This is a genomic window from Streptomyces sp. NPDC046335 (genome assembly GCF_055587985.1).
Map to the genome: position 1 here is coordinate 111,196 of NZ_JBVJFF010000002.1, position 57,671 is coordinate 168,866.

Sequence of the window (57,671 nt, forward strand, 5' to 3'; positions counted from 1 at the left end):
CAGTTCGAGGGAGTAGACGATGGAGAGCGAGGCGGCGAAGAGGCCGGCCGCGACGAACGAGGCGAGCCCGGCCTGGTGCAGTGCGAACCAGTCGAGCCCGGCACCGAGCAGGTTGCCGACGAGGGTGATGGCCACGAGCGCGGCGGCCGCGACGGGCAGCGCCACGAATCCCGTACGCAGGGAGAGGCGCCGCAGTGCCTCCATGTGGTCCGGCAGCGGCCGTACCGTCGCGCCCTCCGGGGGCGGCGGGGGCAGCAGCGCGGGGGCGGCGCACTCCCGCGCGACCGTCCAGAACCGCTCGGCGACGCCGATCACGAAGGACGTCACCAGGATCACCGCGAGGGCGTTGTCCGGGGTCCAGTCGATCCACAGCGGTGCGACGACGAGCAGCGCGGCGCGCACGCCGTCGGCCCCGACCATGGTCCAGCGCCGGTCGAGCGGTCCGCCCGGTGACGTGAGGGAGGTCAGGGGCCCGAGCAGCACCGCCCCGAAGAGCAGTGTCGCGAGGACACGCGCTCCGAAGACGGCGGTGATCGCGAGGGCGACGCCCCGGTAGCCACCGCCGAAGGCCGCTTCGGAGATGGCCGACTGGAGCGCGAGGATCACCAGGACGAGCAGGGCGAGGGCGTCACCGACACTGCCCACCAGCTGTGCGCTCCACAAGCGCTTCAGTTGCGGTACACGCAGCAAGGCGCGGACGGCACGCTCTCGGGAATCTGCGACCAGGGCGTCGTCGGGGGCCGGGATTCCGGCCGTTGGCTGCTCGGCACGCGTCATCCGTCCAGCCTATCCGGACCGCCAACGTCCATGCGTGCCCACCCGAACAAACGACCGTACGATCATCGGGCACATCGCCAGAGCCGCCGGGCACCGAAGGATCACGGCACCCGGCAGCCGGGACATCAGCTCTCCGAAGGAGCACTCTCGGAGGAAGCGGCCGTCTTCTTGGTGGTGGTTTTCTTGGCCGCGGTCTTCTTGGCCGTAGCGGTCGTCTTCTTTGCGGCGGTTTTCTTGGCGGCCGTCTTCTTTGCGGGCGCCTTCTTGGCGGGGGCCTTCTTCGCCGTCTTCTTGGCAGGCGCCTTCGCCCGCTTCTCCGCGAGGAGCTCGTAACCCCGCTCCGGGGTGATCTCCTCCACGGAGTCCGCCGCGCGCAGCGTCGCGTTGGTCTCGCCGTCGGTCACGTACGCCCCGAAGCGGCCGTCCTTGACGACGACGGGCTTCCCGCTGACCGGGTCCTCGCCGAGCTCCTTGAGCGGCGGCTTCGCCGCGGCCCGCCCGCGCTGCTTCGGCTTGGAGTAGATCTCCAGAGCCTCCTCCAGCGTGATGGTGAAGAGCTGCTCCTCGGTGTCGATGGACCGCGAGTCCGTGCCCTTCTTGAGGTACGGCCCGTACCGCCCGTTCTGCGCGGTGATCTCGACGCCCTCGGCGTCGGCACCGACCACGCGCGGCAGCGACATCAGCTTGAGCGCGTCCTCAAGGGTGACCGTGTCGAGCGACATGGTCTTGAAGAGCGAGGCCGTGCGCGGCTTGACCGCGTTCTTGCCGGTCTTCGGGGTGCCCTCGGGGAGGATCTCGGTGACGTAAGGGCCGTAGCGGCCGTCCTTGGCGACGATCTGGTTGCCGGAGACCGGGTCCGCACCCAGCTCGAAGTCGCCGCTCGGCTTGGCGAGCAGTTCCTCCGCGTACTCCACGGTCAGCTCGTCGGGTGCCAGGTCCTCGGGGACGTCGGCGCGCTGGTGCTCCTCGGAGTCCCGCTCGCCGCGCTCGACGTAGGGGCCGTAGCGGCCCACGCGCAGCATGATGCCGTCGCCGACGGGGAAGGAGGACACCTCGCGGGCGTCGATCGCCCCGAGGTCGGTGACGAGCTCCTTGAGCCCGCCGAGGTGGTCGCCGTCGCCGTTGCCCGCCTCGGCCGCGGAGCCGGAGCCCTCGCCCTCACCGAAGTAGAAGCGCCGCAGCCACGGCACGGCCTGCGCCTCGCCGCGCGCGATGCGGTCGAGGTCGTCCTCCATCCTGGCGGTGAAGTCGTAGTCGACGAGCCGCCCGAAGTGCTTTTCGAGCAGGTTGACGACGGCGAACGACAGGAACGAGGGGACGAGCGCCGTCCCCTTCTTGAAGACGTACCCGCGGTCGAGGATCGTGCCGAGGATCGACGCGTACGTCGACGGGCGGCCGATCTCGCGCTCTTCGAGCTCCTTGACCAGCGATGCCTCGGTGTAGCGGGCCGGCGGCTTGGTCGCGTGGCCGTCGACCGAGATCTCGTCGGCGGAGAGCGCGTCGCCCTGGCTGACCTGCGGAAGCCTGCGCTCGCGGTCGTCCAGCTCGGCGTTCGGGTCGTCGGCGCCCTCGACGTAGGCCTTGAGGAAGCCGTGGAAGGTGATCGTCTTGCCGGACGCGCTGAACTCGGCGTCGCGGCCGTCGGAGGCGCGGCCACCGATCTTGACCGTGACGGAGTTGCCGACCGCGTCCTTCATCTGGGAGGCGACGGTCCGCTTCCAGATCAGCTCGTAGAGCCGGAACTGGTCACCGGTCAGGCCGGTCTCGGCGGGCGTGCGGAAACGGTCGCCCGACGGGCGGATCGCCTCGTGCGCCTCCTGCGCGTTCTTGACCTTGCCGGCGTACGTGCGGGGCTTGTCCGGCAGGTAGTCGCTGCCGTAGAGCTGCGTGACCTGGGCGCGGGCGGCGGTGATCGCCGTGTCCGACAGGGTCGTGGAGTCCGTACGCATGTACGTGATGAAGCCGTTCTCGTACAGCTTCTGGGCAACCTGCATGGTGGCCTTCGCGCCGAAGCCGAGCTTGCGCGAGGCCTCCTGCTGCATGGTCGTCGTACGGAACGGGGCGTACGGCGAGCGGCGGTAGGGCTTGGACTCGACCGACCGCACGGAGAAGTCGGTGCTGTCCAGGGCGGCGGCCAGCGAGCGGGCGTTGGCCTCGTCCAGGTGCAGGGTGTCGGACTTGAGCTGTCCGACGGAGTTGAAGTCGCGGCCCTGTGCGATGCGCTTGCCGTCGACCGTGGTGAGGCGGGCGACGAGCTGCGACGGGTCGGAGGCGTCACCGGCGCGGCCGGTGCCGAAGGTGCCCGTCAGGTCCCAGTACTCGGCGGAGCGGAAGGCGATGCGCTCGCGCTCCCGCTCGACGACGAGGCGGGTGGCCACGGACTGCACGCGGCCCGCCGACAGGCGCGGCATGACCTTTTTCCACAGGACCGGCGAGACCTCGTAGCCGTAGAGGCGGTCGAGGATGCGGCGGGTCTCCTGGGCGTCGACCATGCGCTGGTTGAGCTCGCGCGGGTTGGCGACGGCGCTGCGGATCGCGTCCTTGGTGATCTCGTGGAAGACCATGCGGTGGACGGGAACCTTGGGCTTCAGGACCTCCAGGAGGTGCCACGCGATGGCTTCGCCCTCGCGGTCCTCATCGGTGGCGAGGAAGAGCTCGTCGGAGTCCTTCAGCAGCTCCTTGAGCTTCTTGACCTGCGCCTTCTTGTCGGCGTTGACGACATAGATGGGCTGGAAGTCGTGCTCGACGTCCACGCCGAGGCGGCGCACCTCGCCGGTGTACTTCTCGGGCACCTCCGCGGCGCCGTTGGGAAGGTCACGGATGTGCCCGACGCTGGCCTCGACTACGTAGCCGGGGCCGAGGTAGCTCTTGATCGTCTTCGCCTTGGCAGGCGACTCGACGATGACGAGTCGGCGGCCGCCCTGTGCGGTCTCGCTGGTCGGGGACAACTTCGCTCTTCTCTCCGGTTCGACGCTCGGTGGCAGTGCGCGAGGGCAATGCTCGTGGCAGTACTCCTGGCAGTGCGGTGGCAGTGCTCGCATGGCTTGCGTTGCGCTGTCGCTGCGGAGTGTGACGGTACATCCCGCCCCCGTGTCAAACGGGAAAAGCCCGCAACGGCCACTCGAACGGTAACCCGACTACCGCCATTCCTGCCGCCCGGAGGGTGGACCTGCCGTTTCGGCGCCCGGTCCGGGCACTCGTCCCACGCCACCGGCGCGATCACCGGAGTGCGCCGCTCCGCCCCACCGGAAGAGGGCGGCCACGCAGCGAGTTCACAGCCGCGTGAAGCACCACGCCGCGAGGAGCAGCGCCCCCGAACCCGCGAGTGCGGCGAGTGTCGCCGATGCGACGGGACTCACACCCTGGGCGACGGGTGCGCGGTGTGCGACACGTACGCCGGTCCACAGCAGCAGCCCGGCGCCGAACAGCGCGAACACCGTCCCGGCGAAGATCGCTGGTGCGCTCTCCATGGCCATTGCCTCCCCGTACAGCTCTTGCTTCGCGGTCCCCGCTCGGAGGCTGACACGCGAGGGAATCGGGAGCGCGAAATCGGGGTGAACGGTCGGCGGCCCCTCGCCCCGCCGGGCCCGCCTCCCGCTCCTCGGCGAGCGGCCGGCGGCTGCCGCGTCCGCGCGGGCCCGAAGAGGCGGTTCGGCGCTCCTGCCCGGTGGCACCGCGAATTGCGGGAGGTGTACGGCATGTTGGCCGATTCCGCCCATCCTGGCCGGATCACTGCGGCTGCCCGCCGGAAAGCGGGCCCGCCGCCCCGCCCTCGCGGACGGAGGCGGCGGCCCTACGCCGGGGCGCGGGTGGCTCTACGCCGGGGCGCGGGCGGCGCTTCGGCGGGGCGCACGTGCTCCTACGCCTCGACCGGCAGCAGGAAGCCCTGCTCCACGAGGAGCCGGATCTGCGCGGGCGTCCGGTCGCGCAGCAACACGGGGTCCTCGCCGACCAGTTGCGCGATGGCGTCGAGGATCCGGCCGGCGCTCAGCGACCCGTCACACACCCCGGCGAAACCGGCGCCCACCGTGTCCACCTTGGTGGCCCGCCGCATCCCGCGGTGCTGGCGCAGCACGACGTGCTCCGGGTCCTCGGCGCCCGGCAGCCCGACCTGCTCCTGCATGACCTCGGCGGCGAGTTTGAAGTGCCCGGCGAGCAGCGCCGCATCGTCGTGCGTGCGCAGATGGTCCTGGCGCTCGAAGAACTCCCGCACCGTGTCGCCGAGGGGCTGCTCGACGGGGTGCGGCCACTCCTCGACGGTCACGACCGGCTCGGCGGCGCCGGTCTTGCGCAGGGTGATCCACCCGAAGCCGACGGCCCGCGTCCCGCGCGCCTCGAACTCGTCCAGCCATGCCTCGTACCGCTCCGCGTACCGCGCGGGGTCCGTGCGGTGGTCCCCCGCGTCCCGCAGCCACAGCTCCGCGTACTGCGTGATGTCCTGCACCTCGCGCTGCACGATCCAGGCGTCGCAGCCGCGCGGCACCCAGGAGCGCAGGCGGTCCTGCCACTCCTCGCCGTCCACGTGCTGCCAGTTGGCAAGGAAGTGCGCGTACCCCCCTTCGTTCAACCGCTCCCCCGCTTCCTGAACGAGCGAGCGGCACAGATCGTCCCCACTCATCCCGCCGTCGCGGTAGGTGAGCCTGGCGCCCGGTGAGATCACGAAGGGCGGGTTGGACACGATCAGGTCGTACGTCTCGTCCGCCACCGGCTCGAAGAGCGAGCCCTCCCGCAGGTCCGCCGCGGGCGCCCCGGACAGCGCCAGCGTGAGCCGCGTGAACTGGAGCGCCCGGGGGTTGAGGTCGGTCGCGGTCACGCGCGTGGCGTGCTGTGCGGCGTGCAGCGCCTGGATGCCGGAGCCGGTGCCGAGGTCGAGCGCGCTCTCGACCGGCGTCCGCACGGTGATCCCGGCGAGCGTCGTGGACGCCCCGCCGACCCCGAGGACGACGCCTTCGTCATGGCTGCCGATGCCGCCCGCGCCGCCGACCGCGCACCCCAGGTCGGACACGATGAACCAGTCCTCGCCGCTCGGCCCGCCGTAGGGCCGCACGTCCACGGTCGCCCGCAGCTCACCGTCCCGTCCGGTCAGCCAGCCGCTCTCAAGGAGGGCGTCGACGGGCAGAACGTCGGCCACGCGCGCGTGCGGGACGGATTCCTGGAGCAGGAAGAGGCGGACGAGCGCGGCGAGGGCGCCGTCGCCGCGCGTGGCGCGCAGCGCGGGGACGGTCTCGCTGCGGGCGAGCGCGGCGTACGCGGCGGCCCCGAGCAGTTCGAGCAGCCCGTCGGCGGTGAAGGCGGCGTCGAGCAGGGCCTTGCGCAGGGCGGCGGCGACGTCGGCGCGGTCGGACGAGGGCAGGGGGAGGCTGGCATTACTCACCCCTCCATTGTGGCCCTCCGTCACGCCGACGCCCCCGGCGCCGCACTGGGCACCGAGGGCGTGAGGAACGTACGGCCGAAAGAAGCTAGCTCTTGGTGGAGGGCGTGGCGGACGCGCTCTTGCAGCTGTCCTGCTGGCCCATCGCCTTGCCGACCTCCCCCTCCTGAAGCTTCTCCAGCGCCCTGTTGCCGCTCTTGCTCAGCTTGTCCAGCTCGCCCGCGACGTCCTTGAGGCCGTCGGCGAAGTCCGCCTGGTTCTTGGTGTCCAAGCCGTCGACCTGCTTCTTCAGGTCCCCGTACGACGCGGAGATGGCGTGGAGCTCCTTGACGGCGTCGTCCGTCTTCTTCTTGCCGTCGTCGACCGGCGGGGCACCGGCCTTCTTCACGGAGTCACCCATCGCCTTGTAGGCGTCGGACATGTCCTGGAACGCCTTGGAGTCCGTCTTCTGAACGTCGGCCGGCGAACTGTTGTCCGAGGTCTCCTTCTGGATCGCGGTGTTGGCGTCCGCGATCTTCTTCGACTGCGGCTGAACGGAGTCACAGACCTTCTTGGCCCAGTCGTCCAGCTCCTTGTTGCCGTCGTCGCTGCTGCACCCTGACAGAGCGAGTACCAGTACCGCACCGCCGGACAGTGCGGCTGCAAGCTTCTTGTTCACCGGATTGGTCCCTTCCATGGCTCTCGGCCCCGGAACTTACACGCCAACTGGGCTACATCCGCATGCCGAGGGTCTGATACAACCCCTATTGCAGCCATTTGCACCAAGCCGGAGAGGGCTGGGAGCGGGAGAGAAGGCTCACGGCTCGCCCGCCGCACGGCAGCGGCCTGAGTGCGGGACATGCCGACGGGCGGACGGCGCGTCAAAACGCGACGTCCGCCCGCGTGTTGGGCGGTCCCTGACGGACCCTCTACGAGACGATCGCCGGGTCGACCGGCTTGGCCGCGCGCTCGGGGTTGCCCTCGTCCCCCACGGCGATACCGCGCCGCTTGGAGACGTAGACCGCGCCGATGATGACCGCGATGGAGAGCACCGCGATCAGCGCCCGCATGCCGGCGCTGGCGTCGTCCCCGTAGCTGAACTTGACGACCGCGGGCGCGATGAGCAGCGCCACCAGGTTCATCACCTTCAGCAGGGGGTTGATCGCCGGGCCCGCGGTGTCCTTGAACGGGTCGCCCACGGTGTCGCCGATGACGACCGCGGCGTGGGCCTCGCTGCCCTTGCCGCCGTGGTGGCCGTCCTCGACGAGCTTCTTCGCGTTGTCCCAGGCACCGCCCGAGTTGGCGAGGAAGACCGCCATCAGCGTGCCCGTGCCGATCGCGCCCGCGAGGAACGAGCCGAGCGCGCCGACGCCGAGCGAGAAACCGACCGCGATCGGCGTGAGCACGGCGAGCAGACCTGGTGTGGCCAGCTCGCGCAGCGCGTCCTTGGTGCAGATGTCGACGACGCGCCCGTACTCCGGTTCCTCGGTGTAGTCCATGATCCCGGGGTGTTCGCGGAACTGCCGCCGCACCTCGTAGACCACGGCGCCCGCCGACCGTGACACCGCGTTGATCGCGAGCCCCGAGAAGAGGAAGACGACCGCGGCGCCGAGGATCAGGCCCACCAGGTTGTTCGGCTGCGAGATGTCCATGACCAGGTTCATCGGAGCGCCGTCGCCGAGTTTCTCGCCGACGTCCTTGGCCGCGGTCGCGATGGCGTCGCGGTACGACCCGAAGAGCGCCGACGCCGCGAGGACCGCGGTCGCGATGGCGATGCCCTTGGTGATGGCCTTGGTGGTGTTGCCGACGGCGTCCAGGTCGGTGAGCACCTGCGCGCCCGCGCCCTGGACGTCGCCGGACATCTCCGCGATGCCCTGCGCGTTGTCGGAGACGGGGCCGAAGGTGTCCATGGCGACGATGACACCGACGGTGGTCAGCAGTCCCGTACCGGCCAGGGCGACCGCGAACAGGGCGAGCATGATCGACGTACCGCCGAGCAGGAACGCCCCGTACACGCCGAGCCCGATGAGCAGCGCGGTGTAGACGGCCGATTCCAGGCCGATCGAGATGCCGGCGAGCACGACCGTGGCCGGACCTGTCAGCGAGGTCTTGCCGATGTCCTTGACGGGGCGTCGGGTCGTCTCGGTGAAGTACCCGGTGAGCTGCTGGATCAGGGCGGCCATCACGATGCCGATGGCCACGGCGATCAGCGCGAGCAGCCGCGGATCGCCGTCGTGGCCCTTGATCGCCGCGTCCGTGACGCCGTCCAGCTTCGCGTACGTGGACGGCAGATAGACGAAGACGGCGATGGCCACGAGGACCAACGAGACCACCGCGGAGATGAAGAACCCGCGGTTGATGGCGCTCATGCCGCTGCGGTCGGCGCGCCGGGGCGCCACCGCGAAGATGCCGATCATCGCCGTCACGACACCGATGGCCGGGACGAGCAGCGGGAAGGCGAGCCCGGCGTCGCCGAACGCCACCTTGCCGAGGATCAGCGCGGCGACCAGCGTCACGGCGTACGACTCGAAGAGGTCCGCGGCCATGCCGGCGCAGTCGCCGACGTTGTCGCCCACGTTGTCGGCGATGGTCGCGGCATTGCGCGGATCGTCCTCCGGAATGCCCTGTTCGACCTTGCCGACCAGGTCGGCGCCGACGTCGGCGGCCTTGGTGAAGATGCCGCCGCCGACACGCATGAACATCGCGATCAGCGCCGCGCCGAGGCCGAAACCTTCCAGCACCTTCGGCGCGTCGGCCGCGTAGACGAGCACCACACAGGAGGCGCCCAGAAGACCGAGCCCCACCGTGAACATGCCGACGACGCCGCCCGTACGGAAAGCGATCTTCATGGCTTTGTGCGAGACGGCGGTGAGATCCTTTTCGGGTTCCCCTTCCGCCGGAGTGGCTTCCCGGGCGGCGGCCGCCACGCGAACATTGCTGCGCACGGCGAGCCACATACCGATATAGCCGGTGGTCGCCGAGAACGCCGCTCCGATCAAAAAGAAGATCGATCGTCCGGCGCGCTGATTCCAGTCGTCCGCGGGCAGCAGCATGAGCAGGAAGAACACCACGACGGCGAATACGCCGAGCGTGCGGAGCTGCCGGCCCAGATAGGCGTTCGCGCCTTCCTGGATCGCCGCCGCGATCTTCTTCATGCTGTCGGTGCCCTCGCCGGCCGCGAGAACCTGGCGTACCAGCACGCCCGCGACGACGAGCGCCGCGAGCGCGACGGCCGCGATCACCATGACGATGAGACGGTTGTCGTCCGTCAGCACTGCGGCTGCGAAGGTTGAGGGGTGGTCAATCTGATGAGGGGTAAAAAGCCCCGCCATTCGTCCTCCTTGACGCTTGACCTGAGCTCAAGATGTGGACGGATTGTAGGGAGCAGAACCTGATCAAAACAGAGCGCCACTAACGCAAATGACCGGAGATTGCTCCTCAGCAAATGATCCGGGCCATCGATTGGCCCCGAAAGCGGTAATGCCTCAAACCCGTTGACGAGTGATTGCCGAAAGATCGTCGATCTAGCCCGAAATAAGATCACCCAAAGAAAAGCCCCTGTTCATCACGGGGATGACAGGGGATGACAGGGATGACGGGGGATGTGGGCGGTGTGGGCATACCGGGTTCACGGGCCCAGGGTGATCGTCGGTGCCCGTGGTGATCGTCGCGGCAGGAGTGCCCCGGGCGCGTCGCGCTCAGGAAAGGAGCGGCGCGGGGGTCGTCGGCCAGCTCATGCGGATCTGGCCACCGGATTCGCCCGCGGTGACCTCGACGTCGTCCACGAGACCGCTGATGACGGCGAGGCCCATCTCGTCCTCGCCCTCGGCCTCGAGCTCCTCGCCCTGGCCCGCCGCGCCGGGCGCCCGGTCACCGGGGGCCGAACGGGGTGCCTCGTCGCCGACCTCGATGGAGAACTGCTTCTCGTCCTCGATGAGCGAGACCCGCACCGGCGCCGTGACGCCGCTGGTCTGATGCAGTCCGACGGCGCGCGTGCAGGCCTCGCCGACGGCGAGCCTGACCTCGTCGAGAACGGCCTCGTCCACTCCGGCCCTGCGCGCGACCGCGGCCGCCACCAGACGGGCGGTCCTCACGTGCTCGGGCAGCGCGCTGAAGCGGAGCTCGACGGTGGCCATACGTCCCCCTCGGACATACACGCGTGCGGTCAGGGGACCGGGCCGAAGCCCAGCCCCCTGCTGTACTGCCACACCGGGCCGAGAGCCCGGAGCGTCCGGCCGGTGCGCCGGACCTCCGTCGTCCGGCGCTCAGCCGCCGCCACTCAGTCGGTGGCCGCGACCGCTTCGTCGACCGAGGTGTGAATCGGGAACACCTTGGTCAGACCGGTGATACGGAAAATCTTGAGAATGCGCTCCTGGTTGCAGACCAGGCGCAGCGAGCCCTCATGGGCACGCACACGCTTCAGGCCGCCGACCAGCACGCCGAGTCCGGTGGAGTCGAGGAAATCCACGCCCTCCATGTCGACGACCAGATGGAAACTGCCGTCGTTCACCAACTCGACCAACTGCTCGCGCAGCTTGGGCGCGGTATATACATCGATTTCGCCACCGACCTCGACGACCGTACGATCGCCGACGGTACGGGTCGACAGGGACAGGTCCACGGATCCTCCAGCACCTTGCTATCGAGCGGTCATCCCTCGGGACACCTCGGCAGAGCCCCCAGGACGGATCGCCAGCCGCGATGGCATTCAATCACTTACCGGCGGGCATGCACGACGCCTTACGACCATTGTCCATCCCACCAGTGACACACTCGATGCCGATGGCCAACATTTCTCCCCCCGGAGAACCCACTGCGGGCGCCCGGGCACACGCCTCTCCGCGGGCGGTCCTCGACCGACTCACCGCTGGGCCGAGCCGTGCTTCGCGCGTCACTCATACGGAGCACATGCCCCCACGTGAGGCCCGGTATGCAGGCTGGCCCGACCGCATCCGGCCGGAGGTCGTATCCGCCGTCCGGGCCGCGGGCATCGAGCGCCCCTGGGCCCACCAGGCACTGGCCGCCGAGCACGCGCTGGACGGCGAATCGGTGATCGTCGCCACCGGAACCGCCTCGGGCAAGTCGCTCGCCTATCTCACCCCCGTCCTCTCCGCCCTCATGGACGGCTCCGAGGCACCGAACGGGCGTGGCGCCACCGCTCTGTACCTCGCCCCCACGAAGGCCCTCGCGGCCGATCAGCGCCGTGCCGTACGGGAACTGGCCGCTCCCCTGGGCAAGGCCGTGCGTCCGGCCGTCTACGACGGCGACACGCCCTTCGAGGAGCGCGAGTGGGTGCGCCAGTACGCCAATTACGTCCTGACCAACCCCGACATGCTGCACCGCGGGATACTGCCGTCCCATCCGCGCTGGTCCTCCTTCCTGCGCGCCCTGCGCTACGTCGTCATCGACGAGTGCCACACCTACCGCGGCGTCTTCGGCTCCCATGTCGCCCAGGTCCTGCGCCGCCTGCGCCGCCTCTGCGCCCGCTACGGCTCCGAGCCCGTCTTCCTCCTCGCCTCCGCCACCTCCGCCGAGCCCGCCGCGTCGGCGGAGCGCCTCACCGGGCTGCCGGTGAAGGAGGTCGCCGACGACGCCTCACCCCGCGGTGACCTCGTCTTCGCCCTGTGGGAGCCGCCGCTCACCGACCTCCATGGCGAGAAGGGCGCCCCGGTCCGCCGCACCGCCACCGCCGAGACGGCCGACCTCCTCACCGACCTCACCGTCCAGGGCGTCCGCTCGGTCGCCTTCGTACGGTCCCGGCGCGGCGCCGAGCTGATCTCGGTGATCGCCCAGGAACGCCTCGCCGAGGTCGACCGCTCCCTCACCCACCGCGTCGCCGCCTACCGCGGCGGCTACCTCCCGGAAGAGCGCCGCGCCCTGGAACGCGCCCTGCACTCCGGCGAACTCCTCGGCCTCGCCGCCACCACCGCCCTCGAACTCGGCGTCGACGTGTCGGGCCTCGACGCCGTCATCATCGCGGGCTATCCGGGCACGCGTGCCTCGCTCTGGCAGCAGGCCGGGCGTGCCGGACGCTCCGGGCAGGGGTCGCTGGCCGTGCTGGTGGCCCGGGACGATCCGCTGGACACCTATCTCGTCCACCATCCCGAGGCGCTGTTCCGGCAGCCCGTGGAGTCCACGGTCCTCGACCCCGACAACCCCTACGTGCTCGCGCCCCACCTCTGCGCGGCCGCCTCCGAACTGCCGTTGACCGAGGAGGACCTGGAGCTCTTTGGTCCGGCCGCCGAGGAGCTGCTTCCGCAGCTGGAGGCCGCGAAGCTGCTGCGCCGCCGCACCAAGGCCTGGCACTGGACCCGCCGGGAGCGGGCCGCCGACCTGACGGACATCCGCGGCGAGGGCGGTGAGCCCGTCCAGATCGTCGAGGAGGGCACGGGGCGGCTGCTCGGCACCGTTGACGCGTCCGCCGCGCACACCACCGTCCACGAGGGCGCCGTCCACCTTCACCAGGGGCGCACGTATCTGGTGCGCCACCTCGACCTCGAGGACTCCGTGGCCCTGGTCGAGGAGGCCGCGCCGCCGTACTCCACGACCGCGCGCGACACCACGGCGATCTCCATCCTGGAGACGGACGTCGAGGTCCCCTGGGGCCAGGGACGCCTCTGCTACGGCTCCGTCGAGGTGACCAACCAGGTCGTCTCCTTCCTGCGCCGACGGGTCATCACGGGTGAGGTCCTCGGCGAGACCAAGCTGGACCTCCCTCCTCGTACGCTGCGCACCCGGGCGGTCTGGTGGACCGTCACCGAGGACCAACTGGACGCCGCCCGCGTCAACCCGGAGATCCTCGGCGGCGCCCTGCACGCCGCCGAGCACGCCTCCATCGGCATGCTGCCGCTCTTCGCCACGTGCGACCGCTGGGACATCGGCGGTGTCTCCGTGCCGCTGCATCCGGACACGCTCCTTCCCACGGTCTTCGTGTACGACGGCCACCCCGGCGGGGCGGGCTTCGCCGAACGGGCCTTCCACACGGCACACGAATGGCTGACGGCCACCCGCCAGGCCATCGCCTCCTGCGAATGCGACGCCGGCTGCCCCTCCTGCATCCAGTCCCCCAAATGCGGCAACGGCAACGAGCCGTTGCACAAGCGCGGCGCGGTGCGGCTGCTTTCGGTGCTGTTGCGGGATGCGGGGGGTTCTGGGGGGAGCTTGGGGGCGGCTTCAGCTTCGGCTTCAGCTTCGGCTTCGGCTTCGGCTTCGGCTTCAGCTTCGGCTTCGGCTTCAGCTTCGGCTTCGGCTTCGGGGGCGGGGGCGAGCTCTGGGGCGGGGGTGGCTTCGAAGGCGGGGGCGGGTTCTCCCTCGGGGCCGGAGGCAGCCTCGGGGCCGGAGGCAGCTTCGGGGCCGGAGGCAGCTTCGGGGCCGGGGAAGGCGTCGGGGCCGGAGGCAGCCTCAGGGCCAGGCGTGGCCTCCACGGCGGCCACGGCTTCGCCTGAGCCCGGTACGGCCCCCGGGGCGGGCCCGGCTTCCCCCTCGGGGCCAGAGGCCGCCTGAGCGCCAACTACGGCCTCCACGGCGGCCACGGCTTCGCCTCCGGGAACGGGAGCGGGAGCGGCCGAAGGGCCCGGGGCGGCTTCCGCTTCCTCGGCAGGCGATGCAGGGCACGGAGCAGTCTCCGGGACAGGCCCGGCTTCGGATGCGGAGGCCGCCTCAGGGCCAGGCACGCCTCCGGGGCGGGCCCGGCTTCGGGGGCGGGCCCGTTTCGGGGGCGGAGGCCCCTAGGGGCCGCCTGGCTGGCGGGCTATTGGCCCGGCCTCGGTTGCGGGCGCCGGCCCCTGCGGCCTCGCGGCGCCCGGTCCTTCGGGCGGCACTGCCCGCCATGGCCCCGCGCGGGACCTGATCCGCGGCGAGAAAGGGCCTACGGAGGCTGAGGCCGTCACCTCGGAGATTTCGCCCCGCACGGAACAGTGCACCAGCCGCGCGCCCTGCGCCTCGGCCACCCTGGCCGCCCCCTCGCACGCCTTCGCGCTTCCCGCCGCCCAACGGTCCGCCGCCGCCAACGCCGCCAAATCCGCCGCCCCTCCCGCCCGGTGCCGGGCCACTACGGCCTGCCCCATCGCCAGCACCGCCCCGCAGATCACACAGAGCACGGCCATCACCACCGTCACCCATACCGTCGCCGCCCCTCGGTCCCGCGCCGCCCCATGCCAAGGCCTGCCGGTCATACGCCCACCCCCACGCTCTCCTCAGCCAACGCCACCGCCTCCGACCGCAGCCGCACGCCGAGGCCCAGGACCGTGGGGCCCGGAACGTCCGCCTCGACCTCGACGCGCACCAGGTCGCCCTCCCGCCGCACCGATACGTGCGCCCCACGTGGCGCCGCCTGCCGCGCCGCCGCGACGGCCACCGCCTCCGGGTCCTGCCGCGCCGCGGCGCGGGCACCCGCCCTCGCCGCGTCCACGCACTGGACCTGCGCACACGCGGCAAGGAGCGTCCAGACAAGCGCCATGGCGAAGAGGACCAGCGTCGGCAGCACCACGGCTGCCTCCGCCGTCACGAACCCCGCGTCCCGACAACGGTCCCGGAATCTAGGCCCCATCCGTGGCCGGGCCCGTGCCCGCCGCCTCCGCCAAGCCTCAGAACTGCGCATGGAGAGCCTTCTCCACGATCGCCTGGAGCGCCGCCCTGACCTGCCCGCTCGTCACCACCTTGTAGAGCAGCCCGGCGAATCCCACCGCCGCGATCAGCCCCATCGCGTACTCGGACGTCACCATCCCCGCGTCCTTGCCCGCCGCCTGTACCCGCCGCAGCAGCCATCGCGTACTCCCCCTGTGCCCGAACATCTCCGACCTCCATTGGTTTGCTCACTCCGCTCGGCCCCAGCGGCCGAAACGGTCAACGCACCTGCGTTCAACCCGTGTTCAGCAGCCCCTCCGCGAGTCCGATCACCACCGGCAGCACGCCGACCGCGACGAACGCCGGGAGGAAACAGAGCCCCACGGGAGCCGTCATCAGGACCGCCGCCCGCCGTGCCTTGGCCGTGGCCGCCCGGCCTCGCTCGGCCCGTGCGTCCGCGGCGAGGCGGGCCACCGGGTCCGCGGCCGGTGCTCCCGACTCGTCGGCGCGCTCCAGGAGGCGGGCCAGCGGTATGGCCCCCGGAATCGCCCGCAAGTGCCGCCAGGCCTCGGCCGGTTCGCCACCGAGCCGTACTTCCGCGGCCCCCCGCGCCAGCCGCTCGCCCACCGGCCCCCGCAACGACTCGCCGACCGCTCCGGCAGCCGCGACAGGGCTCGCCCCCGCGGCCACGCACGCCGCCAAGAGGTCGGCCGCCAGCGGAAGTTGCGCAGCCGCCGCCTCGCTCTGCTCCCCGCACTCGTGGGGCGAGGCACGGGTCCGTCCCCACCGCCATGCGCCGTACCCCGCGGCCACCGCCAACAGCAGCCCCACGCCGCCGCCCACCAGGGCGTAGACCGCGCCCGCCGTGCCGGTCACCGTGAGCCAGGCGCGCGCCCCGCCCCGCACGGCCGGCCACCGCTTCACACGCCCCGCAGCCGGTGCCTCCGCGCCCAGCACCGCTCCGGTCCGGCGCCGCACCGTTCTCTCGTGCCGCGCGACCAGCAGCGTCCACACCACCCACAGCGTGGCCGCGGTTACCCACGCCGTTACCCCCAGCCTGTGGATATCGTTCATCGCCCCTCCGCTCCCCGTACGATCCGCAGCGCCCACCACATCCCGGCGCCTTCGAGCACCCCGCCCGTCGCCAGGCAGCCGAGGCCCGCCCCGGTGTGCAGCAGCACCCGCAGCGGCTCGGCCCCCAGCGCGCTGCCCATCAGCAGTCCGAGCACCGGCAGGCCCGCGAGCATCACCGCGGTCGAGCGCGCACCCGCCAGCTGTGCGCGCAGCTCCGCCCGTTGATCGCGCTCGGAGCACAACGCCGCCTCCAGCCGTTCAAGCCCCGCCGCGAGCCCGGCCCCGCGGTCGACCGCCACCCGCCAGCACGCCGCGAGCCCGAGCAACCCCTCGGCTCCCGGCTCCCGCGCCGCCTCTCGCAGCGCGTCCGGCACCTCCCCGCCGAAGCGCGCCGCCGCGAGGGCCGCACTCCGTGCCTCGTCGGAGATCCCGCAGGAATCCGCCTCGCCGAGGGACAGCCGCAGCGCGTCCCCGGGCTGCCGCCCCGCCCGCACCTCGCCCGCGAGCGCCCCGCAGAGCGCGATGACCGCAGCGCCACGCCGCTCCCGCTCGCCGCGCGCGTCCCGTGCCCGCCGCACCCGTCCGGCCAGGGGAACCGCCGCCGCCCCAGCCACCAGCGGCAGTACGGACGCCCCGAGGACCGCCGCCAGCAGTCCCGCCGCGAGGCACCACCACTCATGCGGCACCCGCCCACGCCCGGCGGCGAGAACCCGCCGCCAGGACCAGCCGCCCGCCTGCGCAGGAACCCCGGCCGCCAGCACCGCATGGACCCTTCCGGCCTCCTTGCCCCGGCCGCCCACCAGCCAGACTGCGCCGGCCGCACACAGCGCCGCCGCCCACATCGACGTACTCACGTCGGCTCACCCCGATCGCCGCCGTCGAGCAACGGCCTGAGCCGCGTCCACCCCGGTCCCTCACTGAAGGACTTCGCGCCCCATCGCAGCGCCGGCACCGTCACCACCAGGCCCGACGGCTCCCGCTCCAGCACGTGCACCTCCGCGACGCGGCGCCGTCCCTCCCAGTCGCGCACCAGATGGATCACCACCGAGAGGGCCGCGGCCAACTGGCTGTGCAAAGCCGCCCTGTCGAGCCCCGCGGCCGTCCCCAGGGCCTCGAGCCGGGCGGGCACGTCCCCGGCAGCATTGGCGTGGACAGTGCCGGAACCGCCCTCATGTCCCGTGTTGAGCGCGGCCAGCAGGTGGACCACCTCCGCGCCCCGCACCTCGCCCACGACCAGCCGGTCGGGCCGCATACGGAGCGCCTGGCGGACCAGGTCGTCCAGGCCTACGTGACCGGCCCCTTCCTGGTTCGCGGGCCGGGATTCCAGGCGGACCACATGCGGGTGCTCGGGCCGCAGCTCCGCGGAGTCCTCGGCCAGCACGATCCGCTCCCCGGGCCCCACAAGGCCGAGCAGTGCGCTCAGCAGAGTGGTCTTGCCGCTGCCCGTACCCCCGCTGATCAAGAACGACAGGCGGGCGTCGAGCAGTGCGCGCAGCACCCGGTCACCGCCGGGGGGCACCGTCCCCGCCTCGACCAGCTCGGCGAGGGTGAAGGCGCGAGGGCGCACGACCCGCAGCGAGAGGCACGTGGAGCCCACGGCGACCGGTGGCAGGACCGCGTGCAACCGGGTGCCGTCCGGGAGACGGGCGTCCACCCAGGGCCGCGCGTCGTCCAGGCGCCGCCCGGCGACGGCCGCGAGGCGCGTGGCGAGTCGCCGCACCGCGTCGGCATTCGCGAACGTGACCCCGGTGAGTTCGAGCCCGCCGCCCCGGTCCACCCAGACCCGGTCGGGCGCGGAGACCAGTACATCGGTCACGGAGTCGTCCGCGAGCAAGGGCTCAAGTGGCCCCGCTCCGACCAGCTCCGAGCGCAACTGTGAGGCGGCGCCGAGCACTTCCGTGTCCCCGAGGACCCGGCCCTGGGCCCGCAGCGCCTCGGCGACCCTGGCCGGCGTCGGCTCCTCGCCGCTCTCCGCGAGCCACTGGCGCACCCCGTCCAGCATCCGGGCCCCGACGACCGCGCTCATACGCCACCGCCGACGGCGTCGGCCGGCACCCGGCCCCAGAAGGCGTCACAGAACCGGGCCAGCGGCCCGCGCGCGAACCCGCCCGGCGGCACCCCCGCGGCCTGCGCCACCGAGAGACCCGCCTCCCAGGGCGCGTCACCCACCAGCGGCAGCCCGAGGAGACGAGCGACCTCTTCGGAGTCGAGTCCACGGCGACCGGGTGGGCCACCAGGACCCGCTCCGGCACCGACCACCACCCGCAGGTCGCGCAGCACCAGCCCCGCGGTCGACGCGACCCGCCGGGCCCCTGCCACCGCCCGCAGCTCGGGCGGCACCACCAGGAGCCCCAGGTCCACCTGGGCCAATGCCTCCGCGACCGGTTCGTCCACCCGGCGCGGCAGGTCCACGACGACCACACCGCCGCGCCTGCGGGCCGCTGACACCACCGCCCGCACCGCCTCCGGTGCGACCGCCACCGCCTCGCCCCGGTCCCAGCTCAGCACCCGCAGCGCGTGCAGCTCCGGCAGGGACTCCTCCAGGGCCTCCCCGCCGACCCGGCCCCGTGACGCGGCGAACGCAGGCCAGCGCAGGCCGTCGGCCGTCTCGCCCCCGAGGAGGACGTCCAGGCCGCCGCCCAGCGGATCGGCGTCGACGAGCATCGTGCGCCGGCCCGATCGCGCCGCCGTGACCGCGAGGGCGCAGGCCAAGGTGGAGGCACCCGCTCCACCGCGCCCGCCGATGACTCCGACGGTCAGCGCGGGCCGCCCCACGCCTTCTGCCACATCGGCGATGCGGTCCACCAGCCACTGCTCGCCGTCGGGCAGGAGCAGCACGTGGTCGGCGCCGATCTCCACCGCGCGCCGCCAGACACCGGAATCGTCCTGATCACGCCCGACCAGCACGACTCCACGCCGTCGGGCGGCCCCGCGCACCCGGTCCGCCGCGTCGTCGCCGACCAGGACGAGCGGGGCCGAATCCCACCCCTGTGCGCACCCCGGCCCGCCGTGGTGCACCTCGGGTCGCGCACCCGCCGCCGCACAGAGCCGCAGCAGGTCGTCGAGGAGCTCCACGTCCTCGGTCAGGATCAGCGGTCCGCTCTGCCGCCCGTCGGACGACGCGGACCTGTCCCGCGAAATGACTCCACCCACGATCTCCATCCCCCTTCACCGCAAGCACCCCTGAATGGCGCGCCCCGCATCGAAGAACCGGACAAAGCAATCCGGCCATGAACTTCGCAAGCGGAACGCGTGGAATCAGCGTGCAGCGGCGTCGGTAATCGTGTGGATCTTGCTCAATAACTGTGGACCGGGCGATGACTGTGAATATCTCCGTCACCCATACCGGTGACGGCGCATCGACATCACGCCGAGTTCCGACAGGTTCCCGACCGAGTTCCCACGGGTTTCCACAGCGCAGCGCGTTGGCTACGCACAGTGACGATCCTTGGGCAAGGCAGCGGGATGCCCAGAGGCGGCGATGGGGGCCCAACGGGGCCGGAAGATGATCGACGGAGGGCCCAAAAACCCATCCGGACATGCGACGACCCCCGCCGGGGGGGAGAGCGGGGGTCGTCCCCACGGTCCGACTCGGGGGGGGGAGGAGCCAGACCGGGTTAGCACGGTCGCGAACGATCCGTGACTTCCATGGTGTACCCGAGAGCCTTCTCAGGCAAACCCACACGCCTCAGCTTACGCCGAATGGTGGGCCCCTATGCTCGACCTCGTGGAAAACCACTCCCTGCCTCGCACTGCCGCCTTCTTTGACCTGGACAAGACGGTCATTGCGAAGTCGAGCACGCTCACGTTCAGCAAGTCGTTCTACCAAGGCGGCCTGATCAACCGTAGAGCGGTGCTGCGCACCGCCTACGCGCAGTTCGTCTTCCTGGCGGGCGGCGCGGACCACGATCAGATGGAGCGGATGCGCGAGTACCTCTCCGCGCTGTGCCGCGGTTGGAACGTTCGACAGGTCAAGGAAATCGTCGCCGAGACGCTGCACGACCTGATCGACCCGATCATCTACGACGAGGCCGCCTCCCTCATCGAGCAGCACCACGCGGCAGGACGGGACGTCGTCATCGTCTCCACGTCGGGCGCAGAGGTGGTCGAGCCGATCGGCGAGCTGCTCGGCGCGGACCGCGTGGTGGCCACTCGCATGATCGTCGGGGACGACGGCTGCTTCACGGGCGAGGTGGAGTACTACGCGTACGGCCCCACCAAGGCGCAGGCGATCAAGGAGCTCGCCCTTTCGGAGGGGTACGACCTGGACCGCTGCTATGCCTACAGCGACTCGGTGACGGACCTGCCGATGCTCGAGTCGGTCGGGCACGCCTTCGCCGTCAACCCGGACCGCGCGCTTCGCCGCGAGGCGCTCACGCGCGCGTGGCCGATCCTCGACTTCCACCGTCCGGTACGGCTCAAGCAGCGCCTGCCCGCTCCGCCGCGGCCCGCCCTGATCGCGGCGGCCGCGGTGGGCGCCGCGGCCGCCACCGCGAGTCTCGTCTGGCTCGCAAGCCGCCGCCGAACCCCGGTGAGCTGACCCAGCCGGCCTGCCGAAACGCGCCCGATTCAGGTGTATTTGAACCTAAAAGTAAAGAAGTACGGCCAGGACTTCCGCTTACTCCAGGACAGGAGTACAAATGAGTCAACGGCCCGCGAGACCAAGGACATCCGAGAGGATTACCTTCAAACGCAGTAACGGCCCCACGGACCGAAGCATGAACACCGAGCACCCACGCGACGTCGACCCGTCGATTACGGGCCAGCCGCACCAGGTGACGGGCAAAGACCCGACCTGATGGGCAACATTCGAGGACGCTTGGTAACACGGTGAACATGCCAGCGGCGGTACGGAACTCCGTACCGCCGCAACCCTGTCCGGGGCCTTACGCCGCGCCCCGTTGCAACGCCTCGCAGACCGCCGTGGACTCCCTGACGCCCAGTTCCACCGCCTTGCCGCAGTGGGCGATCCAGGCCGCCATGCCCTCCGGGGTGCCGGACGCGTACCCCTCAAGCGCCGCCACATAGGCCGCCCGGCCCAGCTCCGCGTGGCCCGCCTCCGCCGGACAGACCGCCTTGGGGTCGAGGCCGCTGCCCACCAGGACGATGCGCTCGGCGGCGCGCGCCACCAGGCCGTTGCACGAGGCGAAGGGGCGCAGGCTGATCAGCTCGCCGTGGACCACGGCCGCCGTCACCAGGGCCGGCGCCGAGCCGCCCTGGATGATCAACTGGGAGAGGCCCTCCAGACGCCCCGCCACCTCGTCCGCGTCCGGCAGGGGAAGCTCGATCAGCGGCTCGTCGACGGACTCGCCCGCGAGGCGCGGACGCCCCGCCGCCTCGTCGGCGTCGGCCGCGGCGACCAGATGCAGGCGCGCCAGGACCCTCAGCGGCGACTGCCGCCAGATCGAGAGCAACTGGCCCGCCTCCGCGGTCAGCCGCAGGGCGCCGCCGACCGCGCGCGCCTCGTCGTCGCCACTGAAGTCGCTGCGCCTGCGCACCTCCTCCAGGGCCCACTCCGCGCCCGAGAGGGCCGCGGACCCGCGGGCGCCCCTCAGGGCCGCCTCAGAAGTGACCTCGTTGCTGCGGCGCCGCATGACCCGGTGGCCGTAGACCCGGTCCACGGCCTTGCGAACGGAGTCCACGGAGTCGGCCACACCGGGGATCGTCCCCAGGGCCGCGAGCGGATCGGGTGTCGTACTCATGAGTAGACCCTACGTACTGAACAGCCTCACGCCACGAAGGAGTGGTCTTCTTCACCCACTCGCACACGCACGGCGATCACTCGACTACGCTTCGTGGTTATGAAAATCGCTTTCGTGGGAAAGGGCGGCAGCGGCAAGACCACGCTGTCCTCGCTCTTCATCCGCCACCTCGCCGCCACCGGCGCGCCCGTCATCGCGGTGGACGCCGACATCAACCAGCACCTGGGCCCGGCTCTCGGCCTCGACGAGACGCACGCGGCCGAGCTGCCCGCCCTCGGCGCGCACCTGCCGCTGATCAAGGAGTACCTGCGGGGCTCCAATCCGCGGATCGCCTCCGCCGACACGATGATCAAGACCACGCCGCCCGGCGAGGGCTCGCGGCTCCTGCGGGTGCGCGAGAACAACCCGGTGTTCGACGCGTGCGCCCGGCCCGTGGAACTCGACGACACCACCGTGCGTTTGATGGTCACCGGGCCGTTCACCGAAGCCGACCTCGGTGTCGCCTGCTACCACTCCAAGACGGGAGCGGTGGAGCTGTGCCTGAACCACCTGGTCGACGGCCGCGACGAGTACGCGGTCGTCGACATGACCGCGGGATCGGACTCCTTCGCCTCCGGCATGTTCACGCGCTTCGACCTGACGTTCCTGGTGGCCGAGCCGACGAGGAAGGGCGTCTCGGTCTACCGGCAGTACAAGGAGTACGCACGCGACTTCGGCGTGGAGCTCAAGGTCGTCGGCAACAAGGTGCAGGGCCAGGACGACGTCGACTTCCTGCGTGAGCAGGTCGGCGACGACCTCCTGGTGACCGTCGGGCACTCGGACTGGGTGCGCGCCATGGAGAAGGGCCGCCCGCCGCGCTTCGAGCTGCTCGAAGAGGAGAACCGCCGATCCCTGCGGACACTCCAGGCCACCGTCGACGCCTCGTACGCACGGAGGGACTGGGAGCGCTACACGCGCCAGATGGTGCACTTCCACCTGAAGAACGCGCAGAGCTGGGGCAACGAACGTACGGGCGCCGACCTGGCGGGCCAGGTCGACCCCGACTTCGTCCTGCGCGAGCAGATGGTGGCCACTGCCTGAACAGGGCCAGGAGGCCCGGGACTTGCCCGCCCCTAGTCCTGCTTGCGCGCCGGAGCCCCCGGTACGCCCTTCGGGGCCGGGGCGGGCTGGGCGGAGAGGAATCTCGTCCAGCCCTCCTTCGGGGCCTGCCCGACCGGCAGTTTCCCCAGCCGCGCCAGGACCTTCGGGTCCTGCGCGTCGAGCCAGTCCGTGAGCTGACGGAAGGAGACGCAGCGCACCTCGGACTTGGTGCACACCTTCTCGATGGTCTCCTCGATGGCGCGCATGTACGTGCCGCCGTTCCAGGACTCGAAGTGGTTGCCGATGATCAACGGGGCGCGGTTGCCCTTGTAGGCCCGGTCGAAGCCCTGGAGCAGCCCGTCGCGCATCTGGTCACCCCAGTACTCGTGCATGGAGGGGTCGCCCTGTGAGGTCGCGCCGGACTGGTTGACCATGAAGTTGTAGTCCATGGTGAGCGTCTCGAACTTGCGGCCGGGGACCGGCACGAGCTGCATCGACAGATCCCAGAGACCCTCCTTCTTCTTGGGCCAGAGCTGGTTGTTGACGCCGCTGGTGTCGTAGCGGAAGCCCAGCTCGCGCGCCGCCCGCATGAAGTTCTTCTGGCCCTCCAGGCAGGGGGTGCGGGCGCCCACCAGTTCCTTCTCGTAGTCGAAGGGCAGCGGCTTCGCGTGCTTCATGCCGGTGTTCGTCTTCCAGGCCTTCACGAAGGACTTGGCCTGTCTGATCTCGCTCTTCCAGTCGTCGACGGACCACTCGCCGACGCCGCGGCCCGCGCCGCAGAAGTGGCCGTTGAAGTGGGTGCCGATCTCGTTGCCCTCCAGCCAGGCGCCGCGGAGCTGCTCCACGGTGTCCGCGATTCCCTGGCGGTCGTTGAAGCCGATGTCCGAGCTGCCCGTGAGATGCCGGGGCGGCTTGTAGAGCTCCCGCTTCTTCTCGGGAAGCAAGTACACGCCGCTGAGGAAGTACGTCATGGTGGCGTCGTTCCGCTTGGCCACCTTGCGGAAGTGCGAGAACAGCTTCTGGCTGTCCTCCCCCGCGCCGTCCCAGGAGAAGACCACGAACTGCGGCGGCTTCTGGCCCGGCTTCAACCGTGCCGGCCTCGGCAGGTTCGGCTGCTTCCCGGTGTAGGCGGTGGAGCCGTCCCCGATCAGACGGACCGGACTTTGGGGCGGGGCACCGGCGCCCTTCTTGGCGCCGTGCGCGCCCTCCTTCACGCCGTCGCCGCTCTCGGCACAGCCGGCCAATGCTGCCGCGCAGGCCACGAGGGCGGTGAGGCTCGCGGTGACTCTCCGGGTGGCGGCCATCTTCCGCCCACCTTCTTTCGCGCAAGTCGGGACAGAACAGACAGCAGCCTCACGCGCAGGTCCGAAATGTCCGGTCCGACAAGCCGATAAAAGTTTTTATTCGCTCATCCGAGTGATCGCTTGCCCTATTTGCCCGGAAAATCCATCCACGACCTTTACTCTGCATTACGATTCGTTTACCGAGCGTTGATAGCCCCCGCCGCTTTACGCCGTGACCCACGGCCGCGATCCCGCCCTCCGCACAGCTTTGGAGGGCCCCCATGTCCGCGACCGCGCTGCCCCGGAGGAGACGGGAAACATGACTGCCTGCGCCCCCACCGACATGACCGACTCGGCCCACGAGCCCCGGGCCCACAAGCCGCACGCCCCGCCGCCCGGGAAGAGGTTCCGCATCGCGGGCGCCGACTTCTCGGCGTCGATCGCCGTCTTTCTGATCGCCCTGCCGCTCTCCCTCGGCATCGCGCTCGCAACCGGAGCCCCGCTACAGGCGGGCCTCGTCGCCGCCGCCGTCGGCGGCCTCGTCGCAGGGCGGCTCGGCGGATCGGCCCTCCAGGTCAGCGGCCCCGCCGCCGGCCTCACGGTCGTCACGGCGGACATCATCCACCGCTATGGCTGGCAGACCACCTGCGCCATCACCATCCTCGCCGGCCTCGCCCAACTCGGCCTCGGCTGCCTGCGGGTGGCCCGCTCGGCCCTCGCCGTCAGCCCCGCCGTCGTGCACGGCATGCTGGCCGGCATCGGCGTCACCATCGCCGTGGCCCAGCTGCACATCGTGCTCGGCGGCACCCCGCAGAGCGCCGTGCTCGACAACCTCCGCGCGCTGCCCGCCCAGTTGGCCGCCCTGCATCCGGCCGCCCTGTCGGTCAGCCTGCTCACCCTCGTCGTTCTGCTGCTCTGGCCGCGCATCCCCGGACGGGCGGGACGCATGACCCGCGTCGTGCCCGCCGCCCTGGTCTCGGTGGCCGTCGCGACCTGCTTCGCCTCCGTCACCCGGCTCAGCCTCGACCGCGTCGACCTGCCCTCCTGGCGCAGCCACGCGCTCGCCGGGCTCCCCGAAGGCCCCGTGCTCGGCATCGTCGCCGCCGTGCTCACCACCACCCTGGTGTGCAGCGTGCAGTCCCTGCTCGGCGCCGTAGCCATCGACAAGCTCACCTCTCAGCGGCCCGAGCTGAACACGAGCGTCCGGCGCTCCAACCTCGACCGCGAGCTGCTCGGCCAGGGCAGCGCCAACATCGCCTCCGGCGTGCTCGGCGGTCTGCCCGTGGCCGGGGTCGCCGTGCGCAGCGTGGCCAATGTGCGAGCGGGAGCCGTCAGCAGGAACTCCACGATGCTGCACGGCGTTTGGGTAGTAGTGGCCGCGCTGCTCCTGGTCCCCGCCCTGGAGCTGATCCCGCTGGCGGCCCTCGCCGCCCTCGTCATGGCCGTCGGCATCCAGATGGTCAGCCTGAACCACATCCGCACCATCACCCGCCACCGCGAGATCGTCGTGTACGCGACCACCACCCTCGGCGTGGTCGTCCTCGGCGTCCTGGAGGGCGTGGCGCTCGGCATCGCCGTAGCCGTCACCGTCGCGCTGCACCGCCTCGCCCGCACCCGTATCACCCACGAGAAGGTGGCCGGCGTCCACCATGTCCGCGTCCGCGGGCAGCTGACGTTCCTCGCCGTGCCCCGGCTCAGCAGGACCTTGCACCTCGTTCCTCAAGGGGAGGACGTCGTAGTGGAGTTGGACGGCTCTTTCATGGACCATGCCGCTTTCGAGTCGCTGCAGTGCTGGCAGGACGCGCACACCGCGCACGGCGGCGGCGTCGAGGTCACCGGCCGCGCCGGGACCCGCATCGCCGAGCCCGCGAGCGCCGCGCACTCGTGCTGCCGGCCGTGGACCCCGTGGCGCAACCACCACTGCGACCGCCCCCAGGAGCAGCAGGAGACGGGGCAGCCCCGCGGGCACCAACTGGCCAGCGGGATCAGCGCCTTCCAGCGGAACACGGCACCTCATGTCCGGGGCGAGCTGGCCAGGCTCGCCCGGGAGGGACAGCAGCCCGCGCAGCTCTTCCTGACGTGTGCGGACTCCAGGGTCGTCACATCGATGATCACTTCCAGCGGCCCCGGTGACCTCTTCGTCGTACGCAATGTGGGCAATCTGGTGCCACTGCCGGGTGCCGAGAGCGGGGACGACTCGGTGGGCGCCGCGATCGAGTACGCGGTCGACGTGCTCAAGGTGCGGTCCATCACGGTGTGCGGGCACTCCGGGTGCGGCGCGATGCAGGCCCTGCTCAACTTCCCGGCGGAGGACACGCAGACCCCGCTGTGGCGATGGCTGCGGCACGGTCGGCCGAGCCTGGAGCGGGTGGCCGCTCAGGGTGAGGACTGGGCGCTCCTCGCGGGCCGGGCACCGGCGGACCCGGTCGAGCAGCTGTGCCTCACCAATGTGATCCAGCAGCTCGAGCACCTGAGGGCGCACGCGTCGGTGGCACGTCGACTTGCGGCCGGCGATCTTGAGCTGCACGGTATGTACTTCCACGTCGGAGAGGCGCAGTCCTATCTCCTGACCGAGGGCTCCGGGGCGGAGAGACTCCCCCAAGAGGTCTTCGACCAGGTGGCACCCTCGCGGTTGGGGCCCACGCGGGCGGCGGCACCACAGCCGTGAACGTGTAAAGGTCTAAACCAATTTTCGGCAGCCCCTTGTCACACCGGGTTGTGTCTGATGAGCTGTGGCTTCGGACACAACGGACACCCTGGGAAAGGGAGATGTCGTGAGCAATGAAAGCCTGGCCAACCTTCTGAAGGAGGAGCGTCGCTTCGCGCCGCCGGCGGAGCTGGCTGCCGCCGCCAACGTCACGGCGGAGGCGTACGAACAGGCCAAGGCTGACCGGCTCGGCTTCTGGGCCGAGCAGGCCCGCCGGCTGACCTGGGCCACGGAACCGACCGAGACGCTCGACTGGTCGAACCCGCCGTTCGCCAAGTGGTTCGCCGACGGCAAGCTCAACGTCGCGTACAACTGCGTCGACCGCCACGTCGAGGCGGGACTCGGCGACCGCGTGGCGATCCACTTCGAGGGTGAGCCCGGCGACAGCCGGGCCATCACCTACGCCGAGCTCAAGGACGAGGTCAGCCGCGCCGCCGGCGCCCTGACCGAGCTGGGCGTCCAGAAGGGCGACCGCGTCGCGGTCTACCTGCCGATGATCCCCGAGGCGGTCGTCGCGATGCTGGCCTGTGCCCGCATCGGCGCCGCCCACTCGGTGGTCTTCGGCGGCTTCTCCGCGGACGCCATCGCCGCCCGCATCAAGGACGCCGACGCCAAGGTCGTCATCACCTCCGACGGCGGGTACCGCCGGGGCAAGCCCTCCGCGCTCAAGCCCGCCGTCGACGACGCGGTGACGCGTTCGCCGCAGATCGAGCACGTCCTCGTGGTGCGCCGCACCGGCCAGGACGTGGCGTGGACCGAGGGCCGCGACGTGTGGTGGCACGAGATCACGCAGAAGCAGTCCGCCGAGCACACCCCCGAGGCCTTCGACGCGGAGCACCCGCTCTTCATCCTCTACACCTCGGGCACCACGGGTAAGCCGAAGGGCATCCTGCACACGTCCGGCGGCTATCTGACGCAGGCGGCCTACACCCACCACGCCGTCTTCGACCTCAAGCCGGAGACCGACGTCTACTGGTGCACGGCCGACATCGGCTGGGTCACCGGCCACTCGTACATCACGTACGGCCCGCTGGCGAACGGCGCGACGCAGGTGATGTACGAGGGCACCCCCGACACCCCGCACCAGGGCCGCTTCTGGGAGATCGTCCAGAAGTACGGGGTCACGATCCTCTACACCGCGCCGACGGCGATCCGGACGTTCATGAAGTGGGGCGACGACATCCCCGCGAAGTTCGACCTGAGCAGCCTGCGGGTGCTCGGTTCGGTCGGTGAGCCGATCAACCCCGAGGCCTGGATGTGGTATCGGAAGAACATCGGCGGCGACAAGTGCCCCATCGTGGACACCTGGTGGCAGACCGAGACCGGCGCGATGATGATCTCGCCGCTGCCCGGCGTGACCGAGACCAAGCCCGGCTCCGCGCAGCGCGCCCTGCCCGGCATCTCGGCCACCGTGGTGGACGACGAGGCCAGGGAAGTTCCGGACGGCGGCGGTGGCTACCTCGTCCTGACCGAGCCGTGGCCCTCGATGCTGCGCACCATCTGGGGCGACGACCAGCGGTTCATCGACACGTACTGGTCGCGCTTCGAGAGCAAGTACTTCGCGGGTGACGGCGCCAAGAAGGACGAGGACGGCGACATCTGGCTGCTCGGCCGGGTGGACGACGTGATGCTCGTCTCCGGGCACAACATCTCCACCACCGAGGTCGAGTCCGCGCTCGTCTCGCACCCGGCCGTCGCCGAGGCCGCGGTCGTCGGTGCCGCGGACGAGACGACCGGGCAGGCCATCGTCGCCTTCGTGATTCTGCGGGGCTCGGCTGACGCCGAGGCCGAGGGTCTCGTCGCCGAGCTGCGCAACCACGTGGGCACCACGCTCGGCCCGATCGCCAAGCCCAAGCGCGTCCTGCCGGTGGCGGAGCTGCCGAAGACGCGCTCCGGGAAGATCATGCGGCGCCTGCTGCGGGACGTCGCGGAGAACCGCGAGCTGGGTGACGTCACCACGCTCACGGACTCCTCCGTGATGGACCTGATCCAGACGCGGCTCCCGGCCGCGCCCAGCGAGGACTGACCGCAAGGGCCGACGGCAGCGACCCGCACCAGCGGTACGAGGAGGGCATCCGGCAGCGCGCCGGGTGCCCTCTTTCTCCGTAAAGTGAAGATCGCCGGATACGTCCCGGCGCCGCTTGGGTAGGCTGTCAACCGTGTCAAGGCCGCGACAAGAGATCGCGGCGGAAACGCGACGAGAAGTACCAAGGTGCGCCGGGAAGTCTGGTCGGCATGTGCTCAGTCCTGCCCACCTGACCGGAGGTCCACCCCGTGACCGCGCCCGCACCCCGCACCCGCCGCAAGCTCCTCGGCCGCATGTCCCTGCCCGAGCGGAACTTCGTCGCCGAAGCCCTGCGCACCGAGACCGTCGGCGGAATCCTGCTGCTCGTGGCCGCGGTCACCGCGCTGATCTGGGCCAATACGGCAGGCGGCTCGTACGAGGCGGTGCGCGGCTTCCACCTCGGGCCCGGCTCGCTCGGACTCGACCTCTCCATCCAGCACTGGGCCGCCGACGGGCTGCTCGCCGTCTTCTTCTTCGTGGCGGGCATCGAACTCAAGCGCGAGCTGGTCGCCGGTGATCTCCGCGATCCCAAGGCCGCCGCACTGCCGGTGATCGCGGCGCTCTGCGGCATGGCCGCGCCCGCACTCGTCTACGTCCTGACCAACACACTCGGCGGCGGCTCGATGGCCGGCTGGGCCGTGCCCACCGCCACCGACATCGCCTTCGCCCTCGCGGTCCTCGCGGTCATCGGCACCTCGCTGCCGTCCGCGCTGCGCGCCTTCCTGCTCACCCTGGCCGTCGTCGACGACCTCTTCGCCATCCTGATCATCGCGGTCTTCTTCACCAGCGACCTGAACTTCGCGGCCCTCGGCGGCGCCGTCCTCGGCCTCGTCGTCTTCTGGCTGCTGCTCAGGAAGCGGGTCCGCGGCTGGTACATCTACGTTCCGCTGGGCCTGGCCATCTGGGGCCTGATGTACAACAGCGGCATCCACGCCACCATCGCGGGCGTCGCCATGGGCCTCATGCTGCGCTGCCACCGCGAGGACGACAGCGAGCCGCACTCCCCGGGCGAGCACATCGAACACCGCGTACGCCCTCTCTCCGCAGGACTCGCCGTACCGCTGTTCGCCCTGTTCAGCGCGGGTGTCTCCGTCTCGGGCGGCGCGCTCGGCGACGTATTCACCCAACCGGAGACGCTGGGTGTGGTGCTCGGCCTCGTGATCGGCAAGGCCGTCGGCATCTTCGGCGGCACCTGGCTCGCGGCGCGCTTCACCAAGGCCGAGCTGAACGACGACCTGGCCTGGCCCGACGTGTTCGCGGTCGCTTCACTGGCCGGTATCGGCTTCACCGTCTCCCTGCTGATCGGCGAGCTCGCCTTCACCGACGATCCGCTGCTCACCGACGAGGTCAAGGCCGCCGTCCTGATGGGCTCCCTCATCGCGGCCGTGCTCTCCGGAATCCTCCTCAAGCTGCGGAACGCCACGTACCGAAAGCTGTGGGAGGACGAGGAGCGCGACGAGGACCTCGACGGCATACCCGATGTCTACGAGCTGGACAGCCCGGACTACCACCTCCGAATGGCGGCGATCCACGAGAAGAAAGCCGCGGAACACCGCAGGCTTGCCGAAGTCGCGGGTGGGGAAAGCGAGGATGGCAACGGTCCGGCATGATCTGAGCAGACATATCTCAGAAGAGATCAGAAGAGAAAAAGGGGAGAACGCCATGAGCTCACCCGACGGCCCCGTCGGCGCCGAGCGCAGCCTCGGTCAGCTGGTCGCCACGGCGACCAGTGAGATGTCCGCGCTGGTGCACGACGAGATCGCGCTGGCCAAGGCCCAGCTGCGTCAGGACGTCAAGCGCGGGGCGATCGGCGGCGGCGCGTTCGGCGCGGCCGGCATGGTCCTCATCTTCTCGCTGCCGATGCTGAGCTTCGCGCTCGCGTACGGCATCCACACCTGGAGCGACTGGAACCTCGCCGTCTGCTTCCTGCTGTCCTTCGCCGCCAATGTGCTGGTGGCCGGGGCGCTCGCGCTGATCGGCGTCGTCTTCGCCAAGAAGGCCAAGAAGGGCAAGGGCCCGCAGAAGGTCGCCGCCTCGGCCAAGGAGACGGCTGCCGTACTGGGGAACGTCAAGCCGCACTCCCGTTCCGTGATCCCCGCGGGTGCGGTCGACGTCCGAGTCGGTGAGACGGGGGCCACTGTGGCACGCTCGTCCTCATGACGGACCCCGCCCCTCAGGACCAGTCCATCGGCACCCCGCGGCACGGCCACGACCTGGACCCCGCGCGGGACCTCGTCGCCCATACGGAGCAACCCGCGCAACCCGCGCAATCCGCGCCGCCCTCGTCGGCCGTACGCATCGAGGGGCCCTGGACCCACCGGGACGTGGCCGCCAACGGGGCCCGCTTCCACATCGCCGAGATGGGCGACGGGCCGCTGGTCCTGCTGCTGCACGGCTTCCCGCAGTTCTGGTGGACGTGGCGGCACCAACTGGTGGCGCTCGCCGACGCGGGCTTCCGGGCCGTGGCGATGGACCTGCGAGGGGTGGGCGGCAGCGACCGCACACCGCGCGGTTACGACCCGGCGAACCTCGCCCTGGACATCACCGGCGTCGTCCGCTCGCTCGGCGAGCCGGACGCCGCGCTCGTCGGCCACGACCTCGGCGGCTACCTCGCGTGGACCGCGGCCGTGATGCGGCCCAAGCTGGTGCGCCGCCTCGCGGTCTCCTCGATGCCGCACCCCAGGCGCTGGCGTTCGGCGATGCTCTCCGACCGCAGGCAGACCGCCGCGGGGTCGTACGTGTGGGGCTTCCAGCGGCCGTGGCTCCCCGAGCGGCAACTCGTCGCCGACGACGGCGCCCTGGTGGGGCGTCTGGTGCGGGACTGGTCGGGGCCCCGGCTGCCGGACGACGAGGCGGTCGAGACGTACCGCAGGGCCATGTGCATCCCGTCGACGGCCCACTGCTCGATCGAGCCGTACCGCTGGATGGTGCGGTCGTTGGCGCGGCCCGACGGCATCCAGTTCAACCGCCGGATGAAGCGGCCCGTGCGCGTACCGACGCTGCATCTGCACGGCTCGCTCGATCCCGTGATGCGTACGAGGAGCGCGGCCGGGTCCGGCGAGTACGTCGAAGCCCCGTACCGCTGGCGGCTGTTCGACGGCCTCGGGCACTTCCCGCACGAGGAGGACCCGGCGGCGTTCTCCACGGAACTGGTCAACTGGCTGAAGGACCCCGAGCCCGACCGCTGAGGCTCCGGCACTCGCCCGCACGGGCTTGGCCTCCGGCGGCCAAGCCTCCGGAGGGCGAGGATCCGGATAACTTCTGGGAACACTTGTCCTACGAACGCCAATTGCCCGACGCATAGGCCAATTGGGGCCCTCGCGCGCGATTACCGACCATGGGGCCCGGGCACACGTCGGGGTATGGGCTGGACGCACGACTACAGTGACGTAGCACGCAATCGCCGCTCGGCCGCAGCGCTGAACAGCCGCGAGAGGGGCGGGCAACCGGACAGGGGCCGTCACGGCCCGCCGCAGGCCATGGGCATTCCCCGCATCCTCCGCCGGAGGGCCCGCTGGGTCTCCGCGCGGCTCCGGCACACGCGCGGCTGACCCCGCCCCTTCCCGACCACCGCCCGTGAGTTCTAGAGGGCGCAGCCCTGGCTGTCGACCTCTTGGTTCGCGGTGCGGCCCCGCTTGATGTCCTCGCGCACCTCGTCCACCGTCAGGGCATACCCCGTGTCGGGATCGTCGAGCGACTTCGCGAAGATCACGCCGTAGACCTTGCCGTCGGGTGTGAGCAGCGGGCCGCCGGAGTTGCCCTGGCGGACGGTCGCGTAGAGCGAGTAGACGTCCCGTCGCACCGTGCCGCGGTGGTAGATGTCCGGGCCCTTGGCCTGGATACGGCCGCGCACGCGCGCGGGGCGGACGTCGTAGGGGCCGTCCTCGGGGAAGCCGGCGACGATGGCGCCGGCGCCGCTCGACGCGTCCTCGGACGTGAACTTCAGGGCGGGCGCCTTCAGCGTGGGCACGTCCAGCACGGCGATGTCCCGCTCCCAGTCGTAGAGGACGACCTTCGCGTCGTACGTCCGGTTCGTGTCGCCTATCTGGACGGTCGGCTCGTCCACGCCACCAACCACGTGCGCGTTCGTCATCACGCGGCGGTCGGCGAAGACGAAGCCGGTGCCCTCCAGGACCTTGCCGCAGCTACGGGCCTCGCCGCGGACCTTCACGATGGAGCGCTTCGCGGTCGTGGCGACCTCGCTCTTGGCGAGCTTGGGGTCGGGAGGCTGGACCTCAGTGATCGGCTCGTTCGAGAACGGGCTGAAGACCTGCGGGAAGCCGTTCTGCGCGAGGACCGAGGAGAAGTCGTTGAACCACGTGTCGGCCTGGCCGGGCAGCGCCCGCGAGACGCCGAGCAGCACCTTGGAGTTGCGCACCTCCTTGCCGACCGTCGGCAGCGTCGTACCCGCGAGGGCGGAGCCGATCAGCCAGGCGACCAGGAGCATCGCCACCACGTTCACCAGGGCGCCGCCCGTCGCGTCCAGGGCGCGGGCGGGCTGCCAAGTGATGTATCTGCGCAGCTTGTTGCCCAGGTGGGTGGTGAAGGCCTGGCCGATCGAGGCGCAGACGATCACGATGACGACGGCGACCACCGCAGCGGTCGTGCTCACCCCGGCCGCGTCGTCGTCCTTGAGCGCGTCCCAGACGACCGGCAGCAGGTACACGGCGACGAGACCGCCGCCCAGGAACCCGATCACCGAGAGGATGCCGACCACGAAGCCCTGGCGATAGCCCACGACCGCGAACCAGACCGCGGCGAGGAGCAACAGGACGTCCAGCACGTTCACCGATTCAATCCTCGCCTCGCATCGCGACCGCCACGTCCACGCAACCTTGTCATGCGCGCCAGTCGAGCGGGACCTGCCTGGTGCGGTCCCAGGGGCGCTCCCAGCCCGCGAAGTGCAGGATTCTATCGATCACGCCCGCCGTGAATCCCCAGACGAGGGCTGACTCGACGAGGAACGCGGGGCCGTGGTGGCCGCTCGGGTGGACGGCCGTCGCGCGGTTGGCCGGGTCCGTGAGATCGGACACGGGGGCCGTGAAGACGCGGGCCGTCTCGTTCGGATCGACGGCGCCGACCGGGGTCGGCGTGTGCCACCAGCCGAGCACCGGGGTGACCACGAAGTCGCTCACGGGGATGAAGAGGCGGGGCAGCACGCCGAAGAGCTGGACGCCCTTGGGGTCGAGGCCCGTCTCCTCCTCGGCCTCGCGCAGGGCGGCGCGCAGCGGCCCCTCCGTGCGCGGGTCGCCGTCCTCGGGATCGAGGGAGCCGCCGGGGAAGGAGGGCTGTCCCGCGTGGGAGCGCAGGGAGCTCGCGCGCTCCATCAGGAGCAGCTCGGGGCCCTGCTCACCCTCTCCGAAGAGGACGAGCACGGCCGACTGGCGCCCCGCGCCGTCCGCCGGGGGCAGGAAGCGGCTGAGCTGGAGCGGCTGGATGGTCCGCGCCGCATCCACGACGGGGCCGAGCCAGGCCGGCAGGCCACCGGTACTGACGAGCGGGGCTTCGCCTTGGCTGTACGGGGCTCCGCCGTTGAGCGGGGCTTCGGCTTGGCTGTGCGGGGCTGCGCCGTTGCGCGGGACTCCGCCGTCGCTGCGCGGGGCTTCGGCTTGGCTGCGCGGGGCTCGGACTTGGCTGCGCGGGGCTTCGGCTTGGCTGCGCGGGGCTCGGGCTTGGCTGTGCGAGGCTCCGGCTTGGCTGCGCGAGGCTTCGCCGTTGCGCGGGGCTCCGCCGTCGCTGCGCGGGGCCGCGCCGTCCCTGTGCGGGGTTCCGCCGATGAGCGAGGCTCCGCCGTCCCGGCGCGGGGCTTCGCCGTCTCTGCGCAGGGCTTCGCCGTCCCTGTGCGGGGCTTCGCCGCTTTGGCGTGGGGCTTCCCCGCCGATGTGTGCGGCTTCGCCGGGATGCGGGGCTTCGCCGGGCCGGTGTGTGGTGGGCCGGCCGCCGTCGGCGTGGTTACTGCTGTCGTTGCTCGTGGTGTCCGTCATCTCGCTCGCGTGCGTCATCGGCACCCCCGTCCGTCTGGACAACGCTCTTCGTCTCCCCGTTCGTTCCGCCCCGCCGCGATGTCACCCCTCGGCAAGCGGGGGCGCCGGCTTTCCGGGGTAGTCCGCCGGGGGCTTGAGGCGCTGGCCCGGGAAGCCGCCCATCTCGTACTTCAGGAGCTTCTTCGCCTTCTCCGGGTCCGTCTCGCCCTCTCCGTACGACGGGCAGAGCGGGGCGATCGGGCAGGCACCGCAGGCGGGCTTGCGGGAGTGGCAGATGCGGCGGCCGTGGAAGATCACGCGGTGCGAGAGCATCGTCCACTCGCTCTTCGGGAAGAGCGCGGCCACGGCCGCCTCGACCTTCTCCGGATCCGTCTCCTCCGTCCACTTCCAGCGGCGGACGAGACGCCCGAAGTGGGTGTCCACGGTGATGCCGGGCACTCCGAAGGGGGTTTGCACATTAGCACCATGGTCCGCAACTCCCGCTCGGCACGCGTCACATGCGCACGCGTTGCCCATCACGACGAACGCTGTCTTACGGCCGACACCAGGGAGTTTCACCATGTCAGCGAGGGTGCGCGGCACCATGCCGTCATGGTCGGCCACGATGGCGGAGGCAAGCCCGGTGATGCTCCGAGTCTTGGCCCGGAAGAACCCCGTAGGACGGATCAGGGTCTCTACGTCGGCGGGGTCGGCCCCGGCAAGATCGGCGGGCCGGGGGTACTTGGCGAACAGCGCGGGGGTTGTCTGGTTCACCCGTAGGTCTGTCGTCTGCGCGCTGAGCACCGTTGCGACCAACAGTTGCCACGCGTTCACGTAATCCAGTTCGCAGTGTGCATAGGGGTACACATCGGCTAGAGCACGGTTGATCTTCCGTGCCCGCCGAACCAGCGCCGTACGGGTCTCTTCCGCCATGCTGACCAGCCTACGGGCCCCGCCCATGCGCCACGGGGGAAGCACACAGACGGGGCCGTCAACGGGGTACAGCCGGTCAGCCGGGGGCCCGCACCGTGGCCGTCTGAGCACGCAAGTCCGCGAGACGACGTTGGTACAGCGGGCCGACAGCATGTGCGCCCCTGGCCTCACTCGGGGTGGCCTGCTCGATCAGGTGATGGGACACCGCCCGAAGGTGAGCGGCCCACGCGATCACGTGCTGTTGAGCCGTCCGCCCGCATTCCTGCGGTTCACCAGGGAGGCACAGCGGGAGTTCCGGCCCGAGCTTGTTGGCTGCGTGCCGGACGTACCGAGCGATGGTCAGCCATTCATTCTCGGTCCGCCGAATGGCGTTTCCGTCGCCTTCCCACCCCCACGGGCCGAAGTCGTCCCCGTGATCGTCCATGTGTGCGCTCCCTCATGATCAGCGGATTAGGCCGGTGCGCCGATCGTAGCGGCGCTCTCCGCCTCCCTGGGGTCGCAGTGCCCGACCGAGGGAACGCACGGACCGCACGGCCCGCACATGGGCAGGAATTGCGGAGGAGTGCACGACTGGACACCATCCCCGTGAACCGACGCGATATCGGCCGCAACGTCGGCCATCTGCGCGCCGCCCCAGATATCGGAGATCGGCTTTTCCAGCACGTTTCCGAGGGTCAGGAACCGACCGAGAACGCACGGCCACACGTCGCCGGTCGGACCGATGGCGCATTTCTCATGGGCGCAGTGCCCACACAGATCAGCGATGGTCGGCGCGGCTCCCTGGCTCGCCCGTCCGAATGCGCGGGTACGGTCTCCGCCGACCGTTCCGACACCGAGCGCCGTAAGGTCCTGCGCCGCTTCCTGTACGCGCTGTCCGTCCCGCACGGCGACGACTCCACCCCGCAGCGGGATACCGAGGGCGAGCGCCTTTTGCACGTTGGCGCGCGTCTTCTTGTGCGCCCCTCGGAGTTGCGTCACTTGGTCGTGTTCTTCGGCGCTGTCCGAGTAGTACGACGTTGCGAGCTTGACGCCGTACTCCGTGAATGCGTCCCACAGTTCCGGGCGAATGTGGGTCATGTTCGAGAACACCTCGATACCGAGGCCCCGTCCGTGAGCGTGCTTGATCAGCGCGGGGAGGCTCGGGTAAAGCGTCGGCTCACCCCCGATGAACTGAACGTCCACGGTGCCCATGTCGGCAAGCTGGTCAATCACGTTCAACCAGTCCCGCACGGTCATGGTTCCGTGCGTCCCCTTCGGTCCGCTGTCTGCGTAGCAGTGATCACAGAACTCGTTACAGAGTCCCGTGATCTCAAGCCACGCGAATAAGAGACGGTTTCCGGCAGCGCGCATTGTGCGTCTCCTTACACCTGGGGTTTCTGGTAACCCACCCCCGATGACTCGACCGTCCATTGAGGAATCACCGGGGGTGGGAGTGGAGCCCGTCCCCTCAAGGGCCTCTGCATTCAGCACGGGGGGAGCTGTGCGGCACCGAGAGGGGACGGGGATTTAGAGACGGCCGGTAGCGGCCAGCGTGGGGAGCGCCGTAATCAGCGCTGCGCCTAAGAAGACGATCAGTGACCGGCCGAACCGGCGCGCGTTCCTCATGAATTGCCTTGCAGCGGAACGCAGTTCGGGCAGTCTTTGTGTCGGCGGTTCGGCGGGTGCGTCGGGCCGGGGAGGTAGACCACACCGGAGCGCGTATCCAGCGCACCGCCGTACTGATCCCACCAACCGGCCGGAGAGCCCGCGTACGGCGACGCGGGGCCATCTATGAGGCTGACTAGCTCAGGGGGCGGGAGAGGCCGCGTACGGCGCTTCTGTGGCTTCACAGGGACGCTCATGCGTGCTTGTCCCCCAGGTGCCGGGCAAGCCTGACGTTGCAGTCACTCACTCGGCTTGCGTCGCCGTTCGCGTGCGCCCGGTCTCGGTCGTGTGCGATCACGTCGCAACCGGCGCACCCCGGTACGGGCTTGGGGTCGGGGTCGAGCCTCACGGGGAGGTCTAGGGGCTGCTCCTGTGTCGTCCGCGTCTTGGTCGGCATGGTCACCGTTCCGCTCGGTCCGTCTCGTCCGTTGCGTGTGATGCCTCAGAGAAACGCCACAGCGGGCCGCGCACCACAGCAGAAAGGCCGCACTCCTGCCGCACCCTGGCCGCACTGGATACGCTGACCAGGGCAGACGGGCATTCCCGAGAGGAGACCGGCCACGATGACCAGCAGGCGGCGGAGGTTGGCGGAGCGCCGGAAAGCGTGCGGGTACAACCAAGAGGAATTCGCGGAAGCGGTCGGCGCTGATCGCTCAACGGTCCAGCGCTGGGAAAGCGGAAAGACTGACCCGCAACCCTGGCAGCGTCCGAAGATCGCAAAGGCGTTGTCGGTCACATCGGCGGAACTCGACGCGCTGCTAGTCCCGGACGCATACGCCCCGCCGAAGACGCGCACCGCTTGGCTTTCTGACGCACCGTCAGATAGTGACGACGAATTCGATGCGCTCGAATTGGCGCGGCGCGTATCCGCTAGCGACGTGGGAAAGGAAACGCTAAGTCGTCTAGAACACGCATTCGATGAACTGGCAATGAAATACCCGGTGTCACCGCCGCAAGACTTGCTCGAAAGGGTAAGGAAGCATTCCGCTTATGTCTCACATCTGATGGATGCGCGCATGACCCTTGCGGAACAGCGCCGCCTTTACGTGGTCGGCGGGTGGTTCCAACTTTTGGGGGCCACGCTGCATATCGACCTGAACCAGGAACACGCAGCCACGGCCCGTTTGCAGACAGCGGCCACCCTCGCGCAGCACGCAGACCACCACGAAATTGAGGCGTGGTGCTATGAGACTGACGCTTGGCGAGTGCTCACGGATGGTGACTACGCCCGCGCGCTAGAACTCTCGCAAATTGCACAGGAGTTGGCACCGGCCGGAAGCTCGGTTGCGATCCAGGCAACAGCGCAAGAGGGACGGGCGAGAGCCCGACTCGGGGAGGGGCCGGAAACGTACGCGGCCATTGAACGAGTGCAACGCATGTCGGGCGCAATGGTTCCGCGCAAGGGCACCGAGCATCACTATCAATACGACCCCGGTAAGGCGTTGGCCTACACAGCAACGACATTGGCATGGGTCGGAGATCCCGCAGCGGAGGACTACGCCCGGCAGGTAATCGCGCGGCTAGCTCCCGCTGACGATGTGGAGAAATGGCCGCGCCGGGTGGCGTCCGCGAACATTGATTTGGCACTGGCACTGCTCGGCGGTGACCGACTAGATGAGGCGTGCAACGCAGCACAGCGGGCCATACTGTCCGGCCGCATTGTTCCGTCGAATCACTGGCGTGCGCTGGAAGTCGTCAAGGCCGTTGAGCGCCGACAGCTCCCGGAAGCGTCAGACCTGCGGGAGGCGTACCAGGGATTGAAGGCACTCCCGAGCGGAAGCTAGCGGGGCCGTTCTCGACGCTGCGGCCTAAGAATCAAAGGCGGCGAAATTCCTTGGGAGCACTGGCCGAACGCTGCCCGAGCACCCCTCGCCGGCTGAGATACCCGCCTTTCTTTCGAAGGTGCCCCGGAAACGCAAAGAACCCCCGACAGTCCAAACCCACAGCGGGGCCGGTCTATCGGGGGTCTAGCTCCCCGTAACGTTACGGGGTGGTCATCGTGTGCCGCAGTTGCGCGGGTGGCCGTCAATACGTACGCGGCCCGGTAGTCGGGGTTCGGCGGACTCATCAGCGGGCCGGACAATTGGCAGGCTGCGCGGGAATCGATAGGCAACGAATCCGGGGCGGGCCGGTGCGTCCGATGGTTCCCAACCATTCGGGCCTAGGACAACGCGAGTCGGATTCATCAGGGCCGCCCGTAAGCGTTGTATAGCTCAAGCACAATGCGGAAACCCTTGTCCGTGGACAATTCCGCTTGGAGTGCACTGGAGAACAGCGCGAGATCCGATACCGAATCCCTATCGCTGACCGCTCCCCCGGCGCTAAAGGCAGTGAACGCCTTATGCCAGTACTGGCACCCGAGTGAGCAACAGGCGTGAACCCTATTGGACTTAGGCCGAGGCATAGCCGTGCGGTCGCACCCGAGGCGGCTACAGGTTCGCTCATTCATCGGCGCTGTCCTTACGCGTGTGACCGGTCGCATGTAGGACAGTGCCGCTCGGGAATCTCAGGTACGCGGCGTATAGATCCAGCGCGTGTATGACAGCCTCACTCGCTGTCTCACACCCGGATAGCTGCTGTATGACAGCGAGGTTCGCGCGGGATTCCTCCGTGTGACGCACGCTTAGCGTCTTGGTCTTTCTCATGCCTCGGGCACCCTTCGTCGTTGGGGTGTGGTGAATGCGTTGTGTGATCGGTGGTCGGGTGTCGATATCACCCGCTGTAACGGCAGAGGCGTTGGGCGACTTGGAAACCCGTAGCCGGAGCGAGCTGCTATACGCTTGCGGTCCGGAAAGGGGCCTAAAGGGGGTCACCCCCCACCCCTTTGGTGACATTCCGTGACGCTAAGCGCTGTCACCTTGCGTGATATTCGAGCGGGATTCAGAGTGAATCGCAGCAAGGAACACAGCGACCAGCACAGCGAGCGGGGCCGGTAGTCCGAGGGACCGACCCCGTTTCAACTCGCCCTAGAGGGCCCAAGGATGAGCGTTGCGCATTTTCATTGGTGCCTGCCGCTCTAGTTCTTCCTGCCATTCCTCGTATCGCTTCTCAGCCAGCGCGGGGAGGGCATCCGCAATGGTGCCTAGATCCTCGGTTAGCAGCGTGCCGCCCTTGATTGGGTCATCGCTGAGCACGTACCGGCGAACGGCGCTCAGTGCCTCGCTCAGCTTCGGGTCACTCCAACTACCGTGCCCCTGGCCGGTGAACACCCCGCCATGCGGCATCCTCTCACCGTTGTACTCAATATTTCCGACCACATCGCTCAGCAGGTGGTCTAGCGTGAATTCACCGAGCAGCCCGTATAGCTCGGCCAGCGCAGGAATCTGCGCGTCAAGGGTCTTGAATGCCTTCACCGCAGCATCACGCCGCTTTAGGAATTCGACCGAGACCGCCGCGCGGTATTCCGTAATGAACGCATGGTCATCGAACAGCGCGTCATAGGCACGCCGTGCGGCCGACAGTCGGGGGATGTTGGCACGGAATGCGGAAAGCGTGCCGTCTACGGCCAGCTTGGCATCCTGCACCTTTGCACCCATGCCAGCGGGGACAGCCTTACCTGTATCCGCAGCGCGGGCATGTGCGGCGACGGCCTCTAGGCGTGCGTCCTCGGCCGCCTCGGACCGCTCGTAGAACAGCTCAGAGAGCCGCTCCATCTCACTTACAACGGCCTGTAGGGCCTGCCAACGATCCTCGGCCACCTTTGGCGCTAGGGCCCCATGACGCCGATTGGTCATCATGAATTCGACGTTGGGGGTAATCAAGTCTTCGGGAGTAGTGATCTCGGGCATTGCGTTACTTCCTCGATGTAGTGGTTATCGGGTCCAGGGGTGGAGGATGCCAGCGGCAATCCGGTCCCCAAGCTGTCGGCCGCTTACCCTCGCTTCGGCCTCTGCGTAACCGGCTTCCCATTCGCGCGCAGCTTCCTGGAATTCAGCTTCACTCGGAAAGTCTCGTCGTATCGGATGGCGATTACTGTCCAGGAATTCACGTAGTTCTGGTTCCTTTTCCAACGCGTCTGACTGCGCCATATCTAGCCGAACTTCCCTTTGGAATTCGCCTAGGTCTAGCTCGCTTTGTTCGGCTTCCTTACGCGCGGCCCGCTCCTCGTAAACGTCGGCGTGGCTCACAGCGGAGGAACCGGCCCGACGCTCGCTTAGTAGCCGGTCGGCATTCTCGGTCGAACCTTGCTGCATTCGCGCGCTGTTGAGGCGGGAATTGGAGCCCGCCCCCGGTGTCGTCATGTCGTATGCCGTCATCGGTCGGTCGCCTCCGCAGTGGCAATGGACGCTGCACGCACTGCGTCGGTAATTGCTGCCATTAGGTCGTTGGCAGCGTCAATCACTAGCTGTCGGTCATCGGGGTCTAGGTACGCCTCATTCGTAAAGTAGAGGTGGAACCCAGGACGAGACGGATAGGGGTGCTCGAATACCTCGGCGGGCAGGTGGCGATTCTCGACGGCACCACGGCTGTCGGTGTACGCGACAAGGGAGATGATCGGGGCAGACATGCGTTTCCTCCGGATACGAAAAAAGGCCCCCTCGCGCGCCGGATCTCTGCTCAGATCACAGCGGGCAAGGGGGCCCAACCGGTGGGGAGTCCGCCGCGACATCGACGCGCGCGAGACTTCAACTCACCGAAGAATGAGGGGGATTGCGGGAGCAGCCGCAGGGGCGGTTTGCGACCAGCCCGTAACGTTACGGGGAGGCGTGCACGTGAGGACCGGCCACAGGAGAGGCGCGACCGGCCCCACAGTGATCACCGAGGCAAACCGAGAAGGCCACTAAGGACCGTCTCTGATCAGAGATCGTGTGGCTTGCGCGGAATCAAGAGAATTCCCGGATATTCGCTTGTCGGCGGGCATTCCGTTATTCGATTGAGACCCGAGCCGGCTGACCCCTATCGGAAACGCGTCAGCGCCTCTCAGAGCGCCTATCTCCGGGTCAATGACCAGAGAGACCGGCTAGCCTCTCAGCGGCCCGCAGATGTGCCCTCAGCGGCCTTACGGAGGCGGTACGCCCTTACCTTGTGAGCGTCACAGCAATACCGGCGTGGTCGTCCTACTCCATTCCATCCGGTGTTTTCCTCGCACCCATCCAGCTCGCATACGGCATAACAGCGCGCGTCTACCACTGCCCGCCTGTCGGCGTCACCACAGTTGGGCGAACAGAAACGCTGTCGGCTGTCTCTGGGGTCGAACGCTTCGCCGCAGTGCGCACAGTCTCGGCCCGATAGCTTGTCCCAAAACACTTTTCGGGCAAGCTTGGCTTCGCGCCTATGGGTCCGACAGCGGGCAGAGCAAACGATCTCCTGTCGGCCGGACAGCGAGGCATCACAGACGACACAGCGGCCATACCCGGCTGTCTGCGGGTCGTACGCCATTTCGGCACTTCCCTCCCGAGTGTGTCGAGTGCTGTTTCCGAGAGCGACTTCGGGTCGCCCTTAGAGTTTCCATAGGGGACCTGATGTGACCCTCGAAATCAACACTCGACACCTTCATTACGTAACAGAGATAAGAAAACTAAGAAGAAAAGAGACCGGCTCAGCTCTCCCGCTGTGCGCGCTGTCGCTTCCTCGCGTACGCGGCCCGGTCCTTGCAGCGCTGCCCGCAGTACAGGGCCGGACGCCCAAAGCCCTTGTCCTGTACGGGATTTACGCAGTCGGGGCCAGCACAGCGGTTAGCCGGAAACAGGATCTCGTCTACTACGGCCAGCGCGAGACGCGCGTATTCGTGGGCGGCCTCGGCCCTCGGGTCGCCGGTGCCGATTGCTTCCCACGCCGCAGCCTCGGCCCGCTGTACGGCCTTGCGGATTCGAGAAAAGTCGTGCTCATTGGCGCGGCTGTTCCTCGTAAGTCCCTCGTTAGTCTGGTCAGTCATGCGGGGTTTCCTCCAAAGTCCGCTAAAGGGTGGTCCGGACTGTGCGGCTTTCCGCGCAAGTCCTCTAAAGGGGGTTGGTGAACCGTCGCCATTCCTCGAAAGTCCGCTAAAGGGTTCCGAAGAAAACCCCCGCCAGGAAGGGACGGGGGTTCTCTTCGGGAGGGAGCGACAGAACGTCTAGGCGGTCTTCTCGGCGTACCCGATCAGCAGCGCGAGCCGGGCCGCCTGTAGGTCGGGAGAATTGCCGAGGTTGGCTCGGAAGACTCGGACGAGACGGCCCCGCTTGCTCCGGGGTTCGTCGGCCCATGCGTCCATGCGAGCGCTGAGCGTTTCAAGGTCAAGGGTGTTCGTGATCGGCACCGCGATTCCTCCTCGCTGTTCTCTCCAGTACGGCGGTTCCGACTTCCAGAGATCGAGTGGCTTGCGCTCCCCGTAACGTTCCGGGGAGGTAGCCCAACTGCCCCTTGAATTTGGCGAGTTGAAACCCGGTCGATCCGAGCCGGCGAGTCCTTCGATCACTCTCCGTAATGCCTTGGTTACAGATTTCCCGTAAGGCTCTCTGACGGCCTCTCCGGGACGATTGGCACCCTCCGGCCAGCGAGCGGGAGAACGGCGCTCAGGGGCCGTCTGCGGCTTTCTCGGGCCCGTTGTCGGCAAGCGTCCGGAACCCCTCGGCGCTGGCCGGTCGGCATAGTCGCTGTGCGGCCGTCTGCGGGCATGAGAAAGCCCCGGCGGGGAGTTATCCCACCGGGGCCCTAGTCGCCTCTCAGAACCGCTTACGCGGCCGTCTCCGCCTCCCCCTCGCTGTCGTCCTCGGGCCGGACGAATTCGATCCGCACTCGCGGGGCCACGTCATACCCTCCGCGCACTCGGCCAGCATGCGGGTTGTCCGTCGCAACGATGGTGATGCGCCGGACGAACAACTCAACGAACTTGCGCCGCTCGGACAGTTCGGCCGTCGCCCACCATGAGCCCTTGGCCAACGGGTCGCCGTCCTCGTTCCCGTCCAACCACATGGACAGCGGGAGTTCCGTCGTTTCCGGGTCGGCCAGTTCCTCAAGTCGCTTGTCGGCCGCGCGAATTCGGGCCTCAATGCGGCCCTTCTTTTGCTTGAACCGGTCGCGCCCCATCTTCCCCTCGTAGAGACCGGCGTCTAGGTCGTCGTAAAGGTCGCTCAGCGCGTTGTTCGCGTCGGCCCGCTCGGTCACCACCTCGGTTCGCTCGGCGGCCGTCTCGGGGTTCTCGATGCTGCGCGAGAACACACGCGTTGCCTCGGCCACGATCTCCAGTTCCTCGGCGCTGGCCGACCCGCTTTCCACGCTGCCAATCACAGCGAAGATGCGCCGGGCCACGTAGTCGTCAAGGTGGCTTTGCATCACCCGGTTAAGGCCCGAGTGTTCGCCCTTACCGGCCACGGTGGTTCCCCGAGTGCAGCGGTAAATGGGCTTGGCTCCGCTGTTCTGCGCCGACTGCGGACGGCCGCACTCACACGTGAGAACTGCCTTACGCGGAGCGCTGCGGAGTCCGGAAAGCAGCGACGTTCCGCGCGCCACTCCCTCACCCTGGCCACGGCCCAACAGCCAATCCCTGATGACGAACCATTGCGCCGGGGGAATGATCGGCTCGCAGATCATTTCCGGGCGGCCGTCCTCATCCCGGATGATCCGGTACCCAATGAGGGTGTTGGTCTTGCTCCCGTTCTCCCGAACCTTGTAAATCGGCTCGGCCCGCATACCGGCGATTGCCGGATTAAGGAGAATCCATTTCAGCGTGCGCACCTGCCAAGTGGAGTTCTTCCGTTCCTTCCCCTTGCGCTGTCCTCGGGTCTGGATTCCCCGCGCGTTCATGTCGTCGCACAGCGCGGAAAGCGTGCCGGGGTTGCGCTGTCCGGGCTTACGCGTAACCGGGTCGTGCATGTGCTTGAGGATGAGTGCGCCGATACGGCGGAGGTTCTTTGCCTCGGCCTTGTTGTGCACGAGACGCATAAGCGTCAGCTTGCCGTCAATGTACGAAACGGCGTCGAGACCGTAGGGGGTCTGTCCCCCGAGCCACGAACCCTTAGCGCGCTGTGCTGCCTTTACGTCGCGCACCTTCTGAGACTTGACGGCCGATTCCTTGTTCACGGCGTCCAGCCGCATAAGAAGGTAGATCAGGGTCATTGTGTCGTTGGGCGGGAATACTCCCTCGCTGACACTCACGATTGTGATTCCGAGCCGGTGCAGCTCGAACACGACCGGGCCAGCGTCCTTCAATTCACGGCGGGAAAAGCGGCTTACGTCGTAGACGACGAGGACGTTAAAGGCTCCAGCGCGGGCCCCCTTCAACATCTCCTCGAAACCCTCGCGGTACGCGTCGGGGTCCCAGCCGGAAACACCGATGTCCTCGTAGTGCCGGACGAATCGCGCGTTGAGTTCGGCGGACCGGGTCTCATTGGCCGCGCGCTGTGTGAGGGGGGATGCCTCGGTCTTGTTGGTCTTGGCCGAGGACTGCCGTACGTAGCTGACGGCTACGGCCTCGATGATCGGTCGGGCCAGGAAGCTAGCCGGAATGCCAGCGGGGGACGTGTCCAACACGCCTACTCCTAGGGGTCTGGATGGACCCCTACGGGCCACCGTTCCCAGGTAGAGAGGCGTGCTGCTTGCGTGACCGTGGTGCCTAAGCGGCTACCCCGTAGGCGTTGCCCACCACGGCCCCGTTGCTGCCTCCCGACCGTGGTACCGGTGTGGGAAACCCGAAGGCGTTGCCCAGGACCACGAAGGCCGTCTTGCGGCCGACGCCGGGGAGTTTCACCAGGTCGTCGAGGCGCCCCGGGACCTCGCCCCCGAAGTCCTCCGCCAGGGTCTTGGCCAGGCCCATGATCGACTTCGTCTTGGCGCGGAAGAACCCGGTCGGCCGGATCAGCTCCTCGACCTCCTCGGGCACGGCCGCGGCCAGGTCCTCCGGGGTCGGGTACCTGGCGAACAGCCGTGGCGTCGTCTGGTTCACCCGCAGGTCCGTGGTCTGCGCGGAGAGCACCGTCGCCACCAGCAGCTCGAAGGGGTTCTCGAAGTCCAGCTCGGGGTGGGCGTACGAGTACACCTCGGCGAGCTCCCGGTTGATCCGCCGGGCGCGGCGGACGAGCGAGGCGTGGGACTCCTGCGGCAGCTTCTTGGCGGCGGGGGTCTTCTTGGGGGTGGCCGGGGCTTTCTTGGCGGCAGCCACGGTCTTCTTCGCGGCGGGCGTGGACTTCTTGGCGGGCGTGGGCGTGGACTTCTTGGCTGTGCCGGAGACGCTCTCGGCGGCGGACATGCCCTTCTTGGCCGCTGGAGTCTTCTCGGCGGCGGACGTCGCCTTCTTCGCGGCCGCCACGGTCTTCTTCGCGGCGGACGCCTTTCGAGCTGCGGGGGCGGCCTTCTTCACCGCAGGCGCGGCTTTGTCCGCCGAGGCAGCAGTTCTCTTCACCGGGGTCACCGTCTCCGCCGGGGCCGCCTCGCCAGCGGCGGGCCTCGCCCTCTGCGCCGCGCTGGCGTCCTGCCCTGCCGGGGCGGCGGTCGGCCCCGCCGAGTGGGCGCCCTGCCCCGCCGAAGCGGCAGTCGGCCCCGCCGACGCCGCGGTCCGTTCCGTCAGGGGCGGTTCCGTGTCCGGGGGTGTCTTCTTCTTCACTGGAGGTGCCTTCTTCGGGGAGGCCGGCTGCTGCTCGGAGGTGCCTTCCGGGTGGCCGGCCGGTGTTCGGGGATGGTCTGGCGGGCGGGGGCCGACCGCTTCGCGTGTGCGGTCCGCTGCACCGGAGGCGTACCCTCCGGACGTGTCACTCCTGCCCGATTCGCCGGTTTGCCCGACTCACTGGACTCATGTTCGCCCACGGCGGAATCGCGGGGAGCGGCCACCTTCTCAGCCCCCCTCGGCCTGTGCGTTCACCGGCTTTTTGGACACCCGGCCAGCCTAGAGCCAGACACTGACATCCGTCCCTGACCTCATGGATCGGCCCCCAATTGGCCCCCTCCCGCACAGCACGCCACGCCGGTGCGGCAGACTTGTGACTGATCACACTGTTTGGACCGTCCGGCAAACTGGGGAACACGGTCCCCTGATGCAGGTCGACAAGGAGAGAACTCGTGGACGACGTTCTGCGGCGCGCCCCGCTCTTCGCGGCGCTCGATGACGAGCAGGCCGCGGAGCTTCGCGGCTCCATGAGTGAGGTGACGCTCGCGCGCGGAGACGCCCTTTTCCATGAGGGAGACCCCGGAGACCGCCTCTACGTGGTCACCGAGGGCAAGGTGAAGCTCCACCGCACCTCACCCGACGGCCGCGAGAACATGCTCGCGGTGCTCGGCCCCGGCGAGCTCATCGGTGAGCTGTCGCTCTTCGACCCGGGCCCCCGTACGGCCACCGCCTCCGCCCTCACCGAGGTCAAGCTCCTCGGCCTGGGCCACGGCGACCTCCAGCCCTGGCTGAACGCCCGTCCGGAGGTGGCGTCCGCACTGCTGCGCGCCGTCGCCCGGAGGCTGCGCAAGACCAACGACCAGATGTCCGACCTGGTCTTCTCCGACGTGCCCGGCCGCGTGGCCCGCGCGCTCCTCGACCTGTCGCGCCGCTTCGGCGTGCAGTCCGAGGAGGGCATCCACGTGGTGCACGACCTCACCCAGGAGGAGCTGGCCCAGCTCGTCGGCGCCTCCCGCGAGACGGTCAACAAGGCACTGGCGGACTTCGCCGGGCGCGGCTGGCTGCGCCTGGAGGCCCGCGCGGTGATCCTGCTCGACGTGGAGCGCCTCGCCAAGCGTTCGCGCTGACACTCGTACGACGTACGGAGATGGGCCCCGCTTCTTGAAGAAGCGGGGCCCATCCGTGCTCGCGTCCCCGGAAGCTCGGGAAGGCGCCTCAGATCAGGCCGTGCTCCTGGAGGTAGTCCAGCTGCGCCCTGACGGAGAGCTCCGCCGCGGGCCACAGCGAACGGTCCACGTCCGCGTACACGTGCGCCACGACGTCCGCGGCCGCCACGTGACCGTTCTCCACGGCCGTCTCGACCTGGGCGAGGCGGTTGGCCCGGTGGGCGAGGTAGAACTCGACGGCCCCCTGCGCGTCCTCCAGGACCGGCCCGTGGCCCGGCAGGACCGTGTGGACGCCGTCGTCGACCGTCAGGGACCTCAGCCGGCGCAGGGAGTCGAGATAGTCCCCCAGACGGCCGTCAGGGTGCGCCACGAGCGTCGTCCCGCGGCCGAGGATGGTGTCGCCCGTCAGGACCGCCCGGTCGGCCGGGAGATGGAAGCTCAGCGAGTCCGCGGTGTGGCCGGGGGTCGGCACCACGCGCAGCTCCAGGCCGCCCGTGGTGATCACGTCACCGGCCCCGAGGCCCTCCTCGCCGAGGCGCAGGGCGGGGTCGAGAGCGCGTACGTGAGTCCCTGTCAGCTCGGCGAAGCGGGACGCGCCCTCCGCGTGGTCGGGGTGACCGTGGGTCAGGAGGGTGAGCGCCACCCGCTTGCCCATCTTCTCGGCCGTCTCGACGACGTGGCTCAGGTGGCCGTCGTCGAGCGGCCCCGGGTCGATGACCACCGCGAGGGGGGAGCCGGGCTCCGAGACGATCCAGGTGTTGGTGCCGTCCAGCGTCATGGCGGAGGCGTTCGGCGCGAGAACGTTGACCGCGCGGGTGGTGGCCGGCCCGCTGAGGACCCCGCCACGGGGCTGTCCGGGCAGGGCGGCGGCGTCGGTCATGCGGGGGTGACTCCCGTCGGGGTGGGGGTGTGCGCGTCACGTACGGCGGCCGGAGCCCCGCTCGACGACGGCTTCGGCGAGGACTTGGGTGACGGCTGCGGTGAGGACTTCGGCGAGAGCTGCGGCGGCGTCACGACGTGCCCTCCGGGCCCCGTACGACACGCTTGGTGAACTCGTCGTGCCCCGGCCAGGAAAGGACCAGGGAGTCGCCCTCCAGGCGTGCCTGGGCCAGTACGGGCGTCATGTCCTGGTCCCCGGCCGCGGCGAGCGCCCCGGCCGGCGAGGCGTGGACGCCCAGCGCCCGCAGCGTCGCGATCGTCGGCGGCATCATGAGGAGCTCGCCCTTGTCGTAGCGGGCGGCCGCCTCCGCCGGGCGGATCCAGACCGTACGGTCCGCCTCCGTGGAGGCGTTGCGGGTGCGCTGCCCCTCGGGGAGCGCCGCCACGAAGAAGAACGTGTCGTAACGCCTGGGCTCAAACTCCGGGGTGATCCAGCGGGCCCAGGCGGCCAGGAGGTCGCTGCGCAGGTACAGGTCCCTGCGGTCGAGGAATTCCGCGAAGGACAGGTCGCGGGCGACCAGGGCCTCGCGGTCCGCCTCCCAGTCCTCGCCCGTGGTGTCGCCCACGACCGTCTCCGGGGTGGGGCCCGCGAGCAGCACGCCCGCTTCCTCGTACGTCTCGCGGACCGCCGCGCAGACGATCGCCTGGGCCTCGGCCTCGCCGTCGACGCCCAGACGGGCCGCCCAGGACGCGCGCGTGGGGCCCGCCCAGCGCACCAGGTGGTCGTCGTCGCGCGGGTCGACGCCGCCGCCCGGGTACGCGTACGCGCCTCCGGCGAAGGCCATGGAGGCGCGTCTGCGCAGCATGTGTACTTGAGGTGCCCCGCTCTCCGCGCCGTCCCTGAGCAGCATGACGGTCGCGGCGCGGCGCGGAGTCGCCGGAGTCAGCTCGCCGCTCGCGAGGGCGCGGATGCGGTCGGGCCACTCCGGGGGATACCACTGCCCATTTGCCATGGGCGGAGGCTATCCCCTGGTGAGCTGATGTTCGAGAGGCAACAATCGGGGCCTACGGAGACCCCGCCTGAGCGCACCGGCTCCATGAAGGCCCCGCGGGGCCGAGCCTCACGCCTCGGTGAGCTCCACCTGGAACTCGACCTCGACCGGAGCGTCCAGCGGCAGCACGGCGACACCCACGGCGCTGCGGGCGTGCACGCCCTTGTCGCCGAGGACCTCGCCGAGGAGCTCGCTGGCGCCGTTGATCACGCCGGGCTGGCCGGTGAAGTCCGGGGCGGAGGCCACGAAGCCGACGACCTTCACGACCCGCGCGACGCGGTCCAGGTCACCGGCGACCGACTTCACCGCGGCCAGGGCGTTCAGCGCGCAGATGCGGGCCAGGCCCTTGGCCTCCTCCGGCGTGACCTCGGCGCCGACCTTGCCGGTCACGGCGAGCTTGCCCTCCACCATCGGGAGCTGCCCCGCGGTGTAGACGTACACACCGGACTGGACGGCCGGCTGGTACGAGGCGAGCGGCGGGACCACCTCGGGCAGCGTCAGGCCGAGCTCGGCGAGGCGGGCCTCGACCACGCCGCTCATGCCTGCTTCTCGCGCTTCAGGTAGGCCACGAGCTGCTCGGGGTTGTTCGGCCCGGGCACGACCTGGACCAGCTCCCAGCCGTCCTCGCCCCAGGTGTCCAGAATCTGCTTCGTGGCGTGGACGAGCAGCGGCACAGTTGCGTATTCCCACTTGGTCATGTGGCCGACTGTAGCCGGTGTGAGGGGATGCTCACGGTGGGCTCCTGCGTAGCCCGGCCTGCGACTGGTTAGGCTCGGAAGTGTGAGCAGGCTCCAGGTCGTCAGTGGCAAGGGCGGTACCGGCAAGACCACGGTGGCCGCCGCCCTCGCGCTCGCCCTCGCGACGGAGGGCAAGCGGACCCTCCTCGTCGAGGTCGAGGGCAGACAGGGCATCGCGCAGCTCTTCGAGACGGAGGCGCTGCCTTATGAGGAGCGGAAGATCGCCGTCGCTCCCGGGGGCGGGGAGGTGTACGCCCTCGCCATCGACCCCGAGCTGGCGCTGCTCGACTACCTCCAGATGTTCTACAAACTGGGGGGCGCGGGCAGAGCCCTGAAGAAACTCGGGGCCATCGACTTCGCGACCACCGTCGCGCCGGGTCTGCGGGACGTCCTCCTGACCGGCAAGGCCTGCGAGGCGGTGCGCAGGAAGGACAAACAGGGCCGCTTCGCGTACGACTGCGTGGTGATGGACGCGCCGCCGACCGGCCGCATCACCCGCTTCCTGAACGTGAACGACGAGGTCGCGGGGCTCGCCAAGATCGGGCCCATACACAACCAGGCGCAGGCCGTGATGCGGGTCCTGAAGTCCCCCGAGACCGCCGTGCACCTGGTGACCCTCCTTGAGGAAATGCCCGTCCAGGAGACCGCGGACGGGATCGCGGAGCTGGGGGCCGCGCAGCTCCCCGTGGGCCGGATCATGGTGAACATGGTGCGCCCCGCCCTGCTCGACGAGGCCGCGCTGCGGCTCGGCCTCGGCCGGCCGCCCCGTACGGCCATCGCCAGGTCGCTGTCGGCCGCGGGGCTCGGCGGAAGCAGGCGTGGCGGGGGCGCCGAGCGGCTCGTCGGCCCGCTGCTCGGGCAGGCCGCGGAGTACGCCGAGCGGCACGCCCTGGAGGAGGACCAGCGCGCCGTGCTGACGGAGTTCGGCCGGCCTCTGCACGAACTCCCGCTGCTGTCGGGCGGGATGGACCTCGCGGGCCTCTACGAGCTCGCCACGGCACTGCGGAAGCAAGGGATCGCATGACCCCGGAACCGGCACGGCCCCTGGACGACGACGCACGCACACGGGACGACGCCGCGCGCACGCCGGACGACGCCCCACGCGCGCTGGACGACGCCGCGCGCACGCTGGACGACGCCGCGCGCACGCTGGACGACGCCGCGCGCACGCTGGACGACGCCGCGCGCACGCTGGACGTCGACGCGCTGATCGACGCCCCGGAGACCCGCATCGTGGTGTGCTGCGGCTCGGGGGGCGTCGGCAAGACGACCACGGCGGCCGCCATCGGCCTGCGGGCGGCGGAGCGGGGCCGCAAGGTCGTCGTGCTCACCATCGACCCGGCGCGCAGGCTCGCCCAGTCGATGGGCATCGACTCGCTCGACAACGTCCCGCGGCGGGTCAAGGACGTGGACGGCGACGGCGAACTGCACGCCATGATGCTCGACATGAAGCGCACCTTCGACGAGATCGTCGAAGCGCACGCGGACAAGGAGCGGGCCTCGGCCATCCTGGGCAACCCCTTCTACCAGTCGCTCTCGGCGGGCTTCGCGGGCACGCAGGAGTACATGGCGATGGAGAAGCTGGGGCAGCTCCGCTCGCGCGAGGAGTGGGACCTCATCGTCGTCGACACGCCGCCATCGCGCTCGGCGCTCGACTTCCTCGACGCCCCCAAGCGCCTCGGCTCCTTCCTCGACGGGAAGCTGATCCGGCTGCTCATGGCGCCCGCCAAGGTGGGCGGCCGGGCGGGGATGAAGTTCCTGAACGTCGGCATGTCGATGATGACCGGGGCGCTCGGCAAGCTGCTCGGCGGGCCGCTGCTGCGCGACGTACAGACGTTCGTGGCCGCCATGGACACCATGTTCGGCGGCTTTCGCACGCGCGCGGACGCCACGTACCGGCTGCTCCAGGCGCCCGGCACCGCGTTCCTCGTGGTGGCGTCGCCGGAGCGGGACGCGCTGCGCGAGGCCGCGTACTTCGTGGAGCGGCTCGCCGCGGACGACATGCCGCTGGCCGGTCTCGTGCTGAACCGTGTGCACGGCAGCGGAGCCGCCCAGCTCTCCGCCGAGCGGGCGCTCGCCGCCGTGGAAAATCTTGAAGATAATCGCATTGTGGATCAGGAGGACGGGAAGGAAGCAGTTCGTAGCTCCCCCGAGCACTCCGAGACCTCCGAGACCTCCGAAACCCCCGCCGAGGCTCCCCGGCCCGGGCAGGCCGAATCCGACGTACCGGAAGCTCACGAAGCTCACGCCGACGCCGCCACGTCAATCGAAGACACGTCGATCGAGGACACATCGATCGAGGACACGTCGGAGGAGCGACTGACCGCCCAGCTGACGGCAGGTCTGCTGCGGCTGCACGCGGAGCGCATGCAGCTGCTCGACCGTGAGCAGCGCACGCGTGATCGCTTCACCGCGCTCCACCCTGAGGTGGCGGTGGCCGAAGTCGCCGCGCTGCCGGGCGATGTGCACGACCTGGCGGGGCTCCGGGCCATCGGGGACCGGCTGGCAGGCTGACGCGCCCGCCGGCACGGGTGACTGTCCCCGCCGGCTACCCCACAGCCGCGTAGCTCTCGTACGTCTCCTCGTCCTCCAAGTCCACGGGCAGCAGGCCCGCACCACGCTCGTACTCCGAGCGCGCTGTCTCCAGGAGCCTGCGCCATGAGGTGACGGTGGGGCGCCTGCGCAACAACGCGCGGCGTTCACGCTCCGTCATGCCACCCCACACGCCGAACTCGACGCGGTTGTCCAGCGCGTCGGCCAGGCACTCCGTCCGCACCGGACATCCGGTGCACACCGCCTTGGCCCTGTTCTGCGCTGCTCCTTGAACGAACAGTTCATCCGGATCGGTAGTGCGGCAGGCCGCCTGCGCACTCCAGTCGGTTACCCAGCCCATACCGGCGCCGTCCTCTCCCGAATCGAGGCTCCCCCACGGCGGCAGCGGCATATGCACCGCCGCCAGTTGAGGACGTTACGGAAGGTGGGCACAGCGCAACACCCCCTTCGGGCCCAATCTTGAATGGCCCGAACGGACTATGCGTAAGCGGCAGATCACCCGACGGAGTGAGCTGGCGACATATGTGAGGTACCCGGCACAACGGGGCAGTTCAGCTGTGTCACAACGGACGCCGGACGCCACTTAAGGCGAATTCGGACATGAACCCATCAGATTCCGGGGCGACGGAGGGCTTGTTGCCGCACCGCACTCCTGTGACAGTTGGGAGTAGCTTAGGCCAAGGCATTAAGGCGTGTCCGGCGAATCAGAACGTAGACACCTCAGCGCCCTAACTCGTCAAGCGGCGGCGGAGATTGGGGTGGGGTATGCGGTCTGTTCGTCGAACAGCTCGCCTGCCTGGAGGCAGTGGTAGAGCTGGCCGAGCATGCGGTTGAAGAGGTTGCGTTGAGCGGCTGCGTGCCAGTCTCCAACCTCGCGGCGTCGCCGGTAGTGTGCGTTGGCCCCAGATGATGCCCGGAGTGCGGCGAAGGCCCAGAGGTAGCCCGCGTGGTTGAGGCGGTCATTCTTGACCCAGCGGCGGGTGATGGACGACTTCTTGCCCGAGGCCCGGGTGACGGGCGAGGAGCCAGCGTAGGCCTTGAGTCCGCGGGCGTCGGCGAAGCGGGCGTGGTCATCGCCGATCTCGGCGAGCACCCGGGCGCCGAGCTGGATTCCGAGTCCGGGGAAGCTCAGGATCACGTCAGCGTCCGGGTGCTGGGGAAAAGACTCCTCGACCGCCTGGGCGAGGTTATCGGCGGCGGTGCAGGCGGCTTCCAGCTGGATGAGGAGGGCGAGCATCTGCTTGCCGAGCGCGCCCTCGACCAGCGGCGGCTGGTGGGCATAGTCCGCGCGGAAGACTTCGCGGATCCGGTCGGCTTCGGTGTCGATGCTGCGTTTGCGGCCGGCCCGCTTGAGTGCGGCCTGGAGCTGTGTGCGGGTCAGCCGTGCGGCGCGGGAGGGCGTCGGGGCGGTCTTGAGGAGCTCGCGAGCTTCGGGGCGGCAGAGCCCGTTGGTCCAGGTGGCGAAGGCGTCCAGGGCGGCGGGGTAGTACTCGCGGAGCAGGGAGCGGAGCTGGTTGCAGATCTGCTGCCGGTTCCAGAGAGCGTCCTGCTGGGCGCGGGCCAGGACGGCGATGGCTCGGCCGAGGTCGCTGTCGTTCGGCAGGGGGCGGTGGGCGTGCATGTCGGTGCGCAGGATGTTCGCCAGGACCAGGGCGTCGCCGGGGTCGGATTTCTTGCGGGAGACGGACGTGCGGTCTCGGTAGCGGGCGGCGGCCATCGGGTTGATCGCGTAGACCTGCCGTTTGCCGGTCCGCAGCACTGCGACGAGCAGGCCGCGGGAGGTCTCGATGGCGATCGGGATCGGGTTGTCTTCGGTGTCGCCGTACTCGGCGAGCAGGTCCAGCAGGAGGGTGTAGCCAGCGGCGTCATCGGTGATGTGCCGCTTGGCCAGTAACTCCCCGGCGTCGTTGACCAAGGCAACGTCGTGCGTCTTCTCTGCCCAGTCGATTCCGCAGTAGATCACAGTGTTCCTCCCCAAGCGTTCGGGTGTTTGCGCTGGTCACGAGCGCATGCGGAACCACGCGGCTCCCTAATCCCAGGACTCGGTCCCTTGGACTGGTCCTCCACCTCAGTAGCCGTTCGTGGCACCAGCTCACCCCACGGGCCCCGGTCTATGCGGGAGCTCAGACGGCTCGGGCATCACAAGAGGTCACCATGCGGCGGGCTCGCACCACCAACACCAACGAGTGATCAAGTAGTCGGTGTTGACGCTCGACGGGGCCGGACGTTGCGCGCTCTATGAGGAGGCCTCAAAGCCCGGTGACGGTTAGGCATCCGTCCGGCACCGACAAGCGCCAACATCGACCTGCTGGTGGTGGCGAGTCCCGCAGACGCCGAACACCGCATGATCTACCGCTAGGCATCATGGCCGGTGTGTTGTGAGCATCCGTCCGGCGCCCACGGCACCGCCGCCACCGATTGCGTACCAAGATCGCGCACCCGGTCTACGTTGAGGAATCAGTGACCCGGCTGCCCCTAGATGTCACGATCCGGTACTCGAACATCCCGAGGAACACCCGCTCCATCGGAACGTCCATAACTACGGATTAGGCTGCCCCCATGGCAAAGAAGCGCTCGGGCGGTGGTCTGTCACCTACTCAGCAAGCCGCGAAGTTCCTAGGTGTCAGCGTGCTGGCGGGTGCGGTGCTGGCCGGGATCGCCCTGCCCGCGGCCGGAGCGCTGGGCCTCGCGGCCAAGGGTTCGGTCGAAGGGTTCGACGAGATCCCCGCCAACCTGAAGCAGCCGCCGCTGAGCCAGCGGACCTCCATCCTGGACAGCAAGGGCGGCAACATCGCGACGGTCTACTCACGTGACCGCACGGTGGTGCCCCTCAAGGACATCTCGCCGTACATGCAGAAGGCGATCGTCGCGATCGAGGACGCCCGCTTCTACGAGCACGGCGCCGTCGACCTCAAGGGCATCCTGCGCGCGCTCAACCAGAACGCGCAGAGCGGCGGCGTCTCGCAGGGCGCGTCGACCCTCACGCAGCAGTACGTGAAGAACGTCTTCGTGGAGGAGGCCGGCGACGACCCGACGAAGGTCGCCCAGGCCACGCAGCAGACGCTCGGCCGCAAGATCCGCGAGCTGAAGTACGCGATTCAGGTCGAGGAGGAGCTGGGCAAGAAGCGCATCCTCAAGAACTACCTGAACATCACCTACTTCGGGCAGCAGGCGTACGGCATCGAGGCCGCCTCCCAGCGCTACTTCTCCAAGTCCGCCAAGGACCTGAAGCTCCAGGAGGCCGCGCTGCTGGCCGGCATCGTGCAGTCGCCGAGCCGGTACGACCCGGTCAACGACGCCACGGAGGCCACCCAGCGGCGCAACGTCGTCCTCCAGCGCATGGCGGAGACGCACGACATCTCGCAGCAGGAGGCGGACGAGGCCAAGAAGACCGAGCTCGGCCTGAAGGTGAGCCGCCCCAAGAACGGCTGCATCACCGCGGTCAGCGGCGCGGGCTTCTTCTGCGACTACGTACGCGAGGTCTTCCTCAACGACCCGGTCTTCGGCAAGACCAAGGAAGAGCGCGCCAAGGTCTGGAACCGGGGCGGCCTGAAGATCCGCACGACCCTCGACCCGCAGTCGCAGAGTTCGGTCCAGGCCTCGATCAAGGACCACGTGAACAAGACCGACGAGGTGGCGACCGCCGCGACCATCGTCGAGCCGGGCACGGGCAAGATCCTCGGCATGGGCCAGTCACGTCCTTACGGCTTCCAGAAGGACGAGACCACGATCAACCTCTCGGTGGACAGCGACATGGGCGGCGGCGCCGGCTATCAGCCGGGTTCGACGTTCAAGCCGATCGTCGCGGCGGCGGCCCTGGAGGGCGGCAAGTCGGCGGGGCAGCGCTATTCGTCCCCGTACGAGATGCCGTACCCGGCGCGGGTCTCGACCTGTGACGGCAAGAGGTGGGTGAACAGCAACAACGAGACGCTCACCAACGAGAACGAGACCGAGGTCGGTCCGTACGGCATGCGGGAAGCGACCGCCAAGTCGGTCAACACCTACTACGTACAGCTCATCGGCGACATCGGCATCTGCCCGGTGACGCGGATGGCCGACAAGATGGGCGTCGACCGCGCCGACGGCAAGGAGATGACGCAGGCCCCCTCGATCGCCCTCGGCACGCAGGAGACGTCGCCGCTGACGATGGCGACCGCGTACGCGTCCTTCGCCTCGCGCGGCACGTACTGCACGCCGATCGCCATCGAGTCGATCAACACACTCGGCGGCAAGTCGCTGCCGGTGCCGAAGTCGACGTGCTCGCGCGCGATGTCGGAGAAGACCGCGGACACGATGAACACCCTCCTGAAGGGTGTGGTCGAGGACGGTACGGGCCGGCAGGCCGGTCTCGGCTCCCGGGCCAGCGCGGGCAAGACGGGTACGACCGACTTCCGCTACGCCGCCTGGTTCGTGGGCTACACCCCGAACATGTCGGGCGCGGTCTGGGTCGGCGACCCGCAGCACAAGCGGCCGATGACCAACATCACCATCGGCGGAGTCCCGTACGACAAGGTCTTCGGTGGCGAGGTGCCGGGCCCGATCTGGCGTGACGCGATGAGCGGCGCCCTCGCGGGCAAGCCGGCGCCCGGCTTCAACACCGTCCACATCCCCGGCGACAACAAGG

46 protein-coding genes and 1 pseudogene (2 of these 47 only partly in view) are annotated in these 57,671 nt (G+C 69.5%); 14 read left to right on the plus strand and 33 right to left on the minus strand.

All coding sequences use genetic code 11. The annotated features are described in order from the left end of the window. From tmk to bldG, 8 genes are all read right to left on the minus strand, one after another. A protein-coding gene (tmk, locus tag ACZ6JY_RS04310) for a dTMP kinase (RefSeq protein ID WP_469192111.1) crosses the window boundary here: on the minus strand, nt 1-777 show its 5' end (the start). Its footprint begins 2,433 nt before the window's first position; the window shows 777 of its 3,210 coding nt (coding positions 1-777); its start codon is at nt 775-777; its stop codon lies off the left edge, out of view. A gap of 125 nt (nt 778-902) precedes the next feature. Then, nucleotides 903-3,725 (minus strand): type I DNA topoisomerase, encoded by a 2,823-nt coding sequence (topA, locus tag ACZ6JY_RS04315; protein WP_469192113.1) that lies wholly within the window; start codon nt 3,723-3,725, stop codon nt 903-905. 324 nt (nt 3,726-4,049) lie between these two features. Continuing rightward, a complete protein-coding gene (locus tag ACZ6JY_RS04320; protein WP_469192114.1) occupies nt 4,050-4,247 on the minus strand; it encodes a hypothetical protein in 198 nt (65 codons plus the stop codon). 389 nt (nt 4,248-4,636) lie between these two features. After that, a complete protein-coding gene (locus tag ACZ6JY_RS04325; RefSeq protein ID WP_469192116.1) occupies nt 4,637-6,151 on the minus strand; it encodes a DUF7059 domain-containing protein in 1,515 nt (504 codons plus the stop codon). 85 nt (nt 6,152-6,236) lie between these two features. Then, nucleotides 6,237-6,824, minus strand: coding sequence for a small secreted protein (locus tag ACZ6JY_RS04330; protein ID WP_469192118.1), 588 nt, complete (start codon nt 6,822-6,824; stop codon nt 6,237-6,239). 232 nt (nt 6,825-7,056) lie between these two features. After that, nucleotides 7,057-9,459 (minus strand): sodium-translocating pyrophosphatase, encoded by a 2,403-nt coding sequence (locus ACZ6JY_RS04335; protein ID WP_469192120.1) that lies wholly within the window; start codon nt 9,457-9,459, stop codon nt 7,057-7,059. A gap of 366 nt (nt 9,460-9,825) precedes the next feature. After that, nucleotides 9,826-10,263: an ATP-binding protein gene (locus ACZ6JY_RS04340; protein ID WP_469192122.1), complete on the minus strand. Its 438-nt coding sequence runs from the start codon at nt 10,261-10,263 to the stop codon at nt 9,826-9,828. Nucleotides 10,264-10,406: 143 nt separating this feature from the next. After that, the gene (bldG, locus tag ACZ6JY_RS04345) at nt 10,407-10,748 is read right to left on the minus strand and encodes an anti-sigma factor antagonist BldG (protein ID WP_005475923.1); all 342 of its coding nucleotides are present in this window, start codon (nt 10,746-10,748) and stop codon (nt 10,407-10,409) included. Between the two features lie 80 nt (nt 10,749-10,828). Here bldG and ACZ6JY_RS04350 point away from each other — a divergent pair, with 80 nt between their 5' ends. Beyond that, nucleotides 10,829-13,630 carry a DEAD/DEAH box helicase gene (locus tag ACZ6JY_RS04350; RefSeq protein ID WP_469192124.1) on the plus strand — a complete coding sequence of 934 codons (2,802 nt, stop codon included), beginning with the start codon at nt 10,829-10,831 and terminating at the stop codon, nt 13,628-13,630. A gap of 224 nt (nt 13,631-13,854) precedes the next feature. Here the strand turns inward: ACZ6JY_RS04350 and ACZ6JY_RS04355 are convergent, their stop codons facing one another. The 7 genes from ACZ6JY_RS04355 to ssd all read right to left on the minus strand — a co-directional run bounded on the left by ACZ6JY_RS04355 (nt 13,855) and on the right by ssd (nt 18,928). Further along, a complete protein-coding gene (locus ACZ6JY_RS04355; protein ID WP_469192126.1) occupies nt 13,855-14,301 on the minus strand; it encodes an Rv3654c family TadE-like protein in 447 nt (148 codons plus the stop codon). Further along, on the minus strand, nt 14,298-14,675 hold the full coding sequence (locus ACZ6JY_RS04360) for a TadE family type IV pilus minor pilin (RefSeq protein WP_469192128.1): 378 nt from the start codon (nt 14,673-14,675) through the stop codon (nt 14,298-14,300). Before ACZ6JY_RS04360 ends, ACZ6JY_RS04355 begins: the two co-directional genes overlap by 4 nt. A 37-nt stretch (nt 14,676-14,712) precedes the next feature. Continuing rightward, complete coding sequence (locus ACZ6JY_RS04365) at nt 14,713-14,919, minus strand: DUF4244 domain-containing protein (RefSeq protein ID WP_469192130.1); 207 nt, start codon at nt 14,917-14,919, stop codon at nt 14,713-14,715. 67 nt (nt 14,920-14,986) lie between these two features. Beyond that, entirely contained in the window at nt 14,987-15,766 is a 780-nt protein-coding gene (locus tag ACZ6JY_RS04370) for a type II secretion system F family protein (RefSeq protein WP_469192132.1), read from the minus strand. After that, on the minus strand, nt 15,763-16,608 hold the full coding sequence (locus ACZ6JY_RS04375) for a type II secretion system F family protein (protein ID WP_469192989.1): 846 nt from the start codon (nt 16,606-16,608) through the stop codon (nt 15,763-15,765). Before ACZ6JY_RS04375 ends, ACZ6JY_RS04370 begins: the two co-directional genes overlap by 4 nt. Before the next feature lie 8 nt (nt 16,609-16,616). Further along, nucleotides 16,617-17,792: a TadA family conjugal transfer-associated ATPase gene (locus ACZ6JY_RS04380; protein WP_469192134.1), complete on the minus strand. Its 1,176-nt coding sequence runs from the start codon at nt 17,790-17,792 to the stop codon at nt 16,617-16,619. After that, complete coding sequence (ssd, locus tag ACZ6JY_RS04385; protein ID WP_469192136.1) at nt 17,789-18,928, minus strand: septum site-determining protein Ssd; 1,140 nt, start codon at nt 18,926-18,928, stop codon at nt 17,789-17,791. The genes ACZ6JY_RS04380 and ssd overlap by 4 nt, the downstream gene beginning before the upstream one ends. A 553-nt stretch (nt 18,929-19,481) precedes the next feature. On the opposite strand from ssd, the gene ACZ6JY_RS04390 reads away from it, so the two are divergent. Then, nucleotides 19,482-20,306 (plus strand): HAD family hydrolase, encoded by an 825-nt coding sequence (locus tag ACZ6JY_RS04390; protein ID WP_469192138.1) that lies wholly within the window; start codon nt 19,482-19,484, stop codon nt 20,304-20,306. A 346-nt stretch (nt 20,307-20,652) separates the two neighbouring features. Here ACZ6JY_RS04390 and ACZ6JY_RS04395 read toward each other — a convergent pair whose 3' ends face one another. Beyond that, nucleotides 20,653-21,468, minus strand: coding sequence for a Fic family protein (locus ACZ6JY_RS04395; RefSeq protein ID WP_469192140.1), 816 nt, complete (start codon nt 21,466-21,468; stop codon nt 20,653-20,655). Nucleotides 21,469-21,567: 99 nt separating this feature from the next. On the opposite strand from ACZ6JY_RS04395, the gene ACZ6JY_RS04400 reads away from it, so the two are divergent. Continuing rightward, the gene (locus ACZ6JY_RS04400; protein ID WP_469192142.1) at nt 21,568-22,548 is read left to right on the plus strand and encodes an ATP-binding protein; all 981 of its coding nucleotides are present in this window, start codon (nt 21,568-21,570) and stop codon (nt 22,546-22,548) included. 32 nt (nt 22,549-22,580) lie between these two features. Here ACZ6JY_RS04400 and ACZ6JY_RS04405 read toward each other — a convergent pair whose 3' ends face one another. Beyond that, nucleotides 22,581-23,852: a polysaccharide deacetylase family protein gene (locus ACZ6JY_RS04405; protein WP_469192144.1), complete on the minus strand. Its 1,272-nt coding sequence runs from the start codon at nt 23,850-23,852 to the stop codon at nt 22,581-22,583. Nucleotides 23,853-24,150: 298 nt separating this feature from the next. Between ACZ6JY_RS04405 and ACZ6JY_RS04410 the strand changes: the two genes are divergently transcribed. The 6 genes from ACZ6JY_RS04410 to ACZ6JY_RS04435 all read left to right on the plus strand — a co-directional run bounded on the left by ACZ6JY_RS04410 (nt 24,151) and on the right by ACZ6JY_RS04435 (nt 32,154). Next, on the plus strand, nt 24,151-26,499 hold the full coding sequence (locus ACZ6JY_RS04410; protein WP_469192146.1) for a bifunctional SulP family inorganic anion transporter/carbonic anhydrase: 2,349 nt from the start codon (nt 24,151-24,153) through the stop codon (nt 26,497-26,499). 64 nt (nt 26,500-26,563) lie between these two features. Then, a complete protein-coding gene (gene acs / locus ACZ6JY_RS04415; RefSeq protein WP_469192147.1) occupies nt 26,564-28,564 on the plus strand; it encodes an acetate--CoA ligase in 2,001 nt (666 codons plus the stop codon). 248 nt (nt 28,565-28,812) lie between these two features. Further along, the gene (gene nhaA / locus ACZ6JY_RS04420) at nt 28,813-30,213 is read left to right on the plus strand and encodes a Na+/H+ antiporter NhaA (protein WP_469192149.1); all 1,401 of its coding nucleotides are present in this window, start codon (nt 28,813-28,815) and stop codon (nt 30,211-30,213) included. 52 nt (nt 30,214-30,265) lie between these two features. Further along, a complete protein-coding gene (locus ACZ6JY_RS04425) occupies nt 30,266-30,763 on the plus strand; it encodes a phage holin family protein (protein ID WP_447038256.1) in 498 nt (165 codons plus the stop codon). After that, entirely contained in the window at nt 30,760-31,791 is a 1,032-nt protein-coding gene (locus ACZ6JY_RS04430) for an alpha/beta fold hydrolase (RefSeq protein WP_469192152.1), read from the plus strand. Before ACZ6JY_RS04425 ends, ACZ6JY_RS04430 begins: the two co-directional genes overlap by 4 nt. A gap of 174 nt (nt 31,792-31,965) precedes the next feature. Further along, nucleotides 31,966-32,154 carry a hypothetical protein gene (locus ACZ6JY_RS04435; RefSeq protein WP_469192154.1) on the plus strand — a complete coding sequence of 63 codons (189 nt, stop codon included), beginning with the start codon at nt 31,966-31,968 and terminating at the stop codon, nt 32,152-32,154. Between the two features lie 32 nt (nt 32,155-32,186). Here the strand turns inward: ACZ6JY_RS04435 and ACZ6JY_RS04440 are convergent, their stop codons facing one another. The 4 genes from ACZ6JY_RS04440 to ACZ6JY_RS04455 all read right to left on the minus strand — a co-directional run bounded on the left by ACZ6JY_RS04440 (nt 32,187) and on the right by ACZ6JY_RS04455 (nt 36,849). Next, a complete protein-coding gene (locus ACZ6JY_RS04440; protein ID WP_469192155.1) occupies nt 32,187-33,392 on the minus strand; it encodes a MarP family serine protease in 1,206 nt (401 codons plus the stop codon). A gap of 49 nt (nt 33,393-33,441) precedes the next feature. Next, on the minus strand, nt 33,442-34,083 hold the full coding sequence (locus tag ACZ6JY_RS04445) for an NUDIX hydrolase (RefSeq protein WP_469192991.1): 642 nt from the start codon (nt 34,081-34,083) through the stop codon (nt 33,442-33,444). Nucleotides 34,084-34,668: 585 nt separating this feature from the next. After that, nucleotides 34,669-35,526 (minus strand): endonuclease III domain-containing protein, encoded by an 858-nt coding sequence (locus ACZ6JY_RS04450; RefSeq protein WP_469192157.1) that lies wholly within the window; start codon nt 35,524-35,526, stop codon nt 34,669-34,671. Between the two features lie 423 nt (nt 35,527-35,949). Then, complete coding sequence (locus ACZ6JY_RS04455; protein ID WP_469192160.1) at nt 35,950-36,849, minus strand: radical SAM/SPASM domain-containing protein; 900 nt, start codon at nt 36,847-36,849, stop codon at nt 35,950-35,952. 857 nt (nt 36,850-37,706) lie between these two features. Here ACZ6JY_RS04455 and ACZ6JY_RS04460 point away from each other — a divergent pair. Further along, the gene (locus ACZ6JY_RS04460) at nt 37,707-38,927 is read left to right on the plus strand and encodes a helix-turn-helix transcriptional regulator (protein WP_469192162.1); all 1,221 of its coding nucleotides are present in this window, start codon (nt 37,707-37,709) and stop codon (nt 38,925-38,927) included. Nucleotides 38,928-40,109: 1,182 nt separating this feature from the next. Here the strand turns inward: ACZ6JY_RS04460 and ACZ6JY_RS04465 are convergent. From ACZ6JY_RS04465 to ACZ6JY_RS04490, 6 genes and pseudogenes are all read right to left on the minus strand, one after another. Beyond that, nucleotides 40,110-40,931, minus strand: a complete 822-nt coding sequence (locus ACZ6JY_RS04465; protein WP_469192164.1) for a hypothetical protein — start codon at nt 40,929-40,931, stop codon at nt 40,110-40,112. A 24-nt stretch (nt 40,932-40,955) separates the two neighbouring features. After that, a complete protein-coding gene (locus ACZ6JY_RS04470) occupies nt 40,956-41,399 on the minus strand; it encodes a hypothetical protein (RefSeq protein WP_469192166.1) in 444 nt (147 codons plus the stop codon). Nucleotides 41,400-42,682: 1,283 nt separating this feature from the next. Beyond that, on the minus strand, nt 42,683-43,018 hold the full coding sequence (locus ACZ6JY_RS04475) for a hypothetical protein (protein WP_469192168.1): 336 nt from the start codon (nt 43,016-43,018) through the stop codon (nt 42,683-42,685). Nucleotides 43,019-43,195: 177 nt separating this feature from the next. Then, nucleotides 43,196-43,378 (minus strand): hypothetical protein, encoded by a 183-nt coding sequence (locus ACZ6JY_RS04480; RefSeq protein ID WP_310872066.1) that lies wholly within the window; start codon nt 43,376-43,378, stop codon nt 43,196-43,198. 416 nt (nt 43,379-43,794) lie between these two features. Beyond that, nucleotides 43,795-45,591, minus strand: coding sequence for a recombinase family protein (locus tag ACZ6JY_RS04485; protein WP_469192170.1), 1,797 nt, complete (start codon nt 45,589-45,591; stop codon nt 43,795-43,797). 151 nt (nt 45,592-45,742) lie between these two features. Then, nucleotides 45,743-46,468: pseudogene (locus ACZ6JY_RS04490) on the minus strand (endonuclease III domain-containing protein); the annotation flags it as partial. Between the two features lie 644 nt (nt 46,469-47,112). Here ACZ6JY_RS04490 and ACZ6JY_RS04495 point away from each other — a divergent pair. Next, on the plus strand, nt 47,113-47,787 hold the full coding sequence (locus ACZ6JY_RS04495; protein WP_055553109.1) for a Crp/Fnr family transcriptional regulator: 675 nt from the start codon (nt 47,113-47,115) through the stop codon (nt 47,785-47,787). Between the two features lie 88 nt (nt 47,788-47,875). Here the strand turns inward: ACZ6JY_RS04495 and ACZ6JY_RS04500 are convergent, their stop codons facing one another. The 4 genes from ACZ6JY_RS04500 to ACZ6JY_RS04515 all read right to left on the minus strand — a co-directional run bounded on the left by ACZ6JY_RS04500 (nt 47,876) and on the right by ACZ6JY_RS04515 (nt 50,455). Beyond that, on the minus strand, nt 47,876-48,706 hold the full coding sequence (locus tag ACZ6JY_RS04500) for an MBL fold metallo-hydrolase (protein WP_469192171.1): 831 nt from the start codon (nt 48,704-48,706) through the stop codon (nt 47,876-47,878). Between the two features lie 130 nt (nt 48,707-48,836). Then, nucleotides 48,837-49,718, minus strand: coding sequence for an NUDIX hydrolase (locus tag ACZ6JY_RS04505; protein WP_469192173.1), 882 nt, complete (start codon nt 49,716-49,718; stop codon nt 48,837-48,839). Nucleotides 49,719-49,826: 108 nt separating this feature from the next. Beyond that, nucleotides 49,827-50,297, minus strand: a complete 471-nt coding sequence (locus ACZ6JY_RS04510; RefSeq protein ID WP_469192174.1) for a RidA family protein — start codon at nt 50,295-50,297, stop codon at nt 49,827-49,829. Next, the gene (locus ACZ6JY_RS04515) at nt 50,294-50,455 is read right to left on the minus strand and encodes a DUF4177 domain-containing protein (RefSeq protein ID WP_003975360.1); all 162 of its coding nucleotides are present in this window, start codon (nt 50,453-50,455) and stop codon (nt 50,294-50,296) included. The genes ACZ6JY_RS04510 and ACZ6JY_RS04515 overlap by 4 nt, the downstream gene beginning before the upstream one ends. A gap of 82 nt (nt 50,456-50,537) precedes the next feature. Here ACZ6JY_RS04515 and bagA point away from each other — a divergent pair, with 82 nt between their 5' ends. After that, nucleotides 50,538-51,518, plus strand: coding sequence for an ATPase BagA (bagA, locus tag ACZ6JY_RS04520; RefSeq protein WP_469192176.1), 981 nt, complete (start codon nt 50,538-50,540; stop codon nt 51,516-51,518). Then, a complete protein-coding gene (gene bagB / locus ACZ6JY_RS04525) occupies nt 51,515-53,008 on the plus strand; it encodes an ATPase BagB (RefSeq protein ID WP_469192178.1) in 1,494 nt (497 codons plus the stop codon). Before bagA ends, bagB begins: the two co-directional genes overlap by 4 nt. 34 nt (nt 53,009-53,042) lie before the next feature. On the opposite strand, the gene ACZ6JY_RS04530 is transcribed toward bagB, so the two are convergent. Both ACZ6JY_RS04530 and ACZ6JY_RS04535 read right to left on the minus strand, forming a co-directional pair. Next, nucleotides 53,043-53,387 carry a WhiB family transcriptional regulator gene (locus ACZ6JY_RS04530; protein WP_030782081.1) on the minus strand — a complete coding sequence of 115 codons (345 nt, stop codon included), beginning with the start codon at nt 53,385-53,387 and terminating at the stop codon, nt 53,043-53,045. Between the two features lie 396 nt (nt 53,388-53,783). Beyond that, nucleotides 53,784-55,010 (minus strand): IS110 family RNA-guided transposase, encoded by a 1,227-nt coding sequence (locus ACZ6JY_RS04535; RefSeq protein ID WP_469192180.1) that lies wholly within the window; start codon nt 55,008-55,010, stop codon nt 53,784-53,786. Nucleotides 55,011-55,606: 596 nt separating this feature from the next. On the opposite strand from ACZ6JY_RS04535, the gene ACZ6JY_RS04540 reads away from it, so the two are divergent. After that, nucleotides 55,607-57,671, plus strand: the 5' portion of a protein-coding gene (locus ACZ6JY_RS04540) for a transglycosylase domain-containing protein (RefSeq protein WP_469192181.1). 230 nt of this gene lie beyond the right edge of the window; only the first 2,065 of its 2,295 coding nucleotides appear in the window; it begins with the start codon at nt 55,607-55,609; its stop codon lies off the right edge, out of view.

Excerpts from the sequence above, each read along its gene's own strand:
- ACZ6JY_RS04320 (WP_469192114.1), bottom strand. The coding sequence starts at position 4,247 with ATGGAGAGCGCACCAGCGATCTTCGCCGGGACGGTGTTCGCGCTGTTC.
- ACZ6JY_RS04330 (WP_469192118.1), bottom strand. The coding sequence starts at position 6,824 with ATGGAAGGGACCAATCCGGTGAACAAGAAGCTTGCAGCCGCACTGTCC.
- ACZ6JY_RS04335 (WP_469192120.1), bottom strand. The coding sequence starts at position 9,459 with ATGGCGGGGCTTTTTACCCCTCATCAGATTGACCACCCCTCAACCTTC.
- ACZ6JY_RS04340 (WP_469192122.1), bottom strand. The coding sequence starts at position 10,263 with ATGGCCACCGTCGAGCTCCGCTTCAGCGCGCTGCCCGAGCACGTGAGG.
- ACZ6JY_RS04350 (WP_469192124.1), top strand. The coding sequence starts at position 10,829 with ATGGCATTCAATCACTTACCGGCGGGCATGCACGACGCCTTACGACCA.
- ACZ6JY_RS04355 (WP_469192126.1), bottom strand. The coding sequence starts at position 14,301 with ATGACCGGCAGGCCTTGGCATGGGGCGGCGCGGGACCGAGGGGCGGCG.
- ACZ6JY_RS04360 (WP_469192128.1), bottom strand. The coding sequence starts at position 14,675 with ATGGGGCCTAGATTCCGGGACCGTTGTCGGGACGCGGGGTTCGTGACG.
- ACZ6JY_RS04365 (WP_469192130.1), bottom strand. The coding sequence starts at position 14,919 with ATGTTCGGGCACAGGGGGAGTACGCGATGGCTGCTGCGGCGGGTACAG.
- ACZ6JY_RS04370 (WP_469192132.1), bottom strand. The coding sequence starts at position 15,766 with ATGAACGATATCCACAGGCTGGGGGTAACGGCGTGGGTAACCGCGGCC.
- ACZ6JY_RS04375 (WP_469192989.1), bottom strand. The coding sequence starts at position 16,608 with ATGTGGGCGGCGGCGCTGTGTGCGGCCGGCGCAGTCTGGCTGGTGGGC.
- ACZ6JY_RS04380 (WP_469192134.1), bottom strand. The coding sequence starts at position 17,792 with ATGAGCGCGGTCGTCGGGGCCCGGATGCTGGACGGGGTGCGCCAGTGG.
- ssd (WP_469192136.1), bottom strand. The coding sequence starts at position 18,928 with ATGGAGATCGTGGGTGGAGTCATTTCGCGGGACAGGTCCGCGTCGTCC.
- ACZ6JY_RS04390 (WP_469192138.1), top strand. The coding sequence starts at position 19,482 with ATGCTCGACCTCGTGGAAAACCACTCCCTGCCTCGCACTGCCGCCTTC.
- ACZ6JY_RS04395 (WP_469192140.1), bottom strand. The coding sequence starts at position 21,468 with ATGAGTACGACACCCGATCCGCTCGCGGCCCTGGGGACGATCCCCGGT.
- ACZ6JY_RS04400 (WP_469192142.1), top strand. The coding sequence starts at position 21,568 with ATGAAAATCGCTTTCGTGGGAAAGGGCGGCAGCGGCAAGACCACGCTG.
- ACZ6JY_RS04405 (WP_469192144.1), bottom strand. The coding sequence starts at position 23,852 with ATGGCCGCCACCCGGAGAGTCACCGCGAGCCTCACCGCCCTCGTGGCC.
- ACZ6JY_RS04410 (WP_469192146.1), top strand. The coding sequence starts at position 24,151 with ATGACTGCCTGCGCCCCCACCGACATGACCGACTCGGCCCACGAGCCC.
- ACZ6JY_RS04425 (WP_447038256.1), top strand. The coding sequence starts at position 30,266 with ATGAGCTCACCCGACGGCCCCGTCGGCGCCGAGCGCAGCCTCGGTCAG.
- ACZ6JY_RS04430 (WP_469192152.1), top strand. The coding sequence starts at position 30,760 with ATGACGGACCCCGCCCCTCAGGACCAGTCCATCGGCACCCCGCGGCAC.
- ACZ6JY_RS04435 (WP_469192154.1), top strand. The coding sequence starts at position 31,966 with ATGGGCTGGACGCACGACTACAGTGACGTAGCACGCAATCGCCGCTCG.
- ACZ6JY_RS04450 (WP_469192157.1), bottom strand. The coding sequence starts at position 35,526 with ATGGGCGGGGCCCGTAGGCTGGTCAGCATGGCGGAAGAGACCCGTACG.
- ACZ6JY_RS04455 (WP_469192160.1), bottom strand. The coding sequence starts at position 36,849 with ATGCGCGCTGCCGGAAACCGTCTCTTATTCGCGTGGCTTGAGATCACG.
- ACZ6JY_RS04460 (WP_469192162.1), top strand. The coding sequence starts at position 37,707 with ATGACCAGCAGGCGGCGGAGGTTGGCGGAGCGCCGGAAAGCGTGCGGG.
- ACZ6JY_RS04465 (WP_469192164.1), bottom strand. The coding sequence starts at position 40,931 with ATGCCCGAGATCACTACTCCCGAAGACTTGATTACCCCCAACGTCGAA.
- ACZ6JY_RS04470 (WP_469192166.1), bottom strand. The coding sequence starts at position 41,399 with ATGACGGCATACGACATGACGACACCGGGGGCGGGCTCCAATTCCCGC.
- ACZ6JY_RS04475 (WP_469192168.1), bottom strand. The coding sequence starts at position 43,018 with ATGACTGACCAGACTAACGAGGGACTTACGAGGAACAGCCGCGCCAAT.
- ACZ6JY_RS04500 (WP_469192171.1), bottom strand. The coding sequence starts at position 48,706 with ATGACCGACGCCGCCGCCCTGCCCGGACAGCCCCGTGGCGGGGTCCTC.
- ACZ6JY_RS04505 (WP_469192173.1), bottom strand. The coding sequence starts at position 49,718 with ATGGCAAATGGGCAGTGGTATCCCCCGGAGTGGCCCGACCGCATCCGC.
- ACZ6JY_RS04510 (WP_469192174.1), bottom strand. The coding sequence starts at position 50,297 with ATGAGCGGCGTGGTCGAGGCCCGCCTCGCCGAGCTCGGCCTGACGCTG.
- ACZ6JY_RS04515 (WP_003975360.1), bottom strand. The coding sequence starts at position 50,455 with ATGACCAAGTGGGAATACGCAACTGTGCCGCTGCTCGTCCACGCCACG.
- bagB (WP_469192178.1), top strand. The coding sequence starts at position 51,515 with ATGACCCCGGAACCGGCACGGCCCCTGGACGACGACGCACGCACACGG.
- ACZ6JY_RS04530 (WP_030782081.1), bottom strand. The coding sequence starts at position 53,387 with ATGGGCTGGGTAACCGACTGGAGTGCGCAGGCGGCCTGCCGCACTACC.